Source organism: Enterobacter sp. WPR_3_1, assembly GCF_003635055.1.
GTDB lineage: Bacteria > Pseudomonadota > Gammaproteobacteria > Enterobacterales > Enterobacteriaceae > Enterobacter > Enterobacter ludwigii.
Window position 1 is genome coordinate 1 of sequence record NZ_RBXU01000001.1, and the last position, 57671, is coordinate 57671.

Here is a 57671-nt window from a genome sequence, read left to right on the forward strand (position 1 = left end):
CTGATAAATTGTTAAAGAGCAGTTGCGACGCGGCTTACAGCTCACCGTCGCGAGGTGGCGTATATTACGCTTTCCTCTTTCAGAGTCAACCCTGATGTTCAGGATTTTTTCTCTTCAACCGACCGGGTTAACTGTGAAGTGATTCACATCCGCCGTGTCGATGGAGGCGCATTATAGGGAGTTCTCTGCAGGCCGCAACCTAAAAGTTGCAAAAAGATGACTGACTGCTGTATTCCCCAGCAAAACCCCGCTTTATACCCTTTTACGCACAGACTTATCCACAATTGAGGCGGGATCTCTGTGCGATCCTACGGATTAACAGGCAAGATCAACTATACTAGCGACAAATATTCCCCCACCGGGCCACCCCATGACCACACAACAACTGACTCGTGACTGGCGTCTTCCTACAGCAGGCATCATGTTGCTGGCGATCCTCTTAGCCGGGTTTACCCTGCATACGCACTGGAACACCTTTCTTCAGTGGTGCCTTGCCACGCAAATTACCCTGCACCGTTATCTGGTGATGTACCTGCTCCAGCTTAACAACCACCAGTACAGCGGCGGGTTATGGCTATTAACCGGCGCCTTCTTCTATGGCGTGTTGCACGCCATCGGGCCGGGGCATGGGAAATTCATTGTGACGACCTACCTCACGACAAATAAAGAAAGCGAACGGGCCGCCCGGGTCGTTCCTTTTCTTGGCAGCCTGATGCAGGGCGTCAGCGCCATTCTCTTTGTCTTTATTCTGGCGGTAGGGTTTAACCTCGCATCGGGGGATATCAGTACCAGCCGCTGGTACGTCGAGAAGATAAGCGCGGTGCTCATCGGTGCATTTGGTGTATTTGTCATTTACCAGGCGCTGAAAAGCCTGCGACCTCGCCGGATGGTTATCTCAGCCATCACGCCCCTTCATCAACATAATGAACACTGTGGTTGTGGTCATCACGGTGTAGGTGCAGATCTGGCGCAAGGCGACTGGAAAACCCGGTTGGGCGTCATACTGGCGATTGGTGCGCGTCCGTGCAGCGGGGCGATCATGATCCTGATGTTTTCAAATGCGCTGGGTATTGTTACCTGGGGGATGGCCGCGGTCATGACCATGTCGCTGGGAACGGCGTTGTCGATTATGGGCCTGTCCCTGGCGGTACGTTATGCCCGAGAGCGGACAGTGGCCTGGTTTGGCGGCGGGGCTTCACTCAGCTGGCTGGTTCCGGTCTTTAAAATAGCCGGAGGAATAGTCCTGATCCTGTTCGCGACCGTGCTGTTCCTGACGGTACTCCCCATCAGCGCCAATGGCGATTACATCGCCGCAGGCTGCTAATAAAAGAAAACCCGCCAGCGGCGGGTTTTTTTATTACTCGTTGATTCGTGGATGCTGGTCCACCAGGCGGGAGCGTTTTTGCTGCAGCTCTTCAATCTCTGCATCAATGTCTTCAATCTTCTGCTCTACATTATCGTAGTGTTCGCGCAGGATCTCTTTCGCTTCCTGGATATCAGACGCCGCAGGCGTGGCCCCTTTAAGAGGACGATTCGCCGTCTCCTTCATGGTAATACCGGTAATCAAACCAATCACCGCGATAACCATCAGGTAATAAGCCGGCATCATCAGGTTCTGCGTACTTTCCACCAGAGAGGCGGCAAGCGTCGGGGTCAGACCGGCAATCAGCACCGAGATGTTAAAGGCAGCCGCCAGCGCACTGTACCGAATGTGTGTCGGGAACATCGCAGGCAGCGTCGAGGCCATCACCCCGATAAAGCAGTTGAGGATCACCGCCAGCATCAGCAGACCGGCAAAAATCAGACCCAGCACATTACTGTTAATCAGAATAAAGGCCGGGATTGCCAGGGCAAACAGCGCGACACTCCCCAGAATAATGAACGGTCGACGGCCAAAGCGGTCGCTCAACAGCCCCATAATCGGCTGCACAAACAGCATACCCACCATGATGGCGATAATAATCAGCACACCGTGGTCTTCTGAATAGTGCAGGTTATGCGACAGATAGCTCGGCATGTAGGTCAACAACATGTAGTAGGTCACGTTCGTGGAGATGACCAGACCAATACAGGTCAGCAGGCTGCGCCAGTGCTTTGTCGCAATCTCTTTAAAGGAGACTTTCGGGCCATCCTGCAGCCCTTCGCGGTCGCCCTGCTCCAGCTTCTCAACGTGCTGCTGAAACGCCGGCGTTTCTTCAAGAGCATGACGCAGGTAAAGACCGATAATCCCTAACGGCAGCGCCAGGAAGAACGGAATACGCCAGCCCCAGGAGAGGAAGTTCTCTTCACCGACGACGGTAGAAATCAGCACCACCACGCCCGCACCCAGGACAAACCCGGCAATCGAGCCGAAGTCCAGCCAGCTTCCCATAAAGCCGCGCTTACGGTCCGGGGAATACTCTGCGACAAAGATAGAGGCACCCGTATACTCACCGCCTACGGAGAAGCCCTGGGCCATCTTACAAAGCAGCAGCAGAATCGGAGCCCAAATGCCGATGCTGGCATAGGACGGTATCAGGCCGATACAGAACGTACTGATCGACATAATGACAATGGTGATAGCAAGGATCTTCTGGCGACCATATTTATCGCCAAGCATACCGAAGAACAGACCACCCAGCGGGCGAATCAGGAAGGGGACGGAGAACGTACCCAGCGCGGCAATCATCTGCAGACTGGGGTCGGCGCCGGGGAAGAACACTTTACCTAACGCATAGGCCACAAAGCCGTAAACACCAAAATCGAACCATTCCATCGCATTACCCAGCGAGGCGGCGGTGATCGCTTTGCGCAGTTTGGCGTCATCAATAATGGTGACGTCGCGAAGCGTGATGGGTTTGATTTTTTTCCTTCTGAGCATAGCTATCCTCGTAGACTCGGCCCTGTCCGTTTCACAGTCCCGTATGCGATCTGTGAACCATGGGATCCGCTCCATGCGAATCGCCTTATTCAAGCGTAGCAGGTTTACTTACATTGACGTTTTACGTCGATACAACCGAACCTGTTGACGCCTGCCTGGGCAGTTAATGACCTTTTTACCCTACCAGCGTTTATATTTGTGATCAACTTCACACATATATTTATGTTACGTCAGCTGGCTGCAGTTTTTGTCAATTAGCGCAAATCTACACGTTCTCAATCGCCATAAAAACACATCCTCACACACGTCATTATTTCCCGTACAACGGAAAATGAAACCCCATTACTTCACATCAGATTTACATAAATTCTAACCCTCCGACGCGCGTTTAAAACGTTTACGTCAATATGTGATGTAGATAACTAAAACACTGTTTTATTTTCATTGAATCATCATTCCAATGATCGCATGATAATTCCGAATACCACGTTCCCGGTGCTGTGGCACCGCGTTTACCAGGATCGCTTTTTTAGTTTTATTGCATGGGTAATGACACCATCGAACCCAAAGACATTCAATTCATTGAATTTATTGATTTATTTTTTAGTTTTTTGCCGCCCGCCATGCGGGATACGATTTGAGGGTTATCTATGAAGATTAAAGCCACGATTGAACGCATACCGGGCGGTATGATGCTGGTTCCGCTTGTACTGGGCGCTATCCTGAATACCCTGGCTCCTGAAACCGGCGCTTATTTTGGCGGGTTCACAAAAGGGATGATTACGGGCACCGTTCCCATTCTGGCCGTCTGGTTCTTTTGTATCGGCGCCTCAATTAATTTACGGGCAACAGGCACCGTATTACGGAAATCCGGCACGCTGGTGATTACGAAAATTGCCGTGGCCTGGGTAGTGGCAATGATCTGTGCGATGTTCATTCCGGAGAATGGAATACAGACCGGATTCTTCGCCGGATTATCGGTTCTGGCAATTGTCTCTGCGATGGATATGACCAACGGCGGTTTGTATGCCAGCCTGATGAACCAGTACGGCACCAAAGAAGAGTCAGGTGCATTTGTCCTGATGTCTCTGGAGTCCGGCCCGCTGATGACCATGCTGATTCTGGGCTCTGCTGGCCTGGCGTCCTTTGAACCCCACCACTTTATTGGCGCGATCCTGCCCTTCCTGATCGGTTTTGCTCTGGGTAACCTGGATCACGATCTGCGTGATTTCTTCAGCAAAGCCACGCCGGTGCTGATCCCGTTCTTCGGTTTTGCGCTGGGTAACACCATCAACCTGAATGTCATCCTCGATACGGGTCTGCTGGGTATCGTGCTGGGCGTGGCGGTTATCATCATCACCGGTATTCCGCTGATTATTGCCGACCGGGTCATTGGGGGAGGAAACGGAACGGCGGGGATCGCCGCCTCTTCAGCCGCAGGTGCAGCCGTGGCCAACCCGGTAATCATTGCGCAGATTAACCCGGCTTTTGAACCGGTGGCCGCGTCCGCGACGGCACTGGTTGCAGCCAGCGTGATTGTAACTGCGATTCTGGTTCCCATCATCACCGCTCTGTACGCAAAACGCGTCGGACATGTTGCTGAGGTTCAGACAGAGCCTAATCCTGTTGAAACACACCATTAACCGGTGCCCCCCTCCCGGTGAGAGGGGGATTTCAGCCACCAAAAATCTCTTCCACCATCCCATCCACAAGCCGTTTTGCCGAGCACAGCCTCGGCATACCCAGCGCGACAGTGTGCCAGCTTTGCGTCACCGACCAGCTCACCGGATGGTTATCCGCCTGACACCAGTCGCCCAGCCAGCCGAGCATGTCTTTATGATCTATCAGTCCCGGCGATGCGGGCGTTGTCAGCCACTGATGGTAGAAATGGCGGGTGGAAGGAGAAGCGTTGATGCCCTGCGCAAGATAGTTTGCCGCCATACTGCGTAAGTTATCCTTGAGCATCGCCGCCACGTCTTCATTCGCCAGGCGACAGGCATCACCAAATGCACCCCAGCGCAGCTCTTCCAGGACGACATAGCAACGCCCGGCCAGCGACCAGCCATCGTAGTGACCGGCTCGCCAGCGGGTAAAAATTTGTTCGCTGTGCTCACCCGCCTGCACCGTCAGCCCTCGCTGGGAGAGCGCCTTCTCTTTATAGGCGGCTCGTTGCGTAAAATGAGCGGAAAGCTCAGCGTACTGCTGAATCAGGCCGGGCGATTGCTGGGCCCGCGGGTTAGTCTGCTGACGCAGCGCAATCAATTTGTCTGCCATCAGCGTCAGCGCAAGGTGCCCGGGGTCAAGCATACCGGCCAGCTTTTCCGCCAGCCCCAGGCGCAGCGCCGCATTTTCATTAAGCATACCCGCCATCGCCCAGGGCCGCAGCCGGGTATGCGCCATGATCTCCTGGGTCAAACGCTCACGAAACTGCAGCTGTTGTGGTCCCGGGTGGGGATGACGCGCCGCGTCTACCCCCTGAACCAGATCGACCATAAATTTTGGATGAATACACTCCAGCGTTCGCCCGGGGCCGTCCAGTAGTTGTGTTGTCATGGTTGTTCTGCCGCGAATAGGGTTTGAATATCATCGCGTAACAGTCGGGTATCTTCCTGTATCCACGTCGCAGTCGTGATACTTTGCTTTAACAGCTGGCTGAGCGCTCGGGTCGAATGCTCATTTTGCTGACGTACTGCGAGGCTATCACGCAAACTTTCCTGTAACCCGGTCAGGCATAACGAAAATTCCGCAAAGAACGTTGCCATCCCCGCCGTAACAGAGACATCGACCTGGGCGGTCAAAGCTTTACGGATTTGTTCACAGAACTGATCGATATGCTGCTTGAATTTTTCATGCAGCTGTTCAATATCAATGACATAGCGTGTGCGTGCGACAACATAATCTTCCCAGCCCCAGCCCGGGTTATTCAGCCAGCGAGAGACGGTTTCACGCATGCTCGCCGCGCCCGCTGGCTGGCCTGCCGGGCGGTGATCCTGCGCAATCGCATCGTTAAACAGCGCCCGGGTGTTGAAGTTAAGTTGATGCGCCTGAAAGGCCGGGAAGCTTATCCGCGCGCGAAAACCCGCATGGCTGAGTTGTTCTTTAATACGCGTTTCGATTGGCCGCATGGCTTCATTCAGCGAGCGCGCCAGCGTCGACTCCAGTTGATCGAAGCGTAACGCCAGCTCCCGGCCGATCTTCGTCTGCGCATCCAGCATGATCAGCTCGCAGGAGGAGCGGATTTTACTCAGCGCAATTTGCGCCTGTCCTTCATCATCCAGTACCAGCTGTTTCAGCGCCTGCGGCTCGTCACGGCGAAGATCCCGCGGTTCGATGCCAGCCAGGTCGAGAACAGAGCGGGCGCTAAACACATGGCTAATCGCCTGCTGGAGTGAAGTATTCTGCGATATCATAAAGTCAGCGGTGGCGTTAAGCGCCTGCTCCACTTCATGCTTCACTTCGTCGCTCACCACGCGCTGACGCGTATGCAGCAGGGCCATGTCCTCTTCCAGGCGCGCGATATTCAATTCCAGCGCCTCAAAAGCTACCGTCAGCCCCTGGTAGCGGAAGTCCAGGTACTCCCGGGCATTTTGGGCGTAGTTAAGCAGCTTATGCGACGCCGAACGCAGGGCGAAGAGCGATGCATTGGCATAGGCGGCATAAATAAGCTTGCGGATCGGCTGTTCAAATAACGAATCTTCCCACAGCAAATCGGCCGCATGACGAATATGGTCGATGTCGTCCAAATCCTCCGTACGCCAGCGGCGTCCCAGCGCGGCTTCGGCAAAATCCTGAACCCAGCGCTGCTCCTTGTGATCCGGTAGCTGACCGTGGGTAGTCATCTCATAACGGGCGCGGTTCGCCAGATACGCCCACATCGACGAAACGGGATAAATTTGCCCCGGCGAAATATTCCCTTTCATTAAGGTGCCGGAGATCATCGCTTTAACCTGTTCTTCATCGTCGCTGTTACGATCTTTCTGATCGAATTTATTGACCAGCGCATACAGCGGCACCGATTTACCGGCGACTGAAATGGCCTGCCGGACCTCGTGATCGGAAATCGATTTGAGCTGGGTGTAATCCATCACCGCCAGCACCGCCGACGCGCGGGATAACTGCTCGCTCAGCATTTTTTGCAGATGCGGTTGCCCGGCCTCATTCGGCCCGGGGGTATCAAGCAGCGTCAGTTGCCCAAGGTGGGCATCCAGACCCGCGAGATGCACGAACTCCACTTCAATCACCGGAATGTGTTCGATGGCCGCATATTCAGAGAACGGGAACTCGACGCCCAACGCCTGTGAGAGCCTCACCAGATCGTTAAGGCTTTTCAGACAATGAAATATCGGCTGCGCACCAAGGTGATGCTTCTCGAAAGCCTCCCCTTTTTCAATTCTTTCCAGCAGCGTAATCATGTCCTTATCAATTTCCAGACGCTGCGCCAGCTTACCGCGATCGTAATCGCAGAGCTTTTTCTGTAACAGGAGGATTAATTCATCGATAGGAGAGACGTGAGCAAAATGGAGCACCGGCTCTTTCTGACCCGGCGTATGACGGATCAATGTCGGAAGCGCCGTCATCGGTCGGTTGCGGTTCGGCAACACTTCGGTTCCGACAATGGCATTAATGGTGGTCGATTTCCCCGCTTTCATGGTGCCCACAATTGCCAGCACCATTTCCAGACGGGTTATTTTCCGTAATTCATTATTCAGCATAGCCTGCTGGGCTTCGACACCCCGCGCACTAAAATGCAAAGGTAAGACGTTGTTCTTTTCACCCGTAATGGCTGCGGCGGTGCTTTCTAGCTTCGCCGTCGGCATTGATTTCAACGTATCAAGATTTTGCAGGGCGAGCTGTAACAAACGCTCTGCTTCCTGGCTTAATTCAAAAATGGTCTGTGTGTGCATGATAAAAGCCTTTCCTTAACGCAAATTTATTACTTTTATTAAGCCACTGGTTTTAATTATGTTGTTCAGGCTTATATGATCACGTGTGGAAAACATGTTCACCGAAATATAACTGATTGAAGATAATCAGAAATAAATCGCTATCCTTGCATGGCGTGTAAAGCTTCCCCTCTGGCATGACAGCCAAAAGATAAAAGCCTGGCCCATTTTTAAGAAACTTCAGGATATATCATCATTATTTACCCACCTAAAAAGAGAGGTAATGCGTCACCGCCATAAGATATGGATGACGGGGAAGTCAGGAGATAAATAACAATGTGTCGCTTCACCTTATCCGAAATGGAGGTGCGTAGCAATTTGCTGCAATAAAATATTCGATATATTTACTGCCATTTCTTTCCACCGTGTTAATGCCGTAAGCATCGCTTAACTGACTGACAGGAAATGTCACTGGCGACACGCTTTTTGCTTTTTTTTTAAATAGAATATCACCGACAACGGTGTGGATTTGCGTTATACTTGCCCCCTTTTTCGGCACCCAGCCGTCATTTTGCTGGCACTTTCCAGCGTGTTACGCACTTTTTGAGGATACCCTAATGCAACTCCCACACTGCCCGAAATGCAATTCTGAATACACCTATGAAGATAATGGCATGTTCATCTGCCCGGAATGCGCTCACGAATGGAATGACGCCGAGCCGTCGCACGATACTGATACGCTTGTTGTAAAAGATGCGAACGGTAATCTGCTGGCTGATGGCGACAGCGTCACCGTGATTAAAGATTTGAAGGTTAAAGGCAGCTCTTCCATGCTGAAGATCGGCACTAAAGTGAAGAATATCCGTCTGGTAGAAGGCGACCATAATATTGACTGCAAAATTGACGGCTTTGGCCCGATGAAACTGAAATCAGAGTTTGTGAAAAAGAACTGATTTACCCGCCCGGTGGCGCTTCGCTTACCGGGCTGGCGAGAACTACACTTAACGGGCTCTTCTTACGTGAGGTATAGATTATGCCGTTAAGTCCCTACATCTCTTTCGCCGGTAACTGTGCCGAGGCCTCCGCCTTTTATCAGCACGCCGTCGGCGCAGAGCTCCTCTATAAAATCACCTTCGGTGAAATGCCAAAAGGCGACAGCAGCGAAGAAGGCTGTCCGTCTGGCATGCAGTTTCCGGATTCGGCGATCGCCCACTCGAATGTTCGCATTGCGGGCAGCGATATCATGATGAGTGATGGGCAGCCGCCCGGCAGCAAAGCGCAGTATGCCGGGTTCACGCTGGTGCTGGACACCCAGGACGTGGCGGAAGGCAAACGCTGGTTCGACAATCTGGCCGCGGAAGGCCATATCGAAATGGCCTGGCAGGAGACCTTCTGGGCGCACGGTTTCGGTAAAGTCACCGACAAATACGGCGTGCCGTGGATGATTAACGTCGTTAAGCAACAGCAGTGATCTTCTGGCGGTGGGCAGTCTGCCCCCGCCTGTCATCAAACTCCCCTCAACTCTTCAAACTCCCGCAACCGAGACTTAACCCAAATGTCATATTGATGCGCCAGCATGAGGCCACATTTATTGTGAGGCCCAGCATATGCAAACTGTTATCCGCGTCGAGAAACTGAGCAAGACCTTTCATCACAACAAGGCCCTGCATGCCGTTGATCTGACCGTCCAGCAGGGCGAAATGGTGGCGCTCCTGGGGCCATCCGGCTCTGGTAAATCCACCCTTATGCGTCATTTAAGCGGCCTTATCACCTGTGATAAGACCTCAGAAAGCCACGTCGAGCTGCTGGGCAACACCGTACAGCGTGCAGGACGCCTGGCGCGGGATATCCGCAAAAGCCGCGCCCAGACGGGCTATATCTTCCAGCAGTTCAACCTGGTCAATCGCCTGACGGTACTGGAGAACGTGCTGATTGGCGCGATCGGCAGCACCCCGTTCTGGCGCACCTGTCTGCGCTGGTTCTCCCCCTCTCAAAAGCAGGAAGCGTTGCAGGCGCTGACCCGCGTCGGAATGGCGCATTTCGCCCACCAGCGCGTCTCCACACTTTCCGGTGGACAGCAGCAGCGCGTGGCTATCGCCCGTGCCCTGATGCAAAAAGCGCAAATCATTCTTGCCGATGAACCCATTGCCTCGCTGGACCCGGAATCGGCTCGCATCGTGATGGAAACCCTGCGCGACATCAACCTCAACGACGGCATCACCGTGGTGGTGACGTTGCACCAGGTGGACTACGCCCTGCGCTATTGCGAGCGCATCGTCGCGTTGCGTCAGGGGCATGTGTTCTTTGATGGCCCAAGCCATCAGTTTGATAACGACCGTTTCGACCATCTCTATCGCAGCATTAACCGCGTCGAAGAGAACGCGCAGGCTGCTTAATTAAAACCGATCCGAGGAAAGTACATGAGCTACAAAGCCGTTGCCGCGCTGGCGTTTACCAGCATGTTCAGCATAAGCACTCTGTTAAGCCCTGCGTACGCCCAGGAGCAGGAAAAAGCGCTGAACTTTGGCATTATTTCGACGGAATCACAGCAGAACCTGAAACCTCAGTGGGAACCGTTCCTGAAAGATATGGAAACCAAACTGGGGATCAAAGTGAACGCCTTCTTCGCCCCGGACTATGCGGGCATCATCCAGGGGATGCGCTTTAACAAAGTCGACATCGCCTGGTACGGCAACCTCTCCGCCATGGAAGCGGTGGATCGCGCGAACGGCCAGGTCTTTGCCCAGACCGTTGCCGCGGATGGCTCTCCGGGTTACTGGAGCGTGCTGATCGTCAATAAAGACAGCCCCATCAACAACCTGAACGACATGCTCGCCAAACGTAAAGAGCTGACGTTTGGTAACGGCGATCCCAACTCCACCTCTGGTTTCCTGGTGCCGGGCTATTACGTCTTTGCTAAAAACAACGCCTCTGCCAGCGAGTTTAAGCGCACCGTGAACGCCAGCCATGAAACCAACGCGCTGGCCGTGGCCAATAAGCAGGTGGATGTCGCCACGAATAACACCGAGAACCTCGACAAGCTGAAAACCTCGGCACCGGACAAGCTGAAAGCGCTGAAGGTTATCTGGAAATCCCCTCTGATCCCGGGCGACCCCATCGTCTGGCGCAAAAACCTGTCTGAGACCACCAAAGACAAGGTGTACGACTTCTTTATGAATTACGGCAAAACGCCGGAAGAAAAAACGGTTCTGGAACGTCTGGGCTGGGCACCTTTCCGCCCGTCAAGCGACCTGCAGCTGGTCCCGATTCGCCAGCTGGCGCTGTTTAAAGAGATGCAGGTCGTGAAGGACAACAAGGGTCTGAAGGAGGAGGAGAAGAGCAGCAAAGTGGCTGCGATTCAGGCTCAGCTCGAAGACCTTGACCGCCTGACCGCGGCGCTCGGCGCCATGAGCAGCGTGAATAAAGCGGTGCAATAACGCTTACCGCCCTCTCCCGGTGGGAGAGGGCATTCAGACCAAAGGGGCACACATGCAAACCATCACCCTCCCACCGCCGAAACGCAGCTGGTTCTCGCTTTTTAGCTGGGCCATTTTGCTTGCGGTGCTCGTTATCTCCTGGCAGGGCGCGGAAATGGATCCGCTGCTGCTGTTTAAAGATGCCGGCAATATGGCCACTTTTGCCGCCGACTTCTTCCCGCCTGATTTCAGCCAGTGGCAGGATTACCTCAGCGAAATGGCGGTCACTCTGCAAATCGCCGTCTGGGGCACCGTCCTGGCCGTCATCCTTTCTGTTCCGTTCGGCCTGATGAGCGCCGAGAACATCGTTCCGTGGTGGATTTACCAGCCGATGCGTCGCCTGATGGACGCCTGCCGCGCCATCAACGAAATGGTCTTTGCCATGCTGTTCGTGGTGGCCGTCGGCCTGGGTCCGTTCGCCGGGGTGATGGCGCTGTTTATTCATACCACCGGCGTGCTCTCCAAGCTGCTCTCCGAGGCGGTGGAAGCTATCGAGCCGGGCCCGGTCGAAGGCATCCGCGCAACGGGTGCCAACAAAATTGAAGAGATTCTCTTCGGCGTACTGCCCCAGGTGATGCCGCTGCTGATCTCCTTCTCCCTGTACCGTTTCGAATCCAACGTTCGTTCCGCCACCGTCGTCGGCATGGTGGGCGCAGGCGGTATTGGCGTCACGCTGTGGGAAGCGATTCGCGGGTTCCAGTTCCAGCAAACCTGCGCCCTGATGGTGCTCATTATCATCACCGTCAGCCTGCTGGATTTTATGTCTCAACGTTTGCGTAAGCACTTCATCTGAGAAGCGAGGCTTTGATTTGTATGCACTTATCCAGACATCCGACCAGTTACCCCACCCGCTGGCAAGAGATAGCGGCAAAGCTCGAGGTGGAACTTCGCACCCACTACCGCTGCGGAGACTACCTGCCTGCCGAGCAGCAGCTTGCCGACCGCTACGAAGTGAACCGACACACGCTGCGCCGCGCCATTGATCAGCTGGTCGAGCGCGGCTGGGTGCAGCGACGTCAGGGCGTCGGCGTGCTGGTGTTGATGCGCCCGTTTGACTATCCGCTCAATGCGCAGGCGCGTTTTAGCCAGAACCTGCTGGATCAGGGCAGCCACCCGACCAGCGAAAAACTGCTGTCGGTGCTGCGCCCGGCCTCAAGCCACGTCGCGGACGCGCTGGGCATTCAGGAGGGCGACAATGTCATCCACCTGCGTACCCTGCGTCGGGTCAACGGCGTGGCGGTGTGCCAGATAGACCACTACTTCGCCGACCTGGCGCTGTGGCCGGTGCTGCAAAATTTCTCCAGCGGCTCGCTGCATGATTTTCTTCAGGATGCCACGGGCATCTCGCTTAAACGTACCCAGACGCGCATCAGCGCCCGCCGCGCGCAGGCCAAAGAGAGCAACGTGCTGGAGATCCCCAACATGGCTCCGCTGCTCTGCGTACGTACCCTCAACCACCGTGACGGCGAAATAGACGCGACGGAATACTCCGTCAGCCTGACCCGCGCCGACATGATCGAATTCACCATGGAGCACTGAATGCATTTCGACACCTCCACCCGCCAGCGCTGGATGGGCGTTCTGGCGCACAGCCAGCCCGCTGCGCTTTCGGACCGCATACAGGCGCTGAATCTGACGCCGGAATATGACCTCATCCGCGCGCCGGAAATCGGTCTGGTGCAGATCCAGGCACGTATGGGCGGTACCGGTGAGCGTTTCTTCGCCGGCGATGCCACCCTCACCCGCGCAGTGATCCGCCTGAACAGCGGCACGCTGGGCTACAGCTACGTGCTCGGGCGCGACAAACCACACGCCGAACGCTGCGCGGTGATTGACGCCCTGTTACAGGAACACCCTCATTTCCAGACCCTGATGGAAACCCTTATTGCCCCGCTGGAAGCCGACCGTGCTGCACTGATTGCCGCCCGCCAGGCCCAGATAAACACCAGCCGGGTCGACTTCTTTACGCTCGTTCGCGGAGATAACGCATGACGCTTCAACCCGCTTTTACCCTGGCCGTCCAGGATGCCCAACAAAGTTTTCGTCGCCTGCTGAAAGCCATGAGCGAGCCGGGCGTCATCGTCTCGCTGCATCAGCTCTCTCAGGGCTGGCTGCCGCTGAATCTGGCGACCACCAGCGTACTGCTGACGCTCGCCGACAACGACACCCCGGTGTGGCTCTCTGGCGCGTTATCGAATGATATCGCCAGCCAGAACCTGCGCTTTCACACCAACGCCCCGCTGGTTGAACAGCCCCGGCAGGCGGTGTTTGCCGTGGCCGACGAGCAAATCAGCCACGAGCAGCTTAATGCCCTGAGCGAAGGAAGCGCGGTGGCACCGGAGACCAGCGCCACGCTGATTTTGCAGGTATCAAGCCTGAGCGGTGGCCGCATGCTGCGCCTCACGGGGGCGGGTATTGCCGAAGAGCGCATGGTCGCGCCACAGCTGCCGGAGTGCATCATTCATGAACTGACCGAACGCCCGCATCCGTTCCCACTCGGTATTGACCTGATCCTCACCTGCGGAGAACGCCTGCTGGCCATCCCTCGTACCACTCATGTGGAGGTGTGCTGATGTACGTTGCCGTCAAAGGGGGCGAGAAGGCTATCGCCGCCGCCCATGCCTTGCAGGCGCACAGACGACGGGGTGATGACGCGCTTCCCGAGCTCAGCGTCACCCAGATTGAGCAACAGCTCAATCTGGCCGTCGACCGGGTAATGACTGAAGGCGGCGTCGCTGATCGCGAACTGGCGGCGCTGGCGCTGAAACAGGCCAGCGGCGACAACGTCGAAGCCATCTTCCTGCTGCGCGCTTATCGCACCACACTGGCGAAACTGGCGGTGAGCGAACCGATCAATACGGCAGAAATGCGTCTGGAACGTCGTATTTCGGCGGTCTATAAAGACATCCCCGGTGGCCAGCTGCTTGGGCCCACCTATGACTACACCCACCGTCTGCTGGATTTCACCCTGCTGGCGAACGGCGAAACGCCCCAGCTGAGCACCACGGATGCAGAGCAGGTTCCCTCCCCGCACGTTTTTAGCCTGCTGGCGAAACAGGGTCTGGCGAAGGCCGAAGACGATACTGGCGCGCAACCTGACGACATCACCCGCACGCCGCCGGTTTACCCCTGTTCACGCTCGTCGCGCCTGCAGCAGCTGATGCGCGGCGACGAGGGGTATTTACTGGCGCTGGCCTACTCCACCCAGCGTGGCTACGGCCGCAACCATCCGTTCGCGGCGGAGATTCGTAGCGGCTACCTTAACGTCGAGATCGTGCCCGAAGAGCTGGGTTTTGCGGTGAACATCGGCGAACTGCTCATGACCGAATGCGAAATGGTGAATGGATTTGTCGCCCCCGAGAACGAGGCCCCGCATTTTACCCGCGGTTATGGGCTGGTGTTCGGCATGAGTGAGCGCAAGGCAATGGCGATGGCGCTGGTCGACCGTGCCCTGCAGGCACCGGACTACGGCGAAGTGGTCTCCGGCCCGGCGCAGGACGAGGAGTTCGTGCTGGCCCATGCGGATAACGTCGAGGCCGCGGGCTTCGTTTCCCACCTCAAGCTGCCGCACTACGTCGATTTCCAGGCCGAACTGGAACTGCTGAAACGCCTGCAACGGGAGCGCGCACATGACTAACTTAAGCGGCTACAACTTTGCTTATCTGGATGAACAAACCAAACGCATGATCCGCCGCGCCATTTTGAAAGCGGTGGCTATCCCCGGTTATCAGGTGCCGTTCGGCGGCCGCGAAATGCCCATGCCTTACGGCTGGGGTACCGGCGGCATTCAGCTGACCGCCAGCGTCATTGGCGAGTCGGACGTGCTGAAGGTCATCGACCAGGGGGCTGATGACACCACCAACGCCGTGTCGATTCGCCAGTTCTTTCAACGCGTGACGGGCGTCAATACCACCGAAAAAACCGAAGATGCGACGCTGATCCAGACCCGTCACCGCATTCCGGAAACGCCGCTGACGGAAGATCAGATTTTGATTTTTCAGGTGCCTATTCCGGAGCCCCTGCGCTTTATCGAGCCGCGTGAAACGGAAACCCGCACCATGCACGCCCTGGAAGAGTACGGCGTCATGCAGGTGAAGTTATATGAGGATATCGCCCGCTTCGGCCATATCGCCACAACCTACGCCTATCCGGTCAAGGTCAATGGACGCTACGTGATGGACCCGTCCCCCATCCCCAAATTCGACAACCCGAAGATGGACATGATGCCTGCCCTGCAGCTGTTTGGTGCCGGGCGTGAAAAACGCATCTACGCCGTACCGCCTTACACCCGTGTGGAGAGTCTCGATTTCGACGACCACCCGTTTACGGTGCAGGAGTGGGACGAGCCGTGCGCCATTTGCGGCTCAAAACACAGCTATCTGGACGAAGTGGTGCTGGATGACACGGGCAAACGGATGTTTGTCTGCTCCGACACCGACTTCTGCCGCCAACAGAGCGAGGCGAAAAGCCAATGAAACCGCTGCTTTCGGTTAATAACCTGACCCACCTTTACGCGCCGGGCAAAGGCTTCAGCGACGTCTCGTTTGAGCTGTGGCCAGGCGAGGTGCTGGGCATTGTCGGCGAGTCCGGCTCGGGCAAAACCACCCTGCTGAAATCTATCTCTGCACGACTGACGCCGCAAAATGGCGACATTTTATATGAGCGCCGGTCGCTGTACGGCATGAGCGAGGCCGAACGCCGTCGCCTGCTGCGCACCGAATGGGGCGTGGTGCATCAACATCCCATGGACGGCCTGCGCCGGCAGGTCTCGGCCGGAGGCAATATCGGTGAAAGGCTGATGGCCACCGGCGCACGCCATTACGGCAACATCCGCGCCACGGCACAGCAATGGCTGAGCGATGTGGAGATCCCCACCTCGCGCATTGATGACCTGCCCACCACCTTCTCCGGCGGTATGCAGCAGCGCCTGCAGATTGCCCGCAATCTCGTCACTCACCCGAAGCTGGTGTTTATGGACGAACCCACCGGTGGGCTGGACGTCTCCGTTCAGGCGCGTCTGCTCGACCTGCTGCGCGGCCTGGTGGTGGAACTGAACCTGGCCGTGGTGATTGTCACCCATGATTTAGGCGTTGCCCGCCTGCTGGCGGACCGTCTTCTGGTGATGAAGCAGGGTCAGGTGGTGGAAAGTGGGTTGACCGACCGCGTACTCGACGATCCCCATCATCCGTACACCCAGCTGCTGGTGTCATCGGTATTGCAGAATTAAGAGGCCCCCATGATCCGCGTAGAAAATGTCAGTAAGACCTTTGTACTCCACCAGCAAAACGGCGTGCGCCTGCCGGTCCTGCACAGCGCCTCTCTGGACGTTAGCAAGGGTGAATGCGTGGTGTTGCACGGCCATTCCGGCAGCGGCAAATCGACGCTGCTGCGCTCCCTGTACGCCAACTATCTGCCGGACGAAGGCCATATCTATATTCGTCATGGCAATGAATGGGTCGATCTGGTGCAAGCGCCGGCGCGTAAGGTGCTGGACGTGCGCCGCTCGACGATCGGCTGGGTCAGCCAGTTTTTGCGGGTGATCCCACGGATCTCCGCCCTGGACGTGGTCATGCAGCCGCTGCTGGACCTGGGCGTTCCGCGCGAGACCTGTGCCGCGAAAGCCGCCGGCCTGCTCACGCGCCTGAACGTGCCGGAACACCTCTGGCACCTTGCCCCGTCGACCTTTTCCGGTGGCGAGCAGCAGCGGGTGAATATCGCCCGCGGATTTATCGTCGACTACCCGATTTTACTGCTTGATGAACCCACTGCCTCGCTCGACAGTAAGAACAGCGCGGCGGTGGTTGAACTGATCGAACAGGCCAAAGCACGCGGCGCGGCGATCGTGGGGATCTTCCACGACGACACCGTTCGCTCCCGCGTCGCAGACAGGCTACACCCGATGGGGACGCTCGCATGATCGTGAATAACGTAAAGCTGGTGCTGGAAAATGAAGTCGTTGATGGCTCGATTGAGATCCAGGCCGGAGAGATCCGCGCCTTTGCGGAAACCCAGAGCCGCGCCCCGGAAGCGATGGACGGTGAAGGGGGCTGGCTGCTGCCGGGCCTTATCGAACTGCACACCGATAATCTGGATAAATTCTTTACCCCGCGTCCGAAAGTCGACTGGCCAGCCCATTCCGCGATGAGCAGCCATGACGCGCTGATGGTCGCCAGCGGCATCACCACCGTGCTGGACGCCGTAGCGATTGGCGACGTGCGCGACGGCGGCGACCGTCTGGAAAACCTCGAGAAGATGATCAACGCCGTGGAAGAGACGCAAAAACGCGGCCTTAACCGCGCCGAGCATCGTCTGCACCTGCGGTGTGAACTCCCGCATCACACCACTCTGCCGCTGTTTGAAAAGCTGGTGGACCGCGAGCCGGTCTCACTGGTCTCGTTGATGGACCACTCGCCGGGGCAGCGTCAGTTCGCCAGAATAGAGAAATACCGCGAGTACTATCAGGGAAAATACGCGCTGACCAACGAGGAAATGGCGCGTTATGAAGAGGAACAGCGACAGCTTGCGGCCCAGTGGTCTCAACCAAACCGGCTCTCCATTGCCGCCATGTGTCGGGATCGCAACATTGCCTTAGCCAGCCATGATGATGCGACGCATGAACATGTGCGCGAATCGCACCAGCTTGGCAGCGTAATCGCTGAATTTCCCACCACGTTTGAGGCAGCAGAAGCCTCCCGCACCCACGGCATGAACGTCCTGATGGGGGCGCCGAATATCGTGCGCGGCGGCTCACACTCCGGCAACGTGGCGGCAAGCGCGCTCGCGTCGCTAGGTCTGCTGGATATCCTCTCGTCCGACTACTACCCCGCCAGCCTGCTGGACGCCGCCTTTCGGGTCGCGGCTGACGAAAACAATCGCTTTACGCTGCCGCAGGCGATTCGTCTGGTAACGAAAAACCCGGCAACGGCACTCAATCTTCACGATCGTGGAGAGATAGCTGAAGGTAAACGGGCGGATCTGGTGCTGGTTCACCGTAAGGGCGAGCACATCCATATCGACCACGTCTGGCGTCAGGGAAAACGGGTGTTCTGATGGGAAGACTAATCTGGCTAATGGGGCCGTCAGGCTCTGGTAAGGACAGCCTGCTGTCCGCGTTACGGCAGCGGGAACATCCCCAGCTTCTGGTTGCGCACCGCTATATCACCCGTGCGGCGAATGCCGGGAGTGAGAACCATATCGCCCTGAGCGAGCCGGAATTTTTCACGCGCGCCGGGCAAAATCTGCTGGCGCTCAGCTGGCACGCCAACGGTTATTACTACGGGATAGGCATCGAGACAGACCTGTGGCTGCACGCCGGGTTCGACGTGCTGGTCAACGGCTCACGCGCACACCTTCAACAAGCGCGCGCTCGCTATGAAGCAGCGCTGTTGCCGGTCTGTCTGCAGGTCTCGCCTGATGTGCTGCGCAGCCGGTTGCAGAGCCGGGGTCGCGAAAACGCCAAAGAGATCGAGCAGCGGCTTGAACGTGCGGCGCGCTATACCCCATCGAACTGTCATATCCTCAATAACGACGGAAGTTTGCTACAGTCAGTCGATAACTTTTTAACGCTTATCCGTCAGAAGGAGAAACAGCATGCCTGACTGCCAGCTTCGCCCCGCCACTGCCGACGATGCGCAGATTGTTTACGCGCTGATTTGCGAACTCAAGCAGAGTGAGTTTGATCATCAGGCGTTCCACGCCGGGTATCTTGCCAATCTGCAGGACCACAATATGCGTTACCAGCTGGCTGAATTAAACGGCCAGGTGGTGGGCATGATTGGCCTGCATATGCAGTTTCACCTGCACCACGCCAGATGGATTGGCGAGATCCAGGAGCTGGTGGTCATGCCGCAGGCGCGCGGTCTCAGGGTGGGCAGCCAGCTGTTGGCCTGGGCGGAGAACGTGGCGCGGCAGGCGGGCGCTGAACTGACAGAGCTATCCACCAGCGTGAAGCGCCTGGACGCTCACCGTTTTTATGCTCGTGAAGGGTATACGCAGAGCCATTTTCGTTTCACCAAACTGTTGTAGAGGTGCACGATGAGTCTGACGATTACGTTAACGGGAACCGGTAGCGCTCAGCTGGTGCCGGTATTTGGCTGCGACTGCGCGGCGTGTCGCCGGGCGCGTCTGCAGGATAACCATCGCCGTCGCCCCTGTAGCGCGGTAGTCAAATTCAACGATGCGGTAACGCTGCTGGACGCCGGTATCCCGCACCTGATGGACGACTGGCCAGCAGGCAGCTTTCAGCAGTTTTTACTGACCCACTACCATATGGATCACGTCCAGGGGCTGTTCCCCCTGCGCTGGGGCGTCGGTGCCCCTGTTCCGGTGTACGGTCCGCCAGACGAGTCGGGGTGTGACGACCTGTTTAAACACCCGGGGATTCTGGATTTCAGCCATACGGTAGAGCCGTTTGTGATGTTTGAACTGCAGGGCCTGCGGGTCACGCCGCTGCCGCTGAATCACTCGAAAATCACCTTTGGCTACCTGCTGGAGTCCGCCCACAGTCGCGTGGCCTGGCTCTCCGACACCGCCGGATTACCCGATAAAACGGTAAAATTCCTGCTCAATAACCGGCCGCAGGCGATGATCATCGACTGCAGCCACGAGCCGCGTGACGAAACGCCGCGCAACCATTGCGATCTGAATACGGTTATTGCCTTAAATGAGATCATCGGCTGTCCGCAGGTGATCCTGACCCATATCAGTCATCAGTTCGACGTATGGATGATGGATAACCCGCTACCCGATGGGTTCGAGGCGGGATATGACGGAATGACGTTGTTGCTGGATTAGGTTCTCCCCCTCTCTGGATGAGAGGGCGAGGCGTATGGATGCTAAACCGCGCGTATCAGCGATCGTAATCGTCTTCTAACCGGCGCTCATCTTCTTCTAACTGACGTCTGTCATCATCCAGCTGGCGTTGACGCTCATCCAGACGGCGACGGCGATCCTCCAGTTGCCTGCGGCGATCGTCATACTGACGGCTGTCGGTCTGGCGGCTGCGATCGTAGCGATCGTCGTCATCATCGCTACTGCGACTGCTGCTGGGGTTATAGGCATCGTTGATCGCCTGCTGAATATTGCCAATGGCTTCATCAATAACATCGGCGTGAGCCAGTTGGCTGGTAAGTGACAGCAGACCAAATAACAGAGCGGTAGAGTAACGTTTCATAAGACCAGACTCGCAGGTGGACTGGCCTTACGGTAATGAACAACAGCTGGCTGGGGTAGCGGAGGAATCTCAAATTACCATCACCTTGCGCAACGCCTGCGCCAGCTGTACACGGGTAAAAGGCTTACGCAGTAACGCCACGTCCGGCAGTTGCGGGTTATGCGTCGGACGCAAATCCTGGCCGCTGATCAGCAACACCCGAAGCTGCGGATAATGGCTGCGCACATGGTTGATCACCTCGGCCCCGCTGAGGTTACCGGGCAGCATTAAGTCGCTAATGAACATGCCAATATCCGGTGACGCGTCCAGCATCTTCAGGGCCTGTTCGCCGTTGTCCGCTTCAAGCGTCAGATAGCCCAGCTGATGCAGCTGCTCGCACAGGGTCTGGCGGACATCGGCTTCATCTTCCAGCACCAGTACCAGGCGTTCATTTTCAACGGCAGCCGCGGCGGCCTGGGTCTCATCAGCAGAACTAACAGGCAGCGTCGAGCGTGGCAGATGCAGCCGCACGGTGGTCCCCTGCCCCGGCGCGCTTTCAATCTCCACGCGCCCACCGGACTGGCGTACAAAACCGTAGACCATCGACAGGCCTAATCCGCTACCGCTCCCGGTTTGCTTGGTCGTAAAGAACGGTTCGAAGACCCGGGATTTGACCTCCTGCGACATTCCACTTCCCCGGTCAATAACCTCCAGCGCCACCATATCCTGCCTGCGTCCGTCACTGCGGGTCACGCGCTGATTCCACGTGCGGATCTTAATAACCCCCGTCTGTCCCTCCATCGCATCACGGGCGTTCATCACCAGGTTAATAATGGCGTTTTCCAGCTGGCTAACGTCTATCCACGCCGGCCACGCCGGTGATTGCGCTTCAATTTCCAGCGTCAGGGTGGCCGGCAGCGAGTGGTACATCAACTCCCGCAGGTTCTCGAGCAGCGGTTTCATCTCTACCGCGTGCGGGGTCAGGGATTGCTTGCGGGAAAATGCCAGCAGGCGCTGGGTCAGCACCGCACCACGTTCGGCGGCCTTGAGTGCCCGGGTGATACGCGGGGCGTCATGTGAGTCAGGATCGGTGAGTTCCAGACTGCCAATGATCACCGCCAGCAGGTTGTTAAAGTCATGAGCCAGACCGCCCGTCAGCTGCCCGACGGCCTTCATCTTCTGGCTGTGCACCAACGCCTCTTCCAGCCCCTGACGCTCGATGCGGTCGATCTCCATCTGCGTGGTTTTTTCTTTCAGCAGGCGGGTGGTGTGGACAAGCGAGGCGGTGTTGCGGGCAAAAACGTTAAACGCTCGCGCCAGCTCACCCAGCTCATCACGGCGCTGCAGCCCGGGGACAGAAACATCCTGCTCACCATGAGCAAGGCGCGACATCGCCCGGGAGATGGCCGTCAGGTTGGAGGCCAGATTACGGTAGATATACCAACAGGCGCACCCGGTGATGATCAGCGCCAGCACGGCGAACACGCTGATAAATACGCTGATGGAGCGCAGCTCCTGGTGACTCTGGGCAGTGCGCAGCCGGGAGGCCTGCGCCACCTGTTCAACGTACTGATTGATGTCGCTGTTTAATATCGCCACCAGCGCCTTGATGTGGAACATATACCAGCTGATCGCCAGATCGCTCTCCTCCAGCTGCGTCGAGAGCGGAACAAGCTTGTGAAGCTCGGCATTAAAATCGGGCAGGATAGCGTTCACCACGGGCTGCGTCACGCTCCGGGGCAGCGTTGCCGTCACGGCATCCAGCTGTTGAACCGTGGCGCGCGGCGAGGGCGTTTCAATAGCGGCGATGATTAGCCTGTCCATTTCCATAAGCTGTTGCGCATCCGGGACGTTGCTGGCGTAACGGCGGTTGATGTCCTGCAGATGGCGCAAATAGCTCTGGCTTTGATAGAGCGCGCTGAGAAGCGCATTACGCTCCAGATGACGCCGCTGCCCGCGCTCCAGCATGCCCGTCACGCTCTGCTGTAACTCATTACTTCTCTGAATAATTCGCGCCACCAGCGCGGGCTCCTGTTGCGCCAGTGGCGCATCGGCAAGCTGTTCCAGCGAGTGACGCAGCGCCATCTGCGTCTGCTTCAGGCGCTCGGCTTCGCCCTTGTATTCCAGCGCGCCTACAACTTGCGAGAGCCGCACCGCCGCCGTTGCCACATTGGCGGTATCGCGGGCGAGGTTCATGCTGCCGGTCATGTCATCCAGCGTCTGCTGCTGCACCTGTTCCTGGATCTGGCTGGCATGACGAAAGCCGAGCACCGCCACGCCGCTGACCATCAGCGTCACCGCCACCACCAGCAGATTAAAAATCAGCAGGCGACCACGGGCGCTGGCAAAGAAGGGTGGACGGTGTGATGGCATACGGTAAGCTCCGGTGCAATGTGATGCCCTCACCCTGGCCCTCTCCTGCTGAGAGGGAAAAAGCGGGGAATTGTGATGTAAGTTAACTATTCATAACTATGACAAATATGAACGGCTTCTGACATTTTGCATTTACCAACCTGTGATGAAGTGCGGATATCGACATTTAAGGAGATCCGCCATGAGCAGAACCCCGGTACTGGAGATGCGCAACATTGCCAAAACGTTTGGCCATTTCCACGCGCTCAAGGGTGTGGATTTGACGGTGTACCCCGGTGAGATCCACGCGCTGATGGGGGAAAACGGCGCAGGAAAGAGTACCCTGATGAAGATCCTCGCGGGCGCCTACACCGCCACCAGCGGCGAGATCCTGATTGACGGACAGCCGTTTCACATCAAAGGGCCAAAGGACGCGCTGGCCGCGGGTATCACCCTCATTTATCAGGAGATGCAGCTTGCCCCCAATCTGACCGTCGCTGAAAACATTTTCCTGGGCAGCGAGCTGTCGCGCGCCGGGCTGGTACAGCGCAAAGAGATGGCCGCACAGGCGCAGGCGGTGATTGACCGTCTGGGCGCGCACTTCAAGGCGACCGACCTGGTAATGAGGCTAACCATCGCCGAGCAGCAGCAGGTTGAAATTGCCCGCGCGCTGCACCGCAACAGCCGCATTCTGGTGATGGATGAACCCACCGCCGCCCTCTCCTCACGTGAAACCCATCGCCTGTTCGAGCTGATACTGCGCCTGCGAGAGGAAGGAATGGCGATTATCTATATCAGCCACCGCATGGCGGAAGTGTATGAACTCTCCGATCGCGTCAGCGTTCTGCGTGACGGGCAGTACGTCGGTAGCCTGACGCGCGACAAACTGAACGCCTCTGAGCTGGTGAAGATGATGGTCGGCCGTCCGCTAAGCGATCTGTTTAACAAAGAGCGCGATATCCCGCTCGGCAGCCCGCGTCTTAACGTGCATCACCTTACCGACGGCAAGAAAGTGCTCCTCTGCAGTCTGCAGGTGCGTTCCGGAGAAATTGTCGGGCTGGCAGGTCTGGTGGGCGCCGGACGTTCCGAACTGGCGCAGCTGATCTTCGGCGCGCGCAAAGCCACGGGCGGCATGATTGAGGTCGACGGCGAACCGGTGGTGATCCACTCCCCACGTGCCGCCATCGACAACGGGATCGGTTTTCTCACCGAGAACCGCAAAGAACAAGGGCTGTTCCTCGAGCTGGCCGCACAGGAGAACATCACCATGGCGACGCTGGAGCGCGACGCCACCTTCGGCATGCTGAACCGCAAAAAAGCGCAGACCATTTCTGACGATGCGATCGCCCTGCTTAACATCCGCGTGCCGCATTCACAGGTCCGCGCGGGTGGCCTGTCCGGGGGCAATCAGCAAAAGCTGCTTATCTCCCGCTGGGTGGCCATCGGCCCACGCATTCTGATTCTGGACGAACCGACGCGCGGCGTCGACGTCGGGGCGAAAAGTGAAATCTACCGCATCATGAACCAGATGGCGCGCAAAGGCGTGGCGATCCTGATGATCTCCAGCGAGCTGCCGGAAATCGTCGGCATGAGCGACCGCGTCTATGTCATGCGTGAAGGCAGCATTGCAGGTGAACTTCACGGAGCAGAAATTTCTCAGGAAAACATCATGACGCTGGCGACCGGCGTGAACGACTCTCATCATCAGGCGGTGCAACTATGACAAATTCAACCCATCCGCAGCAGGTGGCGAAGTCCGCCTCTGCCAAAAAAATGCTGATGAGCGATCTGATGCAGACGGTCGGCATTTTGCCCATCTTGATCCTGATTGTGGCGGTATTTGGTTTTATCGCGCCTAACTTCTTTACCGAAAGTAATCTGCTCAATATCACCCGCCAGGCGTCGATCAACATCGTACTGGCCGCAGGGATGACCTTCATCATTCTGACCGGCGGGATCGACCTCTCCGTCGGCTCCATTCTGGGCACCACGGCCGTGGCGGCGATGGTGGTGTCGTTAATACCTGAGTTCGCCATGCTTTCTGTTCCGGCAGCGCTCATGCTCGGCCTGGTGCTGGGTTTGTTCAACGGCGCGCTGGTGGCTTTTGCCGGGCTGCCGCCGTTTATCGTGACGCTCGGTACCTATACGGCACTGCGCGGTGCGGCTTACCTGCTGGCGGACGGTACGACCGTCATTAACTCCAACATTAACTTTGAGTGGATCGGCAATAACTACCTCGGCCCCATTCCGTGGCTGGTGGTGATCGCGCTGGCGGTCATTGTGCTGTGCTGGTTTATTCTGCGCCGCACCACGCTTGGGGTTCACATTTATGCGGTTGGCGGCAACATGCAGGCGGCGCGTCTGACAGGCATTAAGGTCTGGCTGGTGCTGTTGTTTGTATACGGCATGAGCGGGCTGCTCTCGGGCCTGGGCGGCGTGATGAGTGCCTCGCGTCTCTACAGCGCCAACGGCAACCTGGGCATGGGCTACGAGCTGGATGCGATTGCGGCGGTGATCCTCGGCGGCACCAGCTTTGTCGGCGGGATCGGCACGATCACCGGCACGCTGGTGGGGGCGCTGATCATCGCCACGCTTAACAACGGCATGACGCTGATGGGCGTCTCCTACTTCTGGCAACTGGTGATCAAAGGGGCGGTGATCATCATAGCGGTGCTGATCGACAAATACCGTACCCGACACCATCAAAGTGCATAACAACAATACCCTACAAGCGAGGAAGAGAAGATGCGTTTGAAACCGTTAGTGACCGCGCTCTGTGCTGGCGCGCTGCTTGCCGCAACGCCGTTTGCGCAGGCGAAAGATCTGAAGTCCATCGGCGTGACGGTGGGCGACCTGGCCAACCCATTCTTCGTGCAGATCACCAAAGGTGCCGAGCTGGAAGCGCGCAAACTGGCGGGGGATAACGTCAAAGTGACGCTGGTCTCCAGCGGTTACGATCTCGGCCAGCAGGTGGCACAGATTGACAACTTTATTGCGGCCAAAGTGGACATGATCATCCTTAACGCTGCGGATTCCAAAGGGATCGGCCCGGCGGTTAAACGCGCGAAAGAGGCCGGGATCGTGGTTGTCGCGGTTGACGTCGCGGCGGAAGGGGCGGATGCCACCATCACCTCCGATAACACCCAGGCGGGGGAAATGGCTTGTAAATACATTACTGATCGCCTGAAAGGCAAAGGCAACGTGGTCATCATCAACGGGCCGCCAGTGTCCGCGGTGCAAAACCGCGTCGAAGGCTGCCAGACCGAGTTCAAAAAACATCCGGATATCAAGGTGCTCTCTGATAACCAGAACGCCAAAGGTAGCCGTGAAGGCGGTCTGGAAGTGATGACCTCACTGCTGGCGGCCAATCCGAAGATCGACGGCGTGTTCGCGATTAACGATCCGACGGCGATCGGTGCCGATCTGGCAGCAAAACAGGCCCAACGCAATGAATTCTTTATCGTTGGCGTAGACGGCAGCCCGGACGGCGAGGAAGCGCTTAAGCGTGAAAACTCCCTGTTTGTCGCAACGCCGGCTCAGGATCCGCAGGTAATGGCAGCAAAAGCAGTTGAGATCGGCTATGACATTCTGCAGGGCAAACCTGCGCCTAAAGAGCCTGTGCTGATCCCGGTGACGATGATCGATAAAAAGAACGTCGGATCCTATAAAGGGTGGACAGTTAAGTGATGTAGTGCGGTTTGATGCCCTCACCCTGATCTTCTCTTCGCGCGAGAGAGTTGGGGTGAGGCCTGACATAGCGTCCAGGGGGCCCGATGAAACGCTCCGAAATCAATGAAATCCTTGGCCACACGCGGCAGTTCTTCTCCATGCACGATGTGCATCTCCCTCCCTTTGCCAGTTTTCCGCCAACGAAATGGCAGCAGCTTGATCCGGCCGCCTGGCAGGAAGTGTTTGATCTCAGGCTTGGCTGGGACGTAACGGCATTCGGCGGCGACCATTTTGCCGCACAGGGGCTAACGCTCTTTACCCTGCGCAATGGCTCACCGAACGGCGTGCCCTATGAAAAGTGCTATGCCGAAAAAATCATGCACGTCCGGGATGGTCAGGTGACGCCCATGCATTTTCACTGGCGTAAACGGGAAGACATCATCAACCGTGGCGGCGGAAACCTGATCGTCGAGTTATGGAATGCCGATGCACATCAAGAACCTGAAAATACCGACGTGACCGTTACCCTCGACGGCTGTCTGCAGACCCACGCGCCCGGCAGTCAGTTACGCCTGCAACCCGGGGACAGCATCTGCCTCACCCCCGGCCTGTACCACAGTTTCTGGGGCGAACGCGGTTTTGGCGACGTACTGGTGGGGGAAGTGTCATCGGTGAATGACGATGAACACGATAACCATTTTTTACAGCCCATTGCCCGCTATAACAATATCGAAGAAGACGAACCGGCGGTGCTGGTGTTGTGCAACGAGTACAACCTGTTTCGGAAATAAGGAGTAAATAATGCCATTGATTTCTCTTGCCGACGGTCTTGAGCACGCCAGGAAACACCGCTACGCGCTCGGCGCGTTTAACGTTCTCGACTCCCATTTTTTGCGCGCGCTGTTTGCTGCCGCGAAACAGGAACGCTCGCCGTTTATCATTAATATTGCGGAAGTCCACTTTAAGTATGTCTCCCTGGAGTCGCTGGTCGAAGCGGTCAGGTTTGAAGCCGCCCGTCATGATATTCCGGTGGTGCTCAACCTCGATCACGGCCTGCATTTCGAGGCGGTGGTACGTGCGCTGCGCGTAGGCTTCAGCTCCGTGATGTTTGATGGCTCCACCCTGAGCTACGAAGAAAACATTCGCCAGACGCGGGAGGTGGTGAAGATGTGCCACGCGGTTGGCGTATCGGTAGAAGCGGAGCTGGGTGCGGTAGGCGGTGACGAAGGTGGCGCGTTGTATGGCCATGCGGATGAAGCGTTGTTTACGGACCCGCTGCGGGCGCGCGAGTTTGTCGATGCCACCGGCATTGATGCGCTGGCGGTCGCCATTGGCAACGCGCACGGTAAATACAAAGGCGAGCCAAAACTCGATTTCCCTCGTCTGGACGCCATTCGCCAGCAGACCGGCCTGCCGTTGGTCTTACACGGCGGCTCCGGCATCAGCGATGCCGATTTTCGTCGCGCCATCGAACTGGGGATCCATAAAATCAACTTTTATACCGGCATGTCACAGGCCGCGCTCTCTGCCGTTGAGCAACGGATGGCAAAACGTCAGCCTCTGTACGATGAATTTGCAGAACTGTTGCTGGGCATAGAAGAGGCGATTACCGATACGGTCGCCGCGCAAATGCGCATCTTTGGCAGCGCGGGGCAGGCATAATGGAACGTAAAGGGATTATCGCAGCCGGCAATATGCTGGTGGATCACGTCCACCAGATTGTGCAATGGCCGGAGCGCGGCTGGCTGGCGGAGATTACCCACAGCGAACGTTCAACCGGCGGTGCGCCGCTGAACGTCCTGCTGACGCTGGCCAAAATGCACGTTGGCCTGCCGCTGCAGGCCGTCGGCCTGATTGGCGAAGATAGCGACGGCGATTACATCCTGGCGATGCTCGACCAGTATCACGTCAACCGCCAGCGGGTGCAGCGCACGACCTTTGCGCCAACCTCTATGTCGCAGGTTATGACCGACCCCAGCGGACAGCGCACTTTTTTCCACTCCCCGGGCGCCAACCGTCTTCTGGATCTGCCCGCCTTCGACCGCCTCGACGGCGCGATGAAGATTTTCCATCTCGGCTACCTGTTACTGCTCGACAGCCTGGATATGCCCGATGACGAGTACGGCACCCGCAGCGCACGGCTGCTGGCCCAGATGCGCGATCAGGGGTATGAAACCTCGCTCGATCTGGTCTCGCGAAAGGGTGACCCTCGCTATCAGCCGCTGGTCCTCCCTGCCCTGCGCCATCTTGATTATCTGGTCATCAACGAACTGGAAGCCGGCGAGTTTAGCGGGCTGGAGATGCGCGACGAGAACGATGCCCCGCACATTGCCCATATCGCGGAAGCCGCCTCACAGCTTCTGGCAGCTGGCGTGCGTCAGCGGGTGGTGATCCATTGTCCGGAAGGGGCGTGGGGGTTAACACCGGACGATGAAGGGCGCTGGATCCCCTCCTGGTTGCTGGAGCGGGAAGAGATTATCGGCAGCGTCGGGGCGGGTGATGCCTTCTGCGCAGGCTTCTTATACGGCTGCCATGAAGCGTTGCCGCTGGCCGAGAGTATTTATCTGGCCCATGCCTGCGCGCGGGCAAGCCTGCTGGCTGCGAACGCCATTGATGGGGCAAAAACGCTGGCCGAGCTGCAGCTGTTTATTAAAGAGAATATTTAAGCCGCTTTCTCGCTGTGAGACACATCGGCAGCAAAGACGTAGCCCAGCCCACGGACGGTTTTAATGAGTACGGGCTGATGCGGGTTGGCTTCTATTTTACGGCGCAGGCGCATGATCAACACATCGATTGTGCGGTCGAACACCTCGGCACTTTCGCTGTGCGTCAGCTCGAGCAGTTGTTCCCGGCTGAGCACCCGCCGGGCGTTCTGGGTGAGCGCCAGCAGCAGACCATATTCTCCCTGGGTCAACGGTACGGGGTTACGCTGCGGATCGCTGAGTTCACAGCGGGAGGTATCCAGCGTCCAGCCATTGAACGTCACGCCCGCCACGCGTGGCACCGGGGTGTCTGCGGCCAGCGCCCCGGTACGGCGAAGCACGGCTTTAACCCGGGCAACCACCACGCGCGGGTTAAACGGTTTGCCAATATAATCGTCGGCCCCCATCTCCAGCCCCACCACCACGTCTGACTCACTGCCCAGCCCGGTCAGCATCACCACCGGCAGCTCCGGACGTTGCTTTTGCAGGTGCAGTAATACCTGCAGGCCGTTGATATCCGGCAGCATCATATCCAGCAGGACAAGGGCGATGTGTGGCTCATGCTGAACCAGACTCAGTGCGTCCTGGCCGTTATGGCAGACAAGCACGCTAAAGACGTGCTCACTCAGCACATCCTGCAGCAGCTCGCAGACTGCGGTATCGTCATCAACCACCAGAATCGCCGGTTTCATCGCATGCTTCCATCAGGGGATTATGTTAAGTCTGAACCATTCTGCCGTCGGCTCCAGCCAATTTGACTTTTACATGACGGAATTACAACCCATGTCACATCCACTGCCCATTCGACACGTCAATTTTGACGATTGGCTGTTTTTCGTCAGGGTTTTGCCCCTCTTTTGGCCGTAAAGTCTGCTGATACCCACAATAAAAACATGGCATAGAAGCTGCATAGTGGGGCGTAAGCATTGATTAACTGGAGCAGACTGATGAAAAAAGTCGTCACGGTTTGCCCTTATTGTGCCTCGGGTTGCAAGATCAACCTGGTGGTCGATAACGGCAAAATCGTCCGGGCGGAGGCCGCCCAGGGGAAAACCAACCAGGGCACGCTGTGCCTGAAAGGCTACTACGGCTGGGATTTTATTAACGATACCCAAATCCTTACCCCACGCCTGAAAACCCCTATGATCCGCCGCGAGCGCGATGGCAAGCTGGAAGCCGTCTCCTGGAGCGAGGCGCTGGATTATGTCGCCACGCGCCTGAGCGCCATCAAAGCCAAGTATGGCCCGGATGCGATCCAGACTACCGGCTCTTCACGCGGTACCGGTAATGAAACCAACTATGTAATGCAAAAATTCGCGCGCGCCGTTATTGGTACCAATAACGTCGACTGCTGCGCTCGCGTCTGACACGGCCCATCGGTTGCAGGTCTGCACCAGTCGGTCGGTAACGGCGCTATGAGTAACGCGATCAACGAGATAGATAACACCGATCTCGTGTTTATTTTTGGCTATAACCCGGCGGATTCTCACCCTATCGTCGCGAACCACGTGATTCGCGCCAAACAGAATGGGGCGAAAATCATCGTCTGCGATCCGCGCAAAATTGAAACGGCACGTATTGCGGATATGCACATTGCACTGAAAAACGGTTCGAATATCGCGCTGTTGAATGCGATGGGCCACGTCATTATTGAGGAGAATCTCTACGACCAGGCGTTCGTCGCGACCCGTACGGAAGGGTTTGACGAGTATCGGAAAATTGTCGAAGGCTATACGCCGGAGTCCGTCGAAGCGATAACCGGCGTAAGCGCGCAAGAGATCCGTCAGGCAGCGCGGATGTACGCCGGGGCGAAAACCGCGGCCATTTTGTGGGGCATGGGCGTCACCCAGTTCTATCAGGGCGTGGAAACCGTACGCTCCCTGACAAGCCTCGCGATGCTGACCGGAAATCTGGGCAAACCGCATGTGGGCGTGAACCCGGTGCGTGGTCAGAATAACGTGCAGGGTGCGTGTGACATGGGCGCACTGCCGGATACCTATCCGGGCTATCAGTACGTTAAGTTCCCGGAAAATCGTGAGAAATTCGCGAGGGCCTGGGGCGTGGAGAGCCTGCCGGAACATACCGGGTATCGCATCAGCGAGCTGCCGCACCGTGCGGCACACGGTGAAGTGCGGGCTGCCTACATTATGGGTGAAGATCCGCTGCAGACCGACGCCGAGCTGTCAGCGGTGCGTAAAGGCTTTGAGGATCTCGAACTGGTGATTGTCCAGGACATCTTTATGACCAAAACCGCGGCGGCGGCGGATGTGATTTTACCGTCAACGTCATGGGGCGAGCATGAAGGTGTTTACACGGCGGCAGACCGCGGCTTCCAGCGCTTCTTCAAAGCGGTGGAGCCGAAGTGGGATCTGAAAACCGACTGGCAGATCATCAGCGAAATCGCCACCCGCATGGGTTATCCGATGCACTACAACAACACTCAGGAAATCTGGGACGAGTTGCGCAAACTGTGTCCGGACTTCACCGGTGCCACCTATGAGAAAATGGGTGAACTGGGGTATATCCAGTGGCCGTGCCGCGATGAGTCAGAGGCCGATCAGGGCACGTCGTATCTCTTTAAAGAGAAGTTCGACACCCCGAACGGACTGGCGCAGTTCTTCACCTGCGACTGGGTCGCGCCAATCGATAAACTCACCGATGAGTATCCGATGGTGCTCTCTACCGTGCGTGAAGTGGGCCACTACTCCTGTCGTTCGATGACCGGTAACTGCGCTGCGCTGGCGGCACTGGCGGATGAACCGGGCTATGCGCAGATCAACACCGCTGACGCAGAGCGTCTGGGTATTGAAGATGAAGCCCTGATCTGGGTGCACTCGCGTAAAGGACGCATCATTACCCGTGCGCAGGTCAGCGACCGACCTAACAAAGGGGCGGTCTATATGACCTACCAGTGGTGGATTGGTGCCTGCAACGAACTGGTGACGGAGAACTTAAGCCCGATAACCAAAACGCCGGAGTATAAGTACTGCGCCGTACGCGTGGAGCCGATTGCTGACCAGCACGCCGCGGAACAGTATGTGATTGACGAATATAGCAAGCTGAAAGCCAGACTGCGTGAAAGCGCGTTGGGTTAATGCTGTTAATTAATCGATGAATAAAAGGGGGTGACTTATTCACCCCTTTTTTATTTCTTAATAAGCTATTTATATTATCAATATATATTGTGCACGCTGCCCCGCAGCAATAATGTCATTAGCACCGAAATAAATACCCGGCTTTGTATTTTAATTCAGTGAGAGAATCTCCCCCGCGAGCGTCTAATACCCTCTTTCACAAGCATTATTGTGAGACGAAACGCGGTGGGCACCGGGAAATGTTCATTCACCTTTACCGCGCCCGTTTTTTTCTTCTGCGACGACGATTATACTGCGCGGCGTGTACCCAGATGATAAGAATCCATGAAATCAATTTTTCTGATGTTGTTATTTTTTACGTCACTCGTCCACGCGGATGAGATTGGCAGCCAGTACAAGCAACAGGCGGAAGCGGGTGACGCCCGCGCCCAGTATTACCTTGCCGATACCTACTTCAGTTCCGGCGACAGCAAGCAGGCCGCGCAGTGGGCAGAGAAAGCAGCAAAAGGGGGCGATGTCGACGCCATGGCGTTGTTATCGCAAATCCAGTTTACACAGGGCGATTACGCGCAGGCCAAAGCGCTGGCGCAGCAGGCCACTATCGCCGGCAGTAAACGTGGCGCAATTATGCTGGCACGCGTGCTGGTCAACACCCAGGCAGGGAAAACTGACTATCCACAGGCCATCGCACTGCTGCAAACGGCAACCGAAGATATCGACAACGACTCCGCGGTGGATGCGCAAATGCTGCTGGGGATGATTTATGCCAACGGCGTTGAGGTGGCGCAGGACGACGTCAAAGCCGCGTCGTGGTTCAAACGCAGCTCCTCCCTTTCGCGTACGGGTTACGCGGAGTACTGGGCCGGAATGCTGTTCCAGCAGGGCGAGAAAGGCTTTATAACGCCGAATAAGCAGAAAGCGCTCTACTGGCTGAACCTGAGCTGTACCGAAGGGTTTGATACGGGATGTGAAGAATTTGACGCGTTGAGTGGAGAGTAAAGTCTCTTACACGGCCCTCTCTTTTGGCAGAGAGGGAGTGCGAAAAGGCCGGGTTAACCCCGGCCTTTTTATTTTACTGGTCTGCGGTCTTATCAAAACGACCCAGCACTTCGCGTTCATACGCCAGCGCTTTTTTACGGTCGAATTTGTGCTCCCACTTAGCGATAACCAGCACCGCCAGGGCGTTACCCACTACGTTCAGCGCCGTACGCGCCATGTCGAGTATACGGTCGACACCGGCGATAAACGCCAGACCTTCCAGCGGGATCCCTACGCTGCCCAGGGTCGCCAGCAGGACGACAAAGGAGACGCCAGGTACGCCTGCGATGCCTTTTGAGGTCACCATCAGGGTCAGCACCAGCACGATCTCCTGCCACAGAGACAGGTCAATGCCGTACAACTGAGCAATAAAGATAGCCGCAATACTCTGGTACAGCGTTGAGCCGTCCAGGTTAAAGGAGTAGCCGGTTGGCACCACAAAGCTGGTAATCGACGCCGGCGCGCCGTAGGCCTCCATCTTCTCGATAATACGCGGCAGTACGCTTTCAGAGCTTGCCGTGGAGTACGCGAGAATCAACTCATCTTTGAGAATACGGATCAGGATCCAGATGCTCAGCCCACACAGGCGCGCCACAATTCCCAGCACCACCAGCGCGAAGAACAGGATGGCGAAGTGAACCAGAATCACCAGCTTCGCCAGCGGCCACAGGGAGGCGAAACCGAAGTTCGCCACGGTTACCGCGATAAGCGCAAACACCCCAACCGGCGCGTAGCGCATCACCATGTGAGTCACTTTGAACATGGTTTCAGAAATTGAGCGGAACACGGTGACCAGCGGTTCACGGTGCGTGGCAGGCAGGGAGGAGAGGCCCAGACCAAACAACACCGAGAAGAAGATGATCGGCAGCATCTCGCCCTTCGCCATGGAAGCCACGATGTTGGTCGGCACCAGCGAAAGGATGGTTCCCATCAGGCCATGCGCGTGGCTCTGTACTTCAGCGGTAGTGCTTTGATATTTCGAAATATCCACCGTCGCCAGCTGCGACATATCGATCCCGGATCCTGGCTGGAACACGTTCGCCAGTGTGATCCCCAGAATGATGGCAATCGTCGTGATCACTTCGAAATAAAGAATTGTCTTCGCGCCGATACGGCCTAACTGTTTTGCATCCCCCACACCGGCAATGCCGACGACCAGCGTTGAGATAACAATCGGTACGACAATCATCTTGATCAGATGAATAAAGATATCTCCTGCCGGGGAGAGCAGGTTCGCAATCAGCCACTCGCGGCTGTCGCTGTGATAATGCAGGTAGCTACCCAGCAGGATACCCAGCACAAGGGCTAGCAAGATTTGCCAGGCCAGGCTGACTTTAACGTTTTTCATAGAAACTGACTTCCTCAATGAAGCGCCCTATTCACATAAACTGCATGAATATGGATACATACTGAAAGGGTATGAATTGTGTTGCGTTGGTTTATGGGATTTTTTAACGCGGCGTATGAGTATCATTTGCGCGGCATGTTGCGCAAGCCTTAAAGAACGGCACATTTCGCTGCAAAAAGCGGTCATGACGTGAGTTTGTCACAATTCCCATCAATAACTTTTTGTTATAAAAAGGCTTTTTTAATCGAAATTGTGAATAATCGGCACGGTGAATTATTTTCCTTCAAAGTTTCATTCGCTCATTTTTCATACTCTTCAAACAATGCGTGATCTGTAGCCCAAATAATAAACAAAGCTTGTAAAGCCCCTACTATTAACGTTTTTGCGACATATTATTAACATCTTACAAGGAGAAAAAAAGCCATGAGCCAAGTACATAAACACGACATTCCCGCAAACATTGCGGACCGTTGCCTGATAAACCCGGAGCAGTACCACGAGAAGTATCAGCAATCCATCTCCAGCCCGGACGTCTTCTGGGGTGAGCAGGGCCATATTCTTGACTGGATTAAACCTTATCAGAAGGTGAAGAACACCTCCTTTGCGCCCGGCAACGTCTCCATTAAATGGTACGAAGACGGCACGCTGAACCTGGCAGCAAACTGTCTTGACCGCCACCTTGCCGAACGCGGTAATGAAACGGCCATTATCTGGGAGGGTGACGACGCCTCTCAAAGCAAACACATTACTTATAAAGAACTGCACCGCGACGTGTGCCGCTTTGCCAACGTTCTGCTGGAAAGGGGAATTAAAAAAGGCGACGTGGTGGCTATCTATATGCCAATGGTGCCTGAAGCGGCGGTAGCCATGCTGGCCTGCGCGCGCATCGGTGCGATTCACTCGGTGATTTTTGGCGGCTTCTCACCGGAAGCGGTAGCCGGACGTATCGTCGACTCCAGCTCGAAACTGGTGATCACGGCCGATGAAGGCGTTCGCGCTGGCCGTGGCATTCCCCTGAAGAAAAACGTCGATGAAGCGCTGAAAAATCCGAACGTGAAAACCGTCAGCAACGTCATCGTCCTCAAGCGTACCGGCGGCAAGATCGACTGGAACGAAGGACGCGACCTGTGGTGGAGCGATCTGATTGAAAAAGCCAGCGACCAGCATCAGCCGGAAGAGATGAACGCGGAAGATCCACTGTTTATTCTTTACACCTCCGGCTCAACCGGCAAACCGAAAGGCGTGCTGCATACCACCGGCGGCTATCTGGTCTATGCCGCTACCACCTTCAAGTACGTATTCGACTACCATCCGGGCGACATTTACTGGTGTACTGCCGACGTGGGTTGGGTCACCGGTCACAGCTACCTGCTTTACGGCCCGCTGGCCTGTGGTGCCACTACGCTGATGTTTGAAGGCGTACCGAACTGGCCAACGCCGGCACGCATGTGTCAGGTGGTCGACAAACACAAGGTCAATATTCTCTATACCGCCCCAACGGCGATCCGCGCATTAATGGCGGAAGGCGATAAGGCCATTGAAGGCACTGACCGCTCTTCGCTGCGCATCCTCGGTTCCGTTGGCGAGCCCATCAACCCGGAAGCCTGGGAATGGTACTGGAAGAAAATCGGCAACGAAAAATGTCCGGTAATGGACACCTGGTGGCAGACCGAAACCGGCGGCTTTATGATCACCCCTATGCCGGGTGCGACGCAGTTAAAAGCCGGTTCAGCAACTCAACCGTTCTTCGGCGTACAACCTGCGCTGGTGGATAACGAAGGCAATCCGCTGGACGGGGCCACCGAAGGCAATCTGGTGATCACCGATTCCTGGCCGGGCCAGGCGCGTACCCTGTTCGGCGACCACGAGCGCTTTGAGCAGACCTACTTCTCGACCTTTAAAAACATGTACTTTAGCGGTGACGGCGCCCGACGTGACGAGGACGGTTATTACTGGATAACCGGGCGCGTGGACGACGTGCTTAACGTCTCCGGCCACCGTCTGGGTACCGCGGAGATTGAATCCGCGCTGGTATCTCATCCGAAGATCGCCGAAGCCGCCGTCGTCGGGATCCCACACAACATTAAAGGCCAGGCGATTTACGCCTACGTCACGCTGAATCATGGCGAAGAGCCGTCACCAGAGCTGTATGCCGAGGTGCGCAACTGGGTACGTAAAGAGATTGGCCCGCTTGCCACGCCGGACGTGCTGCACTGGACCGACTCTCTGCCGAAAACCCGCTCAGGCAAAATTATGCGCCGCATATTGCGCAAAATCGCAGCCGGTGACACCAGCAACCTCGGTGATACCTCAACGCTTGCCGATCCTGGCGTGGTGGAAAAACTGCTCGAAGAGAAGCAGTCCATCGCAATGCCATCGTAACGCGATTTCCCCTCTCCCCCCCGGGAGAGGGAATAAAAAACCTCCCCTATAAATACTTCTGGAGACCTCTGATGAATAACGATATTTGTCAGCAGATAGAGAATAGTGCGCACTACAGGGAGCTCGTGGATAAACGGCAACGGTTTGCCTTCTTACTTTCCATCATCATGCTGATTATTTACGTCGGCTTTATTCTGCTGATTGCCTTTGCCCCACACTGGCTCGGTACGCCGCTGCACGAGGGCACCAGCGTCACGCGCGGAATTCCGATTGGGATTGGCGTGATAATCATTTCGTTTGTGCTGACCGGCGTGTACGTCTGGCGCGCCAATGGCGAATTCGATCGTCTTAACAGAGCAGTCCTGGCAGAGGTAAAAGCATCATGAAGAGAGTCCTGACGGCGCTTGCCGCCACACTTCCCTTTGCCGCCAACGCCGCTGATGCCATCACCGGCGAGGTACAGCGCCAGCCAACCAACTGGCAGGCGATTATCATGTTCCTGATTTTCGTGCTGCTGACGCTGTACATCACGTACTGGGCCTCGAAACGCGTGCGCTCCCGTAATGATTACTACACCGCAGGCGGCAACATTACCGGTTTTCAGAACGGGCTGGCAATTGCAGGCGACTTTATGTCCGCCGCCTCCTTCCTCGGTATCTCCGCGCTGGTATACACCTCCGGCTACGATGGTCTGATTTACTCCCTCGGCTTCCTCGTGGGCTGGCCGATTATTTTGTTCCTGATCGCTGAACGCTTGCGCAACCTGGGCCGCTATACCTTCGCAGACGTGGCCTCCTACCGGCTGAAGCAGGGGCCGATTCGTACCCTCTCCGCCTGCGGCTCGCTGGTGGTGGTCGCGCTGTATCTGATTGCGCAGATGGTCGGCGCGGGTAAATTGATCGAACTGTTGTTCGGCCTGAACTACCACATCGCGGTGGTGCTGGTGGGTGTGCTGATGGTGATGTACGTCCTGTTCGGCGGCATGCTGGCCACGACCTGGGTGCAAATCATCAAAGCGGTCCTGCTGCTGTTCGGCGCCAGCTTTATGGCCTTTATGGTCATGAAACATGTCGGGTTCAGCTTCAATAATCTGTTCACTGAAGCGATGGCGGTACACCCGAAAGGGGAAGCGATCATGAGCCCTGGCGGGCTGGTGAAAGACCCTATTTCTGCGCTTTCGCTCGGTCTGGGTCTGATGTTTGGTACGGCTGGCTTGCCACACATCCTGATGCGTTTCTTCACCGTGAGCGATGCGCGTGAAGCGCGCAAAAGCGTCTTCTACGCCACGGGCTTTATGGGTTACTTCTACATCCTGACCTTTATCATTGGTTTTGGCGCCATCATGCTGGTGGGGGCGAATCCGGCGTTTAAAGACGCGGCGGGCGGGCTGATTGGCGGTAACAACATGGCGGCAGTGCATCTGGCCGACGCGGTAGGCGGTAATCTGTTCCTTGGCTTTATCTCGGCCGTGGCCTTCGCCACCATCCTCGCGGTGGTTGCCGGGCTGACGCTGGCGGGCGCGTCTGCGGTATCGCACGACCTCTATGCCAACGTTATCCGCAAAGGAGCAAGCGAACGTGATGAGCTGAAAGTCTCGAAAATCACCGTGCTGGTGCTGGGCGTGGTCGCTATTCTGCTGGGGATTTTGTTCGAGAAGCAGAACATCGCCTTTATGGTGGGGCTGGCCTTCTCCATTGCGGCAAGCTGTAACTTCCCTATCATCCTGCTCTCCATGTACTGGTCAAAACTGACCACACGTGGGGCGATGATTGGCGGCTGGCTGGGGCTTTTGACGGCCGTGATTCTGATGGTCCTTGGCCCGACGATTTGGGTACAGATCCTCGGTCACGAAAGCGCTATCTTCCCGTATGAATACCCGGCGCTGTTCTCCATTGCCGTGGCGTTTATTGGTATCTGGGTCTTCTCCGCGACCGATAACTCGCCGGAAGGTAACCTGGAGCGTGAGAAATTCCGCGCCCAGTTTATCCGCTCACAAACGGGTCTGGGCGTCGAGCAAGGCCGCGCGCACTAACCTCGTCTCCCCGGCCTTACTGGCCGGGGAAATCAGAACATCACCCACGCCACCAGCGGTGCAATCAGTACCATCACCACGCCCGAGAGCATCATCACCAGGCTTGCCACCCCCCCTTCCTGCTGCCCGAGTTCATACGAACGTGCCGTTCCCGCACCGTGCGATGCCGCGCCAAATCCCGCCCCTTTCGCCATTCCTTCACGGATCGACAGCCGCAAAAAAAGCATGTCGCCAACCGCCATCCCGAAGACGCCCGTCACGACCACAAATAACGCGACCAGATCCGGCTGTCCGCCGAGCGGCTTGGCCGCGGCCAGCGCAAACGGGGTGGTGACCGAACGGACGGCCAGGCTGCGCTGAATTTCATCGGGCAGCGTAAACAGCCGGGCCAGCCAGACGGAACTGCAGACCGCCACCACCGTGGCCGTGATCACGCCAGCGCTGAGCGACATCCAGTGGCGTTTGATGATCGCCAGGTTGTCATACACCGGTACCGCAAAAGCAATGGTCGCAGGCCCCAGTAGCCACAGCAGCCAGTGGGATTCCCCAATGTAGTTCTGCCAGGAGATATGCCCGAAGACCAGCATCAGGACCAGCAGAATCGGCGTGAAGACCAGCGGCATCAGCGGCAGCGCGTGAAAACGGCGATACAGCCGTTTATTGGCAAAGTAGATCGCCAGGGTGGCAATCAGGCACAACACGCTTATCTGGAAGTTAGTCATGCTTTTGCCTGCTGATTTCAAACCGATACACTTTATCAACCACCCAGGCGGTGGCCCCCAGCACCATCAGCGTGCTCAGCGCAATGACCGCGAAGATGCGCCAGCCATCTACCCTCAGCAGTTGCGCATAGTTCACCACCGCGACCACGGCGGGCACAAAGAACAGCAGCATTTCCGCCAGCAGCCAGCGCGCGCCGGCGCGTACCCAGTTGAGGGGGATAACGCGACAGAGGATAAGCGTCAGCATCAGCACCATTCCGACCAGGTTGGCAGGCAGCGGCAGATGCAACCAGTTGACAAGATATTCCGCGAAAACAAACAGTCCCGCATAAAGCAGTACCTGAACCGGTACCTGAAGTCGTTGCACAACGGCAGGCGTAACACGGCTTAACGCCACGGCCATGGGGGTTTTCCTCAAAAATGAGACGAGGCGCCAGTATAGTGAGCGCACGTAATGGACTGAAATGAATTAAAATCATCAAAGGTATAGTTCCGAGGAATAATCATGGACATAAGAACGCTGCGCTATTTTGTCGAAGTGGTTCGTCAGCAAAGTTTTACCCGCGCAGCGGAGAAGTTGTTTGTCACCCAACCCACCATCAGCAAGATGCTGAAAAACCTCGAAGATGAACTGAACTGCACCCTGCTTATCCGCGACGGACGCAAGCTGCTGCTGACCGATACCGGGCGGGTCGTCTTTGAACGCGGGCTGGCGATCCTGGCGGAGTTCCGCCAGCTGGAAGCGGAGCTTGGCGATATCAATCACCTGACAAAAGGGCTGCTGCGCCTCGGCATCCCACCGATGGTTGGGATGATGATGGCCGGCCCCATCAGCCTGTTTCGCCAGCGTTATCCCGGCGTTGAACTGAAAATTTCCGAGTTTGGCGGCTTAACGGTTCAACAGGCGGTCACCAACGGCGAGCTGGATGTCGCCATGACCGCCCTCCCTGTGGAGGAAGAGAGCGGTCTGGCGACGCTGCCGCTCTTTAGCCACCCGCTGTGCGTGCTGGTCCCCCGCTCTGGTGACTGGCTGAAGGTCGACACGGTGAAACCCGAACGGCTCGGTGAACACCCGCTGCTGATTTACAACGAAGATTTCGCCCTCAGCCGCCAGCTGATGGCGCTGTTTAATCAACACAACGTGAAGCCGCGCATTGCGGTGCGCAGCGGGCAGTGGGATTTCCTGGCCGCGATGGTGCAGGCAGGCGTCGGCATTGCGATATTGCCGCAGCCGATTTGCGAACGGCTCGATAAAAACACCCTGCGCTGGATCCCGCTGGAAAGCGATTTGCACTGGCAGTTAGGGATGATTTGGCGCGAAGGGGTTTATTTATCGCACAGCGCGCAGGCGTGGCTGAAATGCTGTGAAGGGTTTTGGGTCCCCTGACCCTCTCCGGGAGGAGAGGGTCAGGGTGAGGGCATCAGCCCGCACGGACTACTGATTCTCAATCAGCAAGGCTTCCAGCAAATCCAGATCGTGCAGCAGTTTTTGCAGCGTCTCATTGCTGATTTGCCGCGTGGCGCGCAGGTGGTACAGCTCGGCACGCTCTGAGCGCAGCGCCGCCAGACGGAACCGACGCTCCAGGTTCTCCTCCTGCAGCGAACTTTCCACATCGTTGCGGCCATCGGCACGACGACGCAGGTTACCAATCACGCGCGAGCTCACTTCGGTCAGCAGCTGGTTGTCGATGTTCTCTTCCGTGTCCGCCGCAAGACGTTCTTCCATCTTCTGAATGGCCACAATCGCCACTTCGGCGGTCGCCGCGCGGGCAATACGCTCCTCTTTATGCTGCTGAGTCGAGTCACCCGTCTCAATATGCTGCAGCAGAAGAGGCAGCATTATCACGCCGACAAACAGTGAGAACAGAATCACCCCTGCCGCCAGGAACACCAGTTCATAGCGCGCCGGGAAGACATCGCCCGTGGGCAGCAGCAGCGGAATGGACAGCACACCGGCAAGCGTAATCGCCCCGCGAACACCAGCAAAAGAAGCAATCAGCAGCTCCCGCGTGGTCCACGAGCCGAACTCCATCGGTTTTTTCGTCAGGAAGCGCATGCTGAATTTTTTCATCGTCCACAGCCAGCCGAAACGCACCAGCATCAGCGCCATGTAGATCAGCACGATATCGGTGAACAACATCCACGTTTCGACGTTCGGGTCGGCCTCGGCCGCCACCAGCGAGGATTCCATGATGCCCGGCAACTGCAGGCCCAGGAGCAGGAACACCATACCGTTAAAGACAAATTCCAGCATCGCCCAGGTGCTGTTCGCACGCAGGCGCATGGCCAGCGGCGCGCGGCGCATTACGCCGGAGCGGGTGATGGTCATCCCTGCCGCCACCGCCGCCAGAATGCCCGACACGCCGATATGTTCGGCAATCAGGTAAGAGGCAAACGGCAGAAGGAACAGCAGCACAATCTGTGTCGCCGGTTCATCGCCGCCCCAGCGGCTGAGGAAGCGCAGCGAACGACCATACAGCCAGCTCACCACAAACCCGGCCAGGATACCGCCAATCGCCACCTTGAAGAATTCCAGGGTCGCGCCGCCTACGGTAAAGATCATCGTGCCCATCGCGACGGCCACGGCAAATTTCAGGGCAACCAGGCCAGAGGCGTCATTCATCAGCGCCTCACCCTGTAAAATCCCCATGATTTTCTTCGGAATACGGCCTTCACCGACAATGCCGGACAACGCCACGGCATCGGTTGGTGACAGCACCGCGGCCAGCGCAAAGGCCGGAATTAACGGAATGCCCGGTACCGCCCAGTAGATCAGGAAGCCAATCCCGACCACCGTGACCACCACGAGCGCCAGCGCCAGACCTAATATCTCTCGCCCGTGTTCAAGGAATTCACGCGTGGGCGTTTTCCAGCCATCGGCAAACAGCAGCGGCGGAATAAACAGCACGAGGAACAGTTCGGGGTCGAACTCCACGTGCAGGCCAAACGTCGGCCACGCCAGCAGCGCGCCGATGGCAATTTGCATTAATGGCAGGGGGACCTGAAAGGGCAGTACGCGTGTGACTACCCCGGATAGCGAGACCACAAGAGTCATGATGAGTATTGTGAAGAAGATTTCCATGCGTTCCCTGTTTGCTGTGTTTCTTAAAAGCCAAACCTAAGGCGTCGTGCCTGTTATTCTATCTTCCCCAGAGTAACGCAAAAGACAACGGGATGAGTCCTGAAAATAAAAACGGGCGGCCTGAGCCACCCGTTTTCGCATCAATGGACAACTTAGATTGCCCAGCCGCCCGCGTAGAACGCCACCAGCGCGACGGCAATCACAACGGTGCCGATGTTCAGCTTGCGCCACTCGCCGGAGACCAGACGCCCAATCACCAGCGACGCGAAACCGATCATGATGCCGGTCACGATATTACAGGTCAGCACGATAAAGACCGCCGTGATGAGGCCTGACATCGCATCCACAAAATCAGCAAAATCGATTTTCGCCACGTTGCTCAGCATCAGCAGACCAACGTACATCAGCGCAGGTGCGGTCGCGTAGGCCGGCACCAGGTAGGAGAGCGGAGAGAGGAACAGGATCAGCAGGAACAGCACGCCAACGGTAATGGCCGTCAGGCCAGTTTTACCGCCTGCCGCCGTACCCGCAGCGGACTCGATATACACCGCAGCCGGAGCCGCGCCCACCAGACCCGAGAAGACGCTGCTCAGGGAGTCGGTGGTCAGCGCTTTGCCGCCATCGATAATCTGACCGTCTTTATCCAGCAGGTTCGCCTGACCCGCGACGGCACGGATGGTACCCGTTGCATCAAACACCGCGGTCATCACCAGCGCCAGCACGCTTGGCAGGATCACCGGGTTCAATGCCCCCATGATATCCAGACTGCCAATCAGAGAGTTGCCTTTGTCATCGCTCAGCGACGGCATGGCGAAAATCCCGGAGAAGTGAACGTTAGGATCGAAAATCAGGCCAACAATGGACACCCCGATAATGGTCAGCAAAATGCCGCCCGGGACTTTCAGTTTTTCCAGACCAATAATTACCGCCAGACCGATCAGGGACATAATGACCGGGAAGCTCGCGAAATGACCCAACGCCACCGGCAGACCGTCCAGCGGATTCTTGATCACCAGGCCGACGCCGTTTGCGGCAATCAGCAGCAGGAACAGCCCGATACCAATGCCGGTGCCATGCGCCACGCCCTGAGGCAGGTTGCGCAAAATCCAGCTACGGATGCCGGTGGCGGAGATAACGGTAAACAGTACCCCCATCAGGAACACGGCGCCGAGCGCAACCGGTACGCTGATGTGCTGACCCAGAACCAGGCTGAAAGCGGTAAAGGCGGTCAACGAGATTGCACAACCGATTGCCAGCGGCAGGTTCGCCCACAGGCCCATCACGATGGAGCCAACGCCCGCCACGAGACAGGTAGCAACAAAGACGGCCGCCGGTGGGAAGCCCGCTTTACCCAGCATACCCGGAACGACAATGACGGAGTAAACCATCGCCAGAAACGTGGTCAGACCGGCAACGATTTCCTGACGCACGGTGCTGCCGCGAGCCGAAATTTTAAAGATGGCGTCAAGCGAACCGCCAGTACGCGCAGATGGCGTAGACATAGAAAACATCCCCTGAGAGTTTTTATAGAAAGTCCGTAAGCATGGTGGAGACGCCACTGCCAGCTAAACGTCAAATCCGTGTTTTGCATTTGCGACGAAAGGGGCGTCACAGAAAAAGCAAACGTTTAGCTCCGCGCTTACAAACGGGTGGTCAAATTAAGGCAAACGATTATCTAGCCTAATCCCCGCCCTTTTCAACTGAACTTTATCGTTTTTCGCTAAAATTCCCTTATGACGCTGAAGAAATAAACAGAGGATGCGCAAACGTTATCGTCTGTGCGCAATTTGTTTACATTTCACTCCCCACCCGGAATCGATAACGGGCCACCTTGCTCCAGCGTTTTTTGCCAGCCAGGGCTGCTCTCCACTTTTTTCTTCCAGGCCTGGGTATGCGGGAGGTTATCGATGCCACCTCGCGCCAGCAGGGCAAAAATCGGGAAGCTCATCTGAATATCCGCCATGCTGAGCGTATCGCCGGCAAACCAGCTGTTTTCGGCAAGATGCGACTCAATAAAGCGTGCATGGGTTTCAAGCTGGCGGTTGAGATACGCTTTTTGCACTCCCTGCCCCAGCGCTTTACCCAACGTGCGGATACCAAACGGCACGGGCGGCTTACCGAGGCTACTGAAAACCAGCTTCATCAACAGCAGCGGCATTAGCGAACCTTCGGCATAGTGCAACCAGAAGCGGTATTGCACCTTATGCGCAGGATCCAGAGGCTTAAGCCGCGACTCCGGATCGTAGGTTTCCTGAAGATATTCGAGGATGGCCCCCGACTCAGCGAGGATCAGGCCGTTATCTTCAATAACCGGCGATTTGCCCAGCGGGTGCACTTTTTTGAGCGACTCAGGCGCCAGCATGCTCTTTTCGCGCTGGTAACGAACAATCTCATAGGGCAGGGAAAGTTCTTCCAGCGCCCAGATCACACGGTGTGAGCGGGACTGGTTCAGGTGGTGTACCGTGAGCATTGTGTTCTCCTTTTATTCATACTTTTTAACTATAGAAAATCGAACAACACCGCGAAAAAAATTCGCCTAAAAAACGGCCTGACCGACTGGCGAAAAGACGGGTCTTGCATAGAATTAAAGTGTCAGCACAATCCGGAACCTCCCCAACACGCTCGACATGAGGGGTGCTGATGTCGGGGGAAACCCTCCCGTGAACCAGCGGGATAGAGTGAAAGACAAAGACCGGGAAAAACTAAAGCGCCCTTTTGTGGCGCTTTAGTTCTTTATGAGGTGCGGTATGAGGTGCGGTTTTCCGCCGGATCTCAGTCTTCCTCCAGCAACCGCGCCCCTGTCCCCTGCTCACCCAGCCTGTCGCCCGGGTTACGCAACGGACAATCACTGCGCGACAAACAGCCGCAGCCAATACATCCGTCCAGTTCATCACGCAGCGCTACCAGCGTGTGAATGCGTCGATCCAGCTCTTCACGCCACTGAGAGGAAAGCTCTTTCCACTCTTTCGGGCTGAGAGAGTGCCCTTCCGGCAGCACGCCGAACGCATCGCCGATAGTGGCCAGGGGGATTCCGATTCGTTGGGCAATTTTGATAATCGCGACATAACGGAGCACATCACGCGTGTAGCGTCGCTGGTTTCCGGCGTTTCGGATGCTTTTAATTAACCCTTTGCTTTCATAGAAGTGGAGCGCCGACACCGCAACGCCGCTTCGCTTCGCCACTTCGCCGGGGGTTAACAACGCTTTAATTCGCGGCAATCTCTTTTCCATAAAACCTCTTTACCTCAAGTTAACTTGAGGAATTATACTCGCCCGCAGAGAAAACGACGAATCAACCAGGGCAGTTGTATCTACAGAGGGGCAACCTTATGTCGCATCAGCAAATTATTCAGACACTTATTGAATGGATTGATGAACATATCGACCAACCGTTGAACATTGATGTGGTCGCTAAAAAATCCGGCTATTCGAAATGGTATTTACAGAGAATGTTCCGTACCGTTATGCACCAGACGCTGGGTGAGTACATTCGTCAGCGCAGACTGCTGCTGGCGGCGCAGGCCTTACGCTCAACGCAGCGGCCCATTTTTGATATCGCGATGGATCTGGGATATGTGTCGCAACAAACCTTTTCCCGCGTGTTTCGCCGCGAGTTTGACCGCACACCGAGCGACTATCGCCACCAGTTGAATTAATGACTCTCAATGCAAAGGTTGCTGCTGCCAGGTCATAAACTCCTGGGGCGGCATCGCTTTCGCGAAGTGCCATCCCTGACAGAACTGAACGCCACGTTTCAACAACCAGCTCACCTGCTCTGCCGTTTCCACCCCTTCCGCAATGGTTTTAAGCCGCAGGCTTTGTGCCATCTCAATAATATGCTCGGCGATAAGGTGGCTGGTGCTGTTGGTTGTTAGGGTGTCGATAAAGGATTTGTCGATTTTCAGAATATCGACATTCAGCGAATAAAGGTTGTGCAGGTTAGAGTAACCCGTTCCAAAATCATCAATCGCCACTTCGTAACCCGCCTGACGGAACGCCTGAATAACCGGAGTGGTTTTAGGGACATCAATAAAACCGCGCTCCGTGACTTCGATTTTAATTTGCTGCGCACGCACGGCGTAGTGTCGGGCCTTGTCCGAAATCATGGCGATCAGCCGTGAAGAGTGGAAATCCGTGGCCGACAGGTTAATCGAAATATAGAGATGCGGATGCGTTGCCAGGAATGTGCCCAGATCGCTGAATACCTCTTCGACAACATAATCCGTAATTCGCTCGCTCATGCCCTCTTTTTCCGCCAGCGGAATAAATTCAGCCGGGCTCATGACCGGTCCGTTAAAGCCAGGCCAGCGTAATAACGCCTCGGCTCCCACGCACTGGTTGTTCTTGATATCAATAATCGGCTGATAGTGAACACAAAGCTGGCGTTTATTGAGCGCTCGCTGCAGTAACCGCCCGGGAGAATTGAGTTCACGATGGGTGCGAGACCACACCAGCAAAATAATTATGCTGCAGATCATCCCCAGCGGTAGCGTCAACGTCGCCTGGTGATAAAGCATTTCATAAAAACGTTTATTCGACGTCGACACGATAGCGGCAATAGGCCGTTTTGGGGATTTGACGACCGTATAAAAACGGTTATCTTTTTGAAATACCGATTCCTTATCCCGAATCATCGAACTTAATAAAGAAACATTCGCGCGCTGACTGACGGAAAAGAATGCATTCGTTACCGTGTCGTATACCCCCCACGAAAGGGAATGATCTGTCGACATTACTTCGCTGTAGGAAAGCGGATTGACCACCACAACATAATTTCCGCGCTGCATATATGTCATTTTATAGCCAGTAAAAAATGGCGTATCGCGATAATAATAGATAGCAACGTCAGGTTTACGTGTGTAATTAGCAGTGGATATCAGATAAGGATTGGCGGGTGTAAAAACGGTCGAACAAAGAAAATTCTGACCTTCTGCATAAATTAAATCCGCAACAAACAGACGACCGCGAACAACGTTCAACATATATTGGCGATGTTCTGGTGTACAACGCTCACCCTGATATTTTTCAGCCTCGTCGCGGGCCAGATCAACCTGTTGAATTACCAGTTCTGTTTTGTCTAACGCCAGTTCAGCAAAGGTACGTAGCTGGGCGCTTGTTTCCGACACGGCTCTTATCTGGGCAAACCATAGCGCAAGCATCACCGGCAGCATAACTACCATGATGATCCCTACCACCCTGAGCATCTTGCGCCGCGCGCTACGATTCATTTCCCGCCCTATATCCCTGCATGTTGTACGCCTGTAGTAATGAAGGCCGGATGCTTTGTTTAACAGGTGATTACGTTGCATGAATCATGCGAAGTTAGCAACTGACTTTTAGTATTAAAAATCTTAATTTTCGTTATGACGATAATATTTTCCCGTAAGCTAAACTGTAAGTATTCGTTCCGTTTCAATTAAGGAAAATAATTATCCAGCGGGTACGGGAGGTTTGAAGATAACACAACAGAGGATCGTTGATTAAGCCAAACTTCTGGCAGTGTGAAAAAACAACAACGGCAACATGACATTTTATGCTATTTACTCGCGCGTATTTTGTTTTTTGATTTATAAATAATCAGCAGCCACCACCGTTTTCCCCCGACCCGTACGCTTGGCGTCATATAATGCTTTATCGGCACGCATCAGTAATCCTGAAGTATCGCGTTGGCCCTGGCAAACCTCCACCGCCCCGGCGCTGAATGACAGCACCAGCTTTTTCTCTCCCACCACGAGCGGGTTGGTTTTGAGGGCAGTACGTAGCCTCGCCGAAAAAAGTGCGCCCGCGTTGCCGTCGGTTCGCGCCAGCAGGAGTAAAAACTCCTCGCCGCCCACACGGCCAAGCGCAGCGTTCTCGGGGCTTAACTCACGGATAGCCTGGCAAAAGTGGATAATTGCCCGATCGCCCACCTGATGCCCCCACCGATCGTTGATCTGTTTGAAAAAATCCAGGTCAAACATGAGCACGCAAAAATGGCTGTCAGCATCCTGCCTGGCATTTGCCGCCAGCGCGGATTCCAGCTGCTGTAAAATGGTTGAACGGTTAAAACACCCGGTAAGATCGTCCGTGGTGGCTTTCACTTCCAGCTGCTGTTCGGCTTTTTTACGTTCGGTAATATCAAGCCCGATATTCAGGACTGAGCTGTCCGGCAGCAGAATGTTTGACCACAAAACCGTCAACGGCGTACCGTCTTTACGCAGTGGATGCCACTCGTACATATCCTTTAGCGGCGAGACATTTACCGACTCCCTGACCCGTCGCCGCTCTTCCGGGTCGGGGTAAAACAGTGAGAGCGGATCGGCATGGGCGCTGATCTCCGCCATTGTCCAGCCAAATACTTTTTCACACTCAGCATTCCACAGCACGCAGCGGTTAAATTTATCGAATGAGTTCATTAAAACAGGCGCTCGTTCAAATAGGGTTTTATATTGGGTCACCACACGCTGCATTTCCTGCGCTGTTTTTTCACGAACGATAATTTCTGAAAAATAGTCTTTTAATTTTTCGACCAGCACCGCAACAATACTTTTCAGGATGGCCAGAGAATATAACGGCACAGCAAACGCCAGAAAGAAATAGCCGCTGCCTTGTCCGTTATGGGTTGAAAGCTTGCATAACACCCCGCTTTGCAATTGCAAATAGCCAGGATGATGAGCGGAGAATAATGCGCGGCCGATATTCTCTTTCCAGTAGACGACCCGCCACGCACGGTGATGCTTCTCCAGCAGGGTACCGGCAAGAAAATCGGCCACCTCAAATGAGTGACAGGTCACTTCACCGGCACAGACCACGCGCTGCAGCCCGTCAGTATCAACGCTAATCCAGGCCAGGCTTGCCCCGAAGGCCCGGTTGATCGTCTCAAGCATCTCGCCCAGCGAACAATGGGCGTGAAGCTGGGGCATCAGATCTGCCAGCGCATGCAACGCCTGCAGGCTGTCATTAACAATCTCACGTCGTTTTTCTTTCATTTTTTTCGCAGATTATTAAGCGTTAAACCGGACGCAACTTTCTTCAGATTCAAAAATCGGCGAGCCAGAGCAGGATGCTGAATATCAGCACAGCTGGAGTGCGAGACGTTGTGTGTAATTAAAAACGTACAAAGAGAAAAAAACCAATAAAATTCAAAAACCTGAATTATAGAATGCGAGTAAATTTATTTATCCACTCAAGCATAATCCAAAGGGTTGTTGCTGTAAACGTTCTACAGCACACCTCAATTTGCAGAGGATTTGTTATCTCAATGAATTTATTACCTGGAAGCGATAAAAGGGGTCATTAGCGTGCAAAGATATATTTTCCTCTCAATCCTCGTGCGACGCCTGGCTGTGATAATTCCTGTTTTTTTCACCCGTCTGAGGCTGGCGAATAAATCAACAAATGTGATATAGTTCACACATATTGTGTAACGAGAAACACTGTTTCATTCAGTTCGTCTGCTTTGTTGAGGATGGGTTTTATGGCAACCATTACTACCAGCATGGTTCTCCTGCGCTGGCCTTTGTTAAGTGCGGTGCTGATGTTCCTGGCCAGCACGCTAAACATTCAGTTTCGTAAATCTGACTATGCTGGCCTTGCTGTCATTAGCACCCTGTTGGGGTTGGGCGCGGCATGCTGGTTCGCAACGGGCCTGCTTGGCATCACCCTGCTGGATCTCGCTGCCGTCTGGGAAAATATTAAAGTAGTCATGGTGGAAGCCATGAGCCATACCCCGCCAGACTGGCCGATGGTGATTACCTGATCCCTGAGATGAATAAAAAAACCCAGACCGAGGTCTGGGTTTTTTGTTTTAAACCGTCGGATATCAGAACGGAATATCGTCGTCGAAATCCATTGGGGGTTCGTTAGACGGTGCTGGCGCGGACTGCTGCTGTGGGCGAGACTGCGCGCCACCGCTGAACTGGTTGCCGCCCTGTGGCTGCTGAGGCTGCTGAGGCTGACCCCAACCGCCCTGCTGCTGCTGACCGCCACCTGCTGGTGCACCACCGCCCTGACGGCCGCCGAGCATCTGCATGGTGCCACCCACGTTGACCACAACTTCCGTGGTGTACTTCTCAGCGCCGGCTTGATCGGTCCATTTGCGGGTACGCAGCTGGCCTTCAATATAAACCTGAGAACCTTTACGCAGATACTCACCAGCCACTTCCGCCAGTTTGCCAAACAGCACAACGCGGTGCCATTCAGTCTGCTCTTTCATCTCACCGGTCGCTTTATCACGCCAGGATTCGGAAGTAGCCAGCGTAATGTTGGCAACTGCGCCACCACTCGGCATGTAGCGTACTTCCGGGTCCTGGCCCAGATTACCGACGAGAATCACCTTGTTTACGCCTCTGCTGGCCATGTTCGTGTCTCCTGAATACGTTTCTTAATAGTGTAAACGCGCGAGTGTACCATTTCCACGCTGCAATTTGCATAGTTGCGTAGTCGGTTCCGAAATCTCTCGCGAACTCGACATTGTTACACAGTGAATCAGAAAATGCATTCCAATACTGTATATTCAAACAGGTCATTTTGTGTCATAATTAGCCGTTTCTGACAGCCGTTTGTCCTTCAAACAAACCAGGCAATCCGTGTTCCAACCGGGAAAGGTGAATGGATAAGATCGAAGTTCGGGGCGCCCGCACCCACAATCTCAAGAATATCAACCTCATAATCCCTCGCGACAAACTTATCGTCGTGACCGGGCTTTCGGGGTCTGGCAAATCCTCACTGGCTTTCGACACTTTATATGCCGAAGGACAGCGTCGTTACGTGGAGTCACTCTCTGCATACGCACGTCAGTTCCTGTCACTGATGGAAAAACCGGATGTAGACCATATTGAAGGGTTATCACCTGCTATCTCCATTGAGCAGAAATCCACCTCGCATAACCCGCGTTCAACGGTTGGTACGATTACCGAAATTCATGACTACCTGCGTCTGCTGTATGCACGCGTGGGTGAGCCGCGCTGCCCGGATCACGACGTCCCGCTGGCCGCGCAGACCGTAAGCCAGATGGTGGATAACGTGCTGTCGCAGCCGGAAGGTAAACGCCTGATGCTGCTGGCGCCCATCATTAAAGAGCGTAAGGGCGAGCACACTAAAACGCTGGAGAACCTGGCAAGCCAGGGCTATATCCGCGCCCGTATCGACGGCGAAGTGTGTGACCTGTCGGATCCGCCTAAGCTGGAGCTGCAGAAAAAGCACACCATCGAAGTGGTGATTGACCGTTTCAAAGTCCGTGACGATCTGGCGACCCGCCTGGCCGAATCCTTCGAAACTGCGCTGGAACTCTCTGGCGGTACGGCCGTGGTCTCCGATATGGACAACCCGAAAGCGGAAGAGCTGCTCTTCTCCGCCAACTTTGCCTGTCCGATTTGTGGTTACAGCATGCGCGAGCTGGAGCCGCGTCTGTTCTCGTTCAACAACCCGGCGGGCGCCTGTCCGACGTGTGACGGGCTGGGCGTACAGCAATATTTTGACCCGGACCGCGTGATCCAAAACCCGGAGCTGTCGCTGGCTGGCGGTGCGATCCGCGGATGGGATCGCCGCAACTTCTACTATTTCCAGATGCTGAAGTCGCTGGCAGAGCACTACAAATTCGACGTCGAAGCCCCGTGGGCCAGCCTGAACCCGAACGTGCACAAAGTGGTGCTGTTCGGTTCCGGCAAAGAGAACATCGAGTTCAAGTACATGAACGATCGCGGTGATACCTCCGTGCGCCGTCACCCGTTTGAAGGGGTGCTGCACAATATGGAGCGCCGCTACAAAGAGACCGAATCCAGCGCGGTTCGCGAGGAGCTGGCGAAGTTTATCAGCAACCGTTCCTGTGCGACCTGTGAAGGTACGCGTCTGCGCCGTGAAGCTCGCCATGTGTTTGTTGAAAACACGGCGCTGCCGACCATCTCAGACATGAGCATCGGTCACGCGATGGACTTCTTCAACAACCTGAAGCTCTCCGGCCAGCGCGCGAAAATCGCGGAAAAAGTGCTGAAAGAGATCGGCGATCGTCTGAAGTTCCTGGTGAACGTCGGCCTGAATTACCTGACGCTTTCCCGCTCCGCAGAGACCCTCTCCGGTGGCGAAGCTCAGCGTATCCGCCTCGCGAGCCAGATTGGCGCAGGCCTCGTCGGCGTGATGTATGTGCTGGATGAACCCTCAATCGGCCTGCACCAGCGTGACAACGAGCGTCTGCTCGGCACGCTTGTCCACCTGCGTAATCTCGGTAACACGGTGATTGTGGTTGAGCACGATGAAGACGCGATTCGCGCCGCTGACCACGTTATCGATATCGGCCCGGGCGCTGGCGTACACGGCGGCCAGGTGGTCGCGGAAGGAACGCTGAAAGATATTATGGCGGTGCCGGAGTCATTGACCGGCCAGTACATGAGCGGCAAGCGCAAGATTGAAGTGCCGAAACAGCGTGTACCGGCGAACCCGGAAAAAGTGCTGAAGCTGACCGGCGCCCGCGGCAACAACCTGAAAGATGTGACGCTGACGCTGCCGGTTGGGCTGTTTACCTGTATCACCGGCGTATCCGGTTCCGGTAAGTCGACGCTGATCAACGATACGCTGTTCCCGATTGCGCAGACGCAGCTGAACGGCGCGACGCTGGCCGAACCGGCGCCGTACCGTGACATCCAGGGGCTGGAGCATTTCGATAAAGTGATCGATATCGATCAGAGTCCAATCGGGCGGACTCCGCGTTCCAACCCTGCCACCTATACGGGCGTGTTCACACCCGTACGTGAATTGTTTGCAGGTGTGCCGGAAGCGCGTTCACGCGGGTATACGCCAGGACGTTTCAGCTTTAACGTGCGCGGCGGACGCTGTGAGGCGTGCCAGGGCGACGGGGTTATCAAGGTTGAGATGCACTTCCTGCCGGATATTTACGTGCCGTGCGACCAGTGCAAAGGCAAACGCTATAACCGCGAAACGCTGGAGATTAAGTACAAAGGCAAAACCATCCACGAAGTGCTGGATATGACCATCGAAGAGGCGCGTGAGTTCTTTGACGCGGTCCCTGCGCTGGCGCGTAAGCTGCAGACGCTAATGGATGTGGGCCTGACCTATATTCGTCTGGGGCAGTCTGCCACCACGCTGTCTGGCGGTGAAGCACAGCGCGTGAAGCTGGCGCGTGAGCTCTCCAAACGCGGTACCGGCCAGACGCTGTACATTCTCGATGAGCCGACCACCGGTCTGCACTTTGCCGATATCCAGCAGCTGCTTGATGTTCTGCATCAGCTTCGCGATCAGGGCAACACGATTGTGGTCATTGAACACAACCTGGACGTGATTAAAACCGCGGACTGGATTGTCGATCTCGGCCCGGAAGGCGGCAGCGGCGGCGGTGAAATCCTCGTCTCCGGTACGCCAGAGACCGTTGCAGAGTGCGAAGCCTCGCACACCGCGCGCTTCCTCAAACCGTTGCTGTAATTGTCACACGGAGAGTTGCTGTCGGGTCGCTTCCGGCAGCAGCTCTACCGCCTGCTGATAAGACGCGTCCACCAGATAATAAATTTGCGAACCCGGCAGTGAACCGTCGAGATAAACGGTGCTCCAGTGCGCTTTGTTGAGATGCTTGCTTGGCCGGACGTCATGGTGCTGCTGGCGTAACAGCTCCGCCAGTCCCGGGCTGGTTTTCAGCGACGCCGCCGGGCGACCCTCAACCTCTTTCACCATCGCAAACAGAATATCCCCCACTTTAATCTGCGTGGCTTTCCAGTCGCTGTGAACGCTTTGCTCCGCGCCAGGTTTACTCATGCAGTACTGAAGTAGCTCCGAAATTGTCATCTTTATTCCCCTTGTAGCGTTGCGATAATTTTACGCGAACCACCGTGAATACGATGTTCTCCCAGCCAGATCCCTTGCCACGTTCCCAGCAGTAACCGACCATTGTGCACCGGCAGCATCAGCGATACGCCCAGCAGAGAGGATTTGATATGCGACGGCATGTCATCTGCTCCCTCATAGTCGTGTTCATAAGGGGCGTTGTCCGGAACGGTTTTGAGAAAATGCTGCTCCATGTCAGACCGGACGGTGGGATCGCAATTTTCATTAAGCGTGAGAGAGGCTGACGTGTGCTGAAGCAGCAGATGCAGTAACCCCGTCCTGATGCGCGAGAGGTCGCGAATTTGCCCAATGACTTCATCAGTCACCAGATGAAATCCACGAGGTTTCGCGCTTAAGGTCAGGGTCTGTTGATACCACATGTGCTGCTCCGTTATGAAAGATGAATCTTTCTAAGTGTGCAGCAAGAAAGCGAAAGGTAAAACCCACAGCGGCGAGATTTGATTAAAAAAGAGGCAGCCTCGCCGCCCGGCGGTTAATACTCAGAATTAACAATCACTTCTTCGCCAAACTTTCCGGCCATGGGCAACGGTCGATACGTAGAGTTTGAGGCGCGTAACACCCTGATCCCTCTGGCTCCGACGTCATGCGCGGCGGTGATATCGTTATCTGAATCGCCATAGAAGACTTTGATGTTCTTCTGTTCCAGCCATTGGGTTTTGGTGTTTTGGCCGGGTTTGTCGCCGGCAAAAATAACCGGATTCATGCTGGAAGCCGGGATCTGAAAATCATCCTGCAGCGTTTTAGAGACGGTTTCGGTTTTGGTCTGGCTGCGTCCGGTCACAAAGTAAATGCTGTCACCGCGTTTAACGTGCATGGCGATAAGCGCGCGCGCCACCTCTTTAGGAATGCTGAACTCGTCCCAGCCGTTATTCATCTTTTCCCAGAACTCGGGGTTCTTCAGATACGCTTCGCTGTCCGGTGAGTAGGTTTTTTTGCCCCGCCAGAATCCCGGGCTGGAAAACAGGACCGTATCGTCGATATCAAAGCCTACAGCCATTGGCGGGCGCCCTAACAGGCTATTTTCGATTTGGGCTACGGATACCCAGTGAACAGGTGCTTGCTCGGCAAGCATGGCGGCTGTTGTGCCGGTGTAAAGTGGCGTCGGTGCGGAAGCGCGCGCCACGACGGCACTATTTAGCGAGAACAATAAGCAGGCGGCGCTGAGCGCCAGTGTGATCTTGCGCATGTTTTCCCCTGAATATTCAGTTTGTTATCGTTTTATTTTGAGTGAATGGTCAAAAAACTATCCGACCATAACCCCGGGGGGAGATGAAGGGAAGGAGTTTTTACTTATGAAGCTGAATAAAAAGAAGAAGATCACAAAGCGCTGATGAGGTCTGAAGGCCCGGTAGACGCAGCGCCACCGGGCAAGATTTTTGTGCGTCCTGATGCTCTCACTCGGCCCTCTCCCGCAGGGAGAGAGGGATGATAGTGAGTGCTTACATTACTGCAGCAAACGCCTGCGCAACACGATGAACGTTGCTGGCATTAAGCCCCGCCACGCACATACGGCCGCTGGAAATCAGGTAGACGCCGAACTCTTCACGCAGGCGATCGACCTGAGCCGCGCTGAGGCCGGTGTAGCTGAACATCCCACGCTGCTTAAGCAGATAGTCAAAATTATGCCCTGGGACGGCCTCTTTCAGCACGTCTACCAGCTCCTGACGCATCGTCAGGATGCGCTTGCGCATAGATTCTACTTCGGCGAGCCACGACGCTTTCAGCCGATCGTCACCCAGCACCGTGGCGACTACCTGCGCACCAAAGTTTGGCGGGCTGGAGTAAATGCGGCGCACGGTCGCCTTCAGCTGTCCGAGCACACGCCCGGCCGCTTCAGGGTCCTCACAGACCACTGACAGGCCGCCGACGCGCTCACCGTACAGGGAGAAGATTTTTGAGAACGAGTTGCTGACCAGCGCAGGCAGTCCGGCGCTGGCAACGGCGCGGATAGCGTAGGCATCTTCTTCCATGCCCGCGCCAAAGCCCTGATAGGCGATGTCGAGGAAGGGGATCAGGTTACGCGTCTTCAGCACGTCGATTACCGCATCCCACTGGGTATTAGTCAGGTCTGCACCGGTCGGGTTATGGCAGCACGGATGCAGCAGAACAATACTGCGCTCCGGCAGCGTATTCAGTTTTTCCAGCAGCGCGTCAACGCGCACGCCGTTGGTTTCGCTGTCAAACCACGGATAGGTCTGCACCGTAAAGCCCGCGCCCTCAAAAATCGCCACGTGGTTTTCCCACGTCGGGTCACTGACCCACACGCCAGAATCCGGGAAGTATTTTTTCAGAAAGTCAGCGCCAACTTTTAATGCGCCCGAGCCACCCAGCGTCTGGATGGTCGCCACCCGTTTTTGTGTCAGCACGGCGTGATCGGCACCAAACAGCAGCGGCGCAATGGTGTTGCGGTAGCTGTTTAACCCTTCCATTGGCAGATAGAGCGAGGCTCCGTGCGGGACGGCGTTAAGACGCGCTTCCGCTTCTGCTACGGCTTGCAGCTGAGGAATAATGCCCTCCTCGTTGTAATACAAACCAATACTGAGGTTGACTTTGTCGCTGCGAGGATCTTCTTTGAAACGCTCCATTAAGGAGAGAATGGGGTCGCCGGCATAGGCGTCAACTTTCTGAAACACGCGATGATTCTCCGGAATTCGATGAGGCAGGGATTTCAACAATAAACCGGATATGACAGAAGATCGAGAGCGATATCAGATCCGTTCCTGCAGATGTCGTCGAATCTGTTCAATGCGTTCAGCGAGCGAACCAGAAACAGGCAGATAGGGGATATTTCTGTCTGTTAACGCGCGGATGTACCATGCCTGTTGCCGCTGGCGGAATGCAGCCCCCTGACGGGTACCATCCTGAACAAAAGGAAACTCATCGCCACAGAGCACCACCAGAGAATATGCGCGCCCGGCTAATTCCTCTAGCTCGCGTGGCGCGCTGCCAAACTGGTCGAGCATATAAAACAGCGTGGTTAAGGGCGAGGTATCGCAAACCAGGAAGGGAGCCGTGCTGGCCATCGCTTCACGACGCACCTGCTCGCGGGC

54 protein-coding genes (1 of these 54 running past the window's edge) are annotated in these 57671 nt (G+C 55.9%); 33 read left to right on the forward strand and 21 right to left on the reverse strand.

The features are described from left to right. The first annotated feature begins 370 nt into the window (after positions 1–370). A complete protein-coding gene (locus BJ887_RS00005; protein WP_047355931.1) occupies positions 371–1324 on the forward strand; it encodes a nickel/cobalt transporter in 954 nt (317 codons plus the stop codon). 33 nt (positions 1325–1357) lie between these two features. Here the strand turns inward: BJ887_RS00005 and proP are convergent, their stop codons facing one another. Further along, positions 1358–2860, reverse strand: a complete 1503-nt coding sequence (proP, locus tag BJ887_RS00010; protein WP_020882807.1) for a glycine betaine/L-proline transporter ProP — start codon at positions 2858–2860, stop codon at positions 1358–1360. A 650-nt stretch (positions 2861–3510) separates the two neighbouring features. Here proP and kdgT point away from each other — a divergent pair. Next, positions 3511–4503: a 2-keto-3-deoxygluconate transporter gene (gene kdgT, locus BJ887_RS00015; RefSeq protein ID WP_121338987.1), complete on the forward strand. Its 993-nt coding sequence runs from the start codon at positions 3511–3513 to the stop codon at positions 4501–4503. 31 nt (positions 4504–4534) lie between these two features. Here the strand turns inward: kdgT and BJ887_RS00020 are convergent, their stop codons facing one another. Beyond that, on the reverse strand, positions 4535–5413 hold the full coding sequence (locus tag BJ887_RS00020) for a diguanylate cyclase regulator RdcB family protein (protein ID WP_121338989.1): 879 nt from the start codon (positions 5411–5413) through the stop codon (positions 4535–4537). Beyond that, complete coding sequence (gene crfC, locus BJ887_RS00025) at positions 5410–7764, reverse strand: clamp-binding protein CrfC (protein WP_121338991.1); 2355 nt, start codon at positions 7762–7764, stop codon at positions 5410–5412. Before crfC ends, BJ887_RS00020 begins: the two co-directional genes overlap by 4 nt. Before the next feature lie 596 nt (positions 7765–8360). On the opposite strand from crfC, the gene BJ887_RS00030 reads away from it, so the two are divergent. The 16 genes from BJ887_RS00030 to phnP all read left to right on the forward strand — a co-directional run bounded on the left by BJ887_RS00030 (position 8361) and on the right by phnP (position 20012). Continuing rightward, positions 8361–8696 (forward strand): zinc ribbon domain-containing protein YjdM, encoded by a 336-nt coding sequence (locus BJ887_RS00030; protein WP_020882810.1) that lies wholly within the window; start codon positions 8361–8363, stop codon positions 8694–8696. Positions 8697–8776: 80 nt separating this feature from the next. After that, on the forward strand, positions 8777–9214 hold the full coding sequence (yjdN, locus tag BJ887_RS00035) for a VOC family metalloprotein YjdN (RefSeq protein WP_014168269.1): 438 nt from the start codon (positions 8777–8779) through the stop codon (positions 9212–9214). A gap of 136 nt (positions 9215–9350) precedes the next feature. Next, positions 9351–10139, forward strand: coding sequence for a phosphonate ABC transporter ATP-binding protein (gene phnC, locus BJ887_RS00040; protein ID WP_121338992.1), 789 nt, complete (start codon positions 9351–9353; stop codon positions 10137–10139). Between the two features lie 24 nt (positions 10140–10163). Continuing rightward, positions 10164–11180 carry a phosphonate ABC transporter substrate-binding protein gene (gene phnD / locus BJ887_RS00045; RefSeq protein WP_121338994.1) on the forward strand — a complete coding sequence of 339 codons (1017 nt, stop codon included), beginning with the start codon at positions 10164–10166 and terminating at the stop codon, positions 11178–11180. Positions 11181–11232: 52 nt separating this feature from the next. Then, positions 11233–12012: a phosphonate ABC transporter, permease protein PhnE gene (gene phnE / locus BJ887_RS00050; protein ID WP_121338995.1), complete on the forward strand. Its 780-nt coding sequence runs from the start codon at positions 11233–11235 to the stop codon at positions 12010–12012. 20 nt (positions 12013–12032) lie between these two features. Beyond that, positions 12033–12758, forward strand: coding sequence for a phosphonate metabolism transcriptional regulator PhnF (gene phnF, locus BJ887_RS00055; protein ID WP_047742390.1), 726 nt, complete (start codon positions 12033–12035; stop codon positions 12756–12758). Next, positions 12759–13211, forward strand: coding sequence for a phosphonate C-P lyase system protein PhnG (gene phnG, locus BJ887_RS00060; RefSeq protein WP_121338997.1), 453 nt, complete (start codon positions 12759–12761; stop codon positions 13209–13211). After that, a complete protein-coding gene (gene phnH / locus BJ887_RS00065) occupies positions 13208–13792 on the forward strand; it encodes a phosphonate C-P lyase system protein PhnH (RefSeq protein WP_014168263.1) in 585 nt (194 codons plus the stop codon). The genes phnG and phnH overlap by 4 nt, the downstream gene beginning before the upstream one ends. Further along, positions 13792–14856, forward strand: coding sequence for a carbon-phosphorus lyase complex subunit PhnI (locus BJ887_RS00070; RefSeq protein ID WP_121338999.1), 1065 nt, complete (start codon positions 13792–13794; stop codon positions 14854–14856). Before phnH ends, BJ887_RS00070 begins: the two co-directional genes overlap by 1 nt. Beyond that, entirely contained in the window at positions 14849–15694 is an 846-nt protein-coding gene (gene phnJ / locus BJ887_RS00075) for an alpha-D-ribose 1-methylphosphonate 5-phosphate C-P-lyase PhnJ (RefSeq protein WP_014168261.1), read from the forward strand. Before BJ887_RS00070 ends, phnJ begins: the two co-directional genes overlap by 8 nt. Further along, entirely contained in the window at positions 15691–16446 is a 756-nt protein-coding gene (phnK, locus tag BJ887_RS00080; RefSeq protein WP_121339001.1) for a phosphonate C-P lyase system protein PhnK, read from the forward strand. The genes phnJ and phnK overlap by 4 nt, the downstream gene beginning before the upstream one ends. Positions 16447–16455: 9 nt before the next feature. Further along, positions 16456–17136, forward strand: a complete 681-nt coding sequence (gene phnL / locus BJ887_RS00085; RefSeq protein ID WP_014168259.1) for a phosphonate C-P lyase system protein PhnL — start codon at positions 16456–16458, stop codon at positions 17134–17136. After that, on the forward strand, positions 17133–18269 hold the full coding sequence (phnM, locus tag BJ887_RS00090; protein WP_014168258.1) for an alpha-D-ribose 1-methylphosphonate 5-triphosphate diphosphatase: 1137 nt from the start codon (positions 17133–17135) through the stop codon (positions 18267–18269). Before phnL ends, phnM begins: the two co-directional genes overlap by 4 nt. Then, complete coding sequence (phnN, locus tag BJ887_RS00095) at positions 18266–18817, forward strand: ribose 1,5-bisphosphokinase (protein ID WP_040018699.1); 552 nt, start codon at positions 18266–18268, stop codon at positions 18815–18817. The genes phnM and phnN overlap by 4 nt, the downstream gene beginning before the upstream one ends. Next, a complete protein-coding gene (gene phnO, locus BJ887_RS00100; RefSeq protein WP_014168256.1) occupies positions 18810–19244 on the forward strand; it encodes an aminoalkylphosphonate N-acetyltransferase in 435 nt (144 codons plus the stop codon). The genes phnN and phnO overlap by 8 nt, the downstream gene beginning before the upstream one ends. Before the next feature lie 9 nt (positions 19245–19253). Next, entirely contained in the window at positions 19254–20012 is a 759-nt protein-coding gene (phnP, locus tag BJ887_RS00105; protein WP_068795433.1) for a phosphonate metabolism protein PhnP, read from the forward strand. Between the two features lie 55 nt (positions 20013–20067). On the opposite strand, the gene yjdP is transcribed toward phnP, so the two are convergent. Both yjdP and BJ887_RS00115 read right to left on the reverse strand, forming a co-directional pair. After that, positions 20068–20391 carry a DDRRRQL repeat protein YjdP gene (gene yjdP, locus BJ887_RS00110; RefSeq protein ID WP_014168254.1) on the reverse strand — a complete coding sequence of 108 codons (324 nt, stop codon included), beginning with the start codon at positions 20389–20391 and terminating at the stop codon, positions 20068–20070. 69 nt (positions 20392–20460) lie between these two features. Further along, positions 20461–22743 (reverse strand): ATP-binding protein, encoded by a 2283-nt coding sequence (locus tag BJ887_RS00115; RefSeq protein ID WP_121339003.1) that lies wholly within the window; start codon positions 22741–22743, stop codon positions 20461–20463. A 181-nt stretch (positions 22744–22924) separates the two neighbouring features. On the opposite strand from BJ887_RS00115, the gene BJ887_RS00120 reads away from it, so the two are divergent. From BJ887_RS00120 to BJ887_RS00145, 6 genes are all read left to right on the forward strand, one after another. Continuing rightward, positions 22925–24445 (forward strand): sugar ABC transporter ATP-binding protein, encoded by a 1521-nt coding sequence (locus BJ887_RS00120; RefSeq protein ID WP_121339005.1) that lies wholly within the window; start codon positions 22925–22927, stop codon positions 24443–24445. Beyond that, complete coding sequence (locus BJ887_RS00125; RefSeq protein ID WP_121339007.1) at positions 24442–25437, forward strand: ribose ABC transporter permease; 996 nt, start codon at positions 24442–24444, stop codon at positions 25435–25437. The genes BJ887_RS00120 and BJ887_RS00125 overlap by 4 nt, the downstream gene beginning before the upstream one ends. A gap of 30 nt (positions 25438–25467) precedes the next feature. Next, positions 25468–26409, forward strand: a complete 942-nt coding sequence (locus BJ887_RS00130) for an ABC transporter substrate-binding protein (protein ID WP_014168243.1) — start codon at positions 25468–25470, stop codon at positions 26407–26409. An 86-nt stretch (positions 26410–26495) separates the two neighbouring features. Next, entirely contained in the window at positions 26496–27182 is a 687-nt protein-coding gene (locus tag BJ887_RS00135) for a D-lyxose/D-mannose family sugar isomerase (protein WP_059306578.1), read from the forward strand. A 10-nt stretch (positions 27183–27192) separates the two neighbouring features. Then, the gene (locus BJ887_RS00140) at positions 27193–28053 is read left to right on the forward strand and encodes a ketose 1,6-bisphosphate aldolase (protein WP_025206378.1); all 861 of its coding nucleotides are present in this window, start codon (positions 27193–27195) and stop codon (positions 28051–28053) included. Next, on the forward strand, positions 28050–29057 hold the full coding sequence (locus BJ887_RS00145; protein ID WP_121339008.1) for a carbohydrate kinase family protein: 1008 nt from the start codon (positions 28050–28052) through the stop codon (positions 29055–29057). Before BJ887_RS00140 ends, BJ887_RS00145 begins: the two co-directional genes overlap by 4 nt. Here BJ887_RS00145 and BJ887_RS00150 read toward each other — a convergent pair. Continuing rightward, the gene (locus BJ887_RS00150) at positions 29054–29785 is read right to left on the reverse strand and encodes a response regulator (RefSeq protein WP_025206379.1); all 732 of its coding nucleotides are present in this window, start codon (positions 29783–29785) and stop codon (positions 29054–29056) included. The genes BJ887_RS00145 and BJ887_RS00150 overlap by 4 nt on opposite strands. Positions 29786–30040: 255 nt before the next feature. Here BJ887_RS00150 and fdhF point away from each other — a divergent pair, with 255 nt between their 5' ends. After that, positions 30041–32188, forward strand: a complete 2148-nt coding sequence (gene fdhF / locus BJ887_RS00155; protein WP_121339010.1) for a formate dehydrogenase subunit alpha — start codon at positions 30041–30043, stop codon at positions 32186–32188. Between the two features lie 324 nt (positions 32189–32512). Further along, positions 32513–33187, forward strand: a complete 675-nt coding sequence (locus BJ887_RS00160) for a tetratricopeptide repeat protein (protein ID WP_014168236.1) — start codon at positions 32513–32515, stop codon at positions 33185–33187. Positions 33188–33260: 73 nt separating this feature from the next. On the opposite strand, the gene gltP is transcribed toward BJ887_RS00160, so the two are convergent. Continuing rightward, positions 33261–34574 carry a glutamate/aspartate:proton symporter GltP gene (gene gltP, locus BJ887_RS00165; RefSeq protein ID WP_013095082.1) on the reverse strand — a complete coding sequence of 438 codons (1314 nt, stop codon included), beginning with the start codon at positions 34572–34574 and terminating at the stop codon, positions 33261–33263. Positions 34575–34997: 423 nt separating this feature from the next. On the opposite strand from gltP, the gene acs reads away from it, so the two are divergent. From acs to actP, 3 genes are all read left to right on the forward strand, one after another. After that, positions 34998–36956, forward strand: a complete 1959-nt coding sequence (gene acs / locus BJ887_RS00170) for an acetate--CoA ligase (protein WP_047355921.1) — start codon at positions 34998–35000, stop codon at positions 36954–36956. A 71-nt stretch (positions 36957–37027) separates the two neighbouring features. Continuing rightward, positions 37028–37342, forward strand: coding sequence for a DUF485 domain-containing protein (locus BJ887_RS00175; protein WP_121339012.1), 315 nt, complete (start codon positions 37028–37030; stop codon positions 37340–37342). Next, complete coding sequence (gene actP / locus BJ887_RS00180; RefSeq protein ID WP_014168232.1) at positions 37339–38988, forward strand: cation/acetate symporter ActP; 1650 nt, start codon at positions 37339–37341, stop codon at positions 38986–38988. The genes BJ887_RS00175 and actP overlap by 4 nt, the downstream gene beginning before the upstream one ends. A gap of 32 nt (positions 38989–39020) precedes the next feature. On the opposite strand, the gene BJ887_RS00185 is transcribed toward actP, so the two are convergent. Both BJ887_RS00185 and BJ887_RS00190 read right to left on the reverse strand, forming a co-directional pair. Next, the gene (locus BJ887_RS00185) at positions 39021–39710 is read right to left on the reverse strand and encodes an LrgB family protein (RefSeq protein WP_121339014.1); all 690 of its coding nucleotides are present in this window, start codon (positions 39708–39710) and stop codon (positions 39021–39023) included. Then, entirely contained in the window at positions 39703–40113 is a 411-nt protein-coding gene (locus BJ887_RS00190; protein WP_032679393.1) for a CidA/LrgA family protein, read from the reverse strand. The genes BJ887_RS00185 and BJ887_RS00190 overlap by 8 nt, the downstream gene beginning before the upstream one ends. A gap of 102 nt (positions 40114–40215) precedes the next feature. Between BJ887_RS00190 and BJ887_RS00195 the strand changes: the two genes are divergently transcribed. Beyond that, positions 40216–41097 (forward strand): LysR family transcriptional regulator, encoded by an 882-nt coding sequence (locus BJ887_RS00195; RefSeq protein WP_025206385.1) that lies wholly within the window; start codon positions 40216–40218, stop codon positions 41095–41097. A 48-nt stretch (positions 41098–41145) separates the two neighbouring features. On the opposite strand, the gene BJ887_RS00200 is transcribed toward BJ887_RS00195, so the two are convergent. From BJ887_RS00200 to soxR, 4 genes are all read right to left on the reverse strand, one after another. Then, on the reverse strand, positions 41146–42792 hold the full coding sequence (locus tag BJ887_RS00200; RefSeq protein WP_014168228.1) for a Na+/H+ antiporter: 1647 nt from the start codon (positions 42790–42792) through the stop codon (positions 41146–41148). Between the two features lie 152 nt (positions 42793–42944). Continuing rightward, positions 42945–44294, reverse strand: a complete 1350-nt coding sequence (gene ghxP / locus BJ887_RS00205; RefSeq protein ID WP_020882835.1) for a guanine/hypoxanthine transporter GhxP — start codon at positions 44292–44294, stop codon at positions 42945–42947. 296 nt (positions 44295–44590) lie between these two features. Continuing rightward, the gene (locus tag BJ887_RS00210) at positions 44591–45262 is read right to left on the reverse strand and encodes a glutathione S-transferase family protein (RefSeq protein WP_063858549.1); all 672 of its coding nucleotides are present in this window, start codon (positions 45260–45262) and stop codon (positions 44591–44593) included. Between the two features lie 302 nt (positions 45263–45564). After that, positions 45565–46023 carry a redox-sensitive transcriptional activator SoxR gene (gene soxR / locus BJ887_RS00215; RefSeq protein WP_014168225.1) on the reverse strand — a complete coding sequence of 153 codons (459 nt, stop codon included), beginning with the start codon at positions 46021–46023 and terminating at the stop codon, positions 45565–45567. Between the two features lie 98 nt (positions 46024–46121). Here soxR and soxS point away from each other — a divergent pair, with 98 nt between their 5' ends. Next, a complete protein-coding gene (gene soxS, locus BJ887_RS00220) occupies positions 46122–46448 on the forward strand; it encodes a superoxide response transcriptional regulator SoxS (RefSeq protein ID WP_013095071.1) in 327 nt (108 codons plus the stop codon). A gap of 6 nt (positions 46449–46454) precedes the next feature. Here soxS and BJ887_RS00225 read toward each other — a convergent pair whose 3' ends face one another. Together BJ887_RS00225 and BJ887_RS00230 are read right to left on the reverse strand one after the other, a co-directional pair. Next, positions 46455–48020: an EAL domain-containing protein gene (locus BJ887_RS00225; protein WP_025206387.1), complete on the reverse strand. Its 1566-nt coding sequence runs from the start codon at positions 48018–48020 to the stop codon at positions 46455–46457. A 339-nt stretch (positions 48021–48359) separates the two neighbouring features. Further along, positions 48360–49760, reverse strand: coding sequence for a sensor domain-containing diguanylate cyclase (locus tag BJ887_RS00230; RefSeq protein ID WP_121339016.1), 1401 nt, complete (start codon positions 49758–49760; stop codon positions 48360–48362). Between the two features lie 488 nt (positions 49761–50248). On the opposite strand from BJ887_RS00230, the gene BJ887_RS00235 reads away from it, so the two are divergent. Beyond that, positions 50249–50530, forward strand: coding sequence for a YjcB family protein (locus tag BJ887_RS00235; RefSeq protein ID WP_020882839.1), 282 nt, complete (start codon positions 50249–50251; stop codon positions 50528–50530). 63 nt (positions 50531–50593) lie between these two features. Here BJ887_RS00235 and ssb1 read toward each other — a convergent pair whose 3' ends face one another. Next, the gene (ssb1, locus tag BJ887_RS00240) at positions 50594–51130 is read right to left on the reverse strand and encodes a single-stranded DNA-binding protein SSB1 (RefSeq protein ID WP_121339018.1); all 537 of its coding nucleotides are present in this window, start codon (positions 51128–51130) and stop codon (positions 50594–50596) included. A gap of 251 nt (positions 51131–51381) precedes the next feature. On the opposite strand from ssb1, the gene uvrA reads away from it, so the two are divergent. Next, the gene (gene uvrA, locus BJ887_RS00255; RefSeq protein ID WP_014168220.1) at positions 51382–54204 is read left to right on the forward strand and encodes an excinuclease ABC subunit UvrA; all 2823 of its coding nucleotides are present in this window, start codon (positions 51382–51384) and stop codon (positions 54202–54204) included. A gap of 3 nt (positions 54205–54207) precedes the next feature. Here the strand turns inward: uvrA and BJ887_RS00260 are convergent, their stop codons facing one another. The 5 genes from BJ887_RS00260 to BJ887_RS00280 all read right to left on the reverse strand — a co-directional run. Continuing rightward, positions 54208–54561, reverse strand: coding sequence for an MmcQ/YjbR family DNA-binding protein (locus BJ887_RS00260; protein ID WP_121339020.1), 354 nt, complete (start codon positions 54559–54561; stop codon positions 54208–54210). Positions 54562–54563: 2 nt separating this feature from the next. After that, positions 54564–54980 carry a secondary thiamine-phosphate synthase enzyme YjbQ gene (locus BJ887_RS00265; RefSeq protein ID WP_014168218.1) on the reverse strand — a complete coding sequence of 139 codons (417 nt, stop codon included), beginning with the start codon at positions 54978–54980 and terminating at the stop codon, positions 54564–54566. 113 nt (positions 54981–55093) lie between these two features. After that, entirely contained in the window at positions 55094–55807 is a 714-nt protein-coding gene (gene aphA / locus BJ887_RS00270) for an acid phosphatase AphA (RefSeq protein WP_014168217.1), read from the reverse strand. Positions 55808–56060: 253 nt separating this feature from the next. Then, positions 56061–57254: an aromatic amino acid transaminase gene (tyrB, locus tag BJ887_RS00275; protein ID WP_063157166.1), complete on the reverse strand. Its 1194-nt coding sequence runs from the start codon at positions 57252–57254 to the stop codon at positions 56061–56063. A gap of 75 nt (positions 57255–57329) precedes the next feature. Then, positions 57330–57671 carry the 3' end of an AAA family ATPase gene (locus BJ887_RS00280; RefSeq protein WP_025206390.1) on the reverse strand. The gene runs 669 nt beyond the window's last position, so 342 of the gene's 1011 nt are visible here — the last part of the coding sequence; its start codon lies beyond the right edge, outside the window; it ends in the stop codon at positions 57330–57332.

Bases quoted from the DNA above. Each gene is read 5' to 3' on its own strand.
- BJ887_RS00005 (WP_047355931.1), top strand. From the start codon at position 371: ATGACCACACAACAACTGACTCGTGACTGGCGTCTTCCTACAGCAGGC.
- proP (WP_020882807.1), bottom strand. From the start codon at position 2,860: ATGCTCAGAAGGAAAAAAATCAAACCCATCACGCTTCGCGACGTCACC.
- kdgT (WP_121338987.1), top strand. From the start codon at position 3,511: ATGAAGATTAAAGCCACGATTGAACGCATACCGGGCGGTATGATGCTG.
- BJ887_RS00020 (WP_121338989.1), bottom strand. From the start codon at position 5,413: ATGACAACACAACTACTGGACGGCCCCGGGCGAACGCTGGAGTGTATT.
- crfC (WP_121338991.1), bottom strand. From the start codon at position 7,764: ATGCACACACAGACCATTTTTGAATTAAGCCAGGAAGCAGAGCGTTTG.
- BJ887_RS00030 (WP_020882810.1), top strand. From the start codon at position 8,361: ATGCAACTCCCACACTGCCCGAAATGCAATTCTGAATACACCTATGAA.
- yjdN (WP_014168269.1), top strand. From the start codon at position 8,777: ATGCCGTTAAGTCCCTACATCTCTTTCGCCGGTAACTGTGCCGAGGCC.
- phnC (WP_121338992.1), top strand. From the start codon at position 9,351: ATGCAAACTGTTATCCGCGTCGAGAAACTGAGCAAGACCTTTCATCAC.
- phnD (WP_121338994.1), top strand. From the start codon at position 10,164: ATGAGCTACAAAGCCGTTGCCGCGCTGGCGTTTACCAGCATGTTCAGC.
- phnE (WP_121338995.1), top strand. From the start codon at position 11,233: ATGCAAACCATCACCCTCCCACCGCCGAAACGCAGCTGGTTCTCGCTT.
- phnF (WP_047742390.1), top strand. From the start codon at position 12,033: ATGCACTTATCCAGACATCCGACCAGTTACCCCACCCGCTGGCAAGAG.
- phnG (WP_121338997.1), top strand. From the start codon at position 12,759: ATGCATTTCGACACCTCCACCCGCCAGCGCTGGATGGGCGTTCTGGCG.
- phnH (WP_014168263.1), top strand. From the start codon at position 13,208: ATGACGCTTCAACCCGCTTTTACCCTGGCCGTCCAGGATGCCCAACAA.
- BJ887_RS00070 (WP_121338999.1), top strand. From the start codon at position 13,792: ATGTACGTTGCCGTCAAAGGGGGCGAGAAGGCTATCGCCGCCGCCCAT.
- phnJ (WP_014168261.1), top strand. From the start codon at position 14,849: ATGACTAACTTAAGCGGCTACAACTTTGCTTATCTGGATGAACAAACC.
- phnK (WP_121339001.1), top strand. From the start codon at position 15,691: ATGAAACCGCTGCTTTCGGTTAATAACCTGACCCACCTTTACGCGCCG.
- phnL (WP_014168259.1), top strand. From the start codon at position 16,456: ATGATCCGCGTAGAAAATGTCAGTAAGACCTTTGTACTCCACCAGCAA.
- phnM (WP_014168258.1), top strand. From the start codon at position 17,133: ATGATCGTGAATAACGTAAAGCTGGTGCTGGAAAATGAAGTCGTTGAT.
- phnO (WP_014168256.1), top strand. From the start codon at position 18,810: ATGCCTGACTGCCAGCTTCGCCCCGCCACTGCCGACGATGCGCAGATT.
- phnP (WP_068795433.1), top strand. From the start codon at position 19,254: ATGAGTCTGACGATTACGTTAACGGGAACCGGTAGCGCTCAGCTGGTG.
- yjdP (WP_014168254.1), bottom strand. From the start codon at position 20,391: ATGAAACGTTACTCTACCGCTCTGTTATTTGGTCTGCTGTCACTTACC.
- BJ887_RS00115 (WP_121339003.1), bottom strand. From the start codon at position 22,743: ATGCCATCACACCGTCCACCCTTCTTTGCCAGCGCCCGTGGTCGCCTG.
- BJ887_RS00120 (WP_121339005.1), top strand. From the start codon at position 22,925: ATGAGCAGAACCCCGGTACTGGAGATGCGCAACATTGCCAAAACGTTT.
- BJ887_RS00125 (WP_121339007.1), top strand. From the start codon at position 24,442: ATGACAAATTCAACCCATCCGCAGCAGGTGGCGAAGTCCGCCTCTGCC.
- BJ887_RS00130 (WP_014168243.1), top strand. From the start codon at position 25,468: ATGCGTTTGAAACCGTTAGTGACCGCGCTCTGTGCTGGCGCGCTGCTT.
- BJ887_RS00135 (WP_059306578.1), top strand. From the start codon at position 26,496: ATGAAACGCTCCGAAATCAATGAAATCCTTGGCCACACGCGGCAGTTC.
- BJ887_RS00140 (WP_025206378.1), top strand. From the start codon at position 27,193: ATGCCATTGATTTCTCTTGCCGACGGTCTTGAGCACGCCAGGAAACAC.
- BJ887_RS00150 (WP_025206379.1), bottom strand. From the start codon at position 29,785: ATGAAACCGGCGATTCTGGTGGTTGATGACGATACCGCAGTCTGCGAG.
- BJ887_RS00160 (WP_014168236.1), top strand. From the start codon at position 32,513: ATGAAATCAATTTTTCTGATGTTGTTATTTTTTACGTCACTCGTCCAC.
- gltP (WP_013095082.1), bottom strand. From the start codon at position 34,574: ATGAAAAACGTTAAAGTCAGCCTGGCCTGGCAAATCTTGCTAGCCCTT.
- acs (WP_047355921.1), top strand. From the start codon at position 34,998: ATGAGCCAAGTACATAAACACGACATTCCCGCAAACATTGCGGACCGT.
- BJ887_RS00175 (WP_121339012.1), top strand. From the start codon at position 37,028: ATGAATAACGATATTTGTCAGCAGATAGAGAATAGTGCGCACTACAGG.
- actP (WP_014168232.1), top strand. From the start codon at position 37,339: ATGAAGAGAGTCCTGACGGCGCTTGCCGCCACACTTCCCTTTGCCGCC.
- BJ887_RS00185 (WP_121339014.1), bottom strand. From the start codon at position 39,710: ATGACTAACTTCCAGATAAGCGTGTTGTGCCTGATTGCCACCCTGGCG.
- BJ887_RS00190 (WP_032679393.1), bottom strand. From the start codon at position 40,113: ATGGCCGTGGCGTTAAGCCGTGTTACGCCTGCCGTTGTGCAACGACTT.
- BJ887_RS00195 (WP_025206385.1), top strand. From the start codon at position 40,216: ATGGACATAAGAACGCTGCGCTATTTTGTCGAAGTGGTTCGTCAGCAA.
- BJ887_RS00200 (WP_014168228.1), bottom strand. From the start codon at position 42,792: ATGGAAATCTTCTTCACAATACTCATCATGACTCTTGTGGTCTCGCTA.
- ghxP (WP_020882835.1), bottom strand. From the start codon at position 44,294: ATGTCTACGCCATCTGCGCGTACTGGCGGTTCGCTTGACGCCATCTTT.
- BJ887_RS00210 (WP_063858549.1), bottom strand. From the start codon at position 45,262: ATGCTCACGGTACACCACCTGAACCAGTCCCGCTCACACCGTGTGATC.
- soxR (WP_014168225.1), bottom strand. From the start codon at position 46,023: ATGGAAAAGAGATTGCCGCGAATTAAAGCGTTGTTAACCCCCGGCGAA.
- soxS (WP_013095071.1), top strand. From the start codon at position 46,122: ATGTCGCATCAGCAAATTATTCAGACACTTATTGAATGGATTGATGAA.
- BJ887_RS00225 (WP_025206387.1), bottom strand. From the start codon at position 48,020: ATGAATCGTAGCGCGCGGCGCAAGATGCTCAGGGTGGTAGGGATCATC.
- BJ887_RS00230 (WP_121339016.1), bottom strand. From the start codon at position 49,760: ATGAAAGAAAAACGACGTGAGATTGTTAATGACAGCCTGCAGGCGTTG.
- BJ887_RS00235 (WP_020882839.1), top strand. From the start codon at position 50,249: ATGGCAACCATTACTACCAGCATGGTTCTCCTGCGCTGGCCTTTGTTA.
- ssb1 (WP_121339018.1), bottom strand. From the start codon at position 51,130: ATGGCCAGCAGAGGCGTAAACAAGGTGATTCTCGTCGGTAATCTGGGC.
- uvrA (WP_014168220.1), top strand. From the start codon at position 51,382: ATGGATAAGATCGAAGTTCGGGGCGCCCGCACCCACAATCTCAAGAAT.
- BJ887_RS00260 (WP_121339020.1), bottom strand. From the start codon at position 54,561: ATGACAATTTCGGAGCTACTTCAGTACTGCATGAGTAAACCTGGCGCG.
- BJ887_RS00265 (WP_014168218.1), bottom strand. From the start codon at position 54,980: ATGTGGTATCAACAGACCCTGACCTTAAGCGCGAAACCTCGTGGATTT.
- aphA (WP_014168217.1), bottom strand. From the start codon at position 55,807: ATGCGCAAGATCACACTGGCGCTCAGCGCCGCCTGCTTATTGTTCTCG.